Raw genomic sequence first — 57671 nt, forward strand, 5'->3', positions numbered from 1 at the left:
GTTGAACGCCGCCACGGCAACGATCAGCAGCAACAGCAGGCCGATCATGGCCTTTTCCATGCGGATCGCCTGGTACAGGTTGCCGTGGGTGCGGGTCCAGTCACGGGCATAGAACTCTTGCTCACCCAGGTTCTGGGCGATATCCCAGGCAACGCGCGGGGCCTGGAACAGGTCGTCGAACTTCAGGCGCAGGCCCTGGACCTGGTCCGCCTTCCAGCGGTGCAGGCGCGACAGGTCCGAAAGGTTGGTCAACCCCAGGTAGCCGTCGATTTCACCGGCGCCCACATGGAAGATGCCCACCACGGTAAAACGCTTCATGCGCGGGAACATGCCGGCCGGGGTCACGGTCACCTCGGGGGCGACGAAGGTCAGCTTGTCGCCGATGCCGACGCCCAGCTTGGCCGCCGCCTTGTCACCGATCATGATGCCGAAGTCGCCCGGGGCCAGGTCATCGAGCTTACCCTCGCGGACGAAATTGTCGATGATCGATACCTGCCGCTCCTGGGCAGGATCAATGCCATTGAGCAGTACCTTCTGCACCTTGCCCTCATGGGTGAGCAAGCCTTGCATCTGGGTAAAAGGCGCGACGGCTACTACCCGGGGGTTCTGCTTTACTTTATCGGCAAGGGCGGGCCAGTTGTTGAGCGGCTGGCCGGTTTCCAGGGTGGCATGGGGCACCATGCCCAACACCCGGGTGCGCATTTCATGATCGAAGCCATTCATGACCGACAACACCACGATCATCACCACCACGCCCAGGGCGAGGCCGATCATCGAGGTCAGGGAAATGAACGAGACGAAGTGGTTGCGACGCTTGGCACGGGTGTAGCGCGTACCAATGAATACGAAGAGAGGTCTGAACATGTCGGGGCTTGTTCGGGTGAAAGAGGAACGTCCTTGTGGCGGGGCTTGAATAGCAGCTTTACACTCAGACCACCGCCGCTACCATGGGTTCGCCATGTCGACACTAGATGAAGAAGATCGCCGCGAATACTACCGTATCGAGGACCGGATCGCACTGGAAATTAGCCCCCTGAGTGGCGCTGAAGCCCTTGACACAGACTTGTTGCAAGATGATTCCCCGCTGTTCAACCTGCTCAGTGAACTGCACCTGAGCGAGTTTGAATCCCAGCACCTGCTGCGCCAGCTCAGCGACAAGGATCGCGTCCTGGCGGCGTTCCTCAAGGCCCAGAACAAACGCATCGACCTGCTCAGCGCCGTGGTTGCCCAAACCCTGCTCGGCCAGCTCAACGCACCGCAAGCTGTCGTATTGTCCGAAGGTGGTATCGAGTTCACCCAGGCCCAGCCCATTGCCGCTGGCAGCCGGATTGCCGTGAAGATGGTGCTGATGCCCCAGGCCCTGGGTCTGCTGCTGCGTGCCAGGATCATCCATTGTGACCAACGGGCCGACGGCCATTACGAGGTGGGCAGCGAATTCATCGACATGACCGACGCCCAACGCCAGTTGCTGGCCCGCTACATCCTGCAACGGCAAGCGCAACAACGTCGCCAGGCGCTGGAACAATCCAACCCGAGCGCTTCCTGAGTTTCACTCTTTCTTGAAGGAACAAACGTGACCCAGATTTATGGCCACCGCGGCGCCAAGGGCGAAGCCCCCGAAAACACCCTGACCAGCTTCCAGCAGTGCCTTGGGCACGGCGTGCGTCGCTGCGAACTGGACCTGCACCTGTCGGCCGACAACGAGCTGATGGTCATCCATGATCCCAGCCTCAAGCGCACCACCGGCCGACGCGGCAAGGTGGTCGAGCACAACGCTGCAGACCTTGTAACCTACGATGCACGCAAGGGTGGCCCGGGCTGGGTATCCCCCTGCCCCATTCCGCGCCTGGAACAATTGTTCGAGAAGTGCGACTTCGAGCACTGGCAGCTTGAAGTCAAGGTCGCCTCGCGCACTCGCGCCGCTACCACCGTGCTGGCCATTCGTGAATTGGCCCAGCAGTTTGGCCTGCTCGACAAGATCACCATCACCTCCAGCTCACGGGAAGTGCTGGGCGCAGCACTCGAGCTGACGCCGGATATCTCGCGGGGGCTGGTGGCCGAGTACGCCTGGCTCGACCCACTGAAGGTCGCCCAGAACTATGGCTGCAATCTGCTGGCATTGAACTGGACACTGTGCACCCCGGAACGCCTGATGAAAGCACAGCGCCAGGGATTGCACGTGTCGGTGTGGACCGTCAACGAGCCGGCGCTGATGCGCAGGCTCGCCGACTTCGGCGTAGACAGCCTGATTACAGACTTTCCCGGTTTGGCCAGCGCCACTCTCGAGAATCGCTGAAATCGGTCTCCCCGGCCGGCTCAGGCCACCGGCCGGAGCCGCTCAAAAAAGCCGGTTGAGGCCGTCGTAGGCCGCTACCCGATAGGCTTCGGCCATGGTCGGGTAGTTGAAGGTGGTGTTGACGAAGTACTTCAGGGTATTGCGCTCACCCGGCTGATCCATGATCGCCTGACCGATGTGGACAATCTCCGAAGCCTGGTAGCCAAAGCAATGCACGCCGAGGATTTCCAGGGTTTCGCGGTGGAACAGGATCTTCAGCATGCCTTGCGGCTCACCGGCAATCTGCGCCCGTGCCATGCCCTTGAAGAAGGCCTTGCCCACTTCGTAAGGCACCTTCGCCTGAGTCAGCTCCTGCTCGTTCTTGCCGATCGAGCTGATCTCCGGAATGGTGTAGATACCGGTCGGCACATCATTGACGAAGCGCCAGCTACCGTTGTCGACGATGCTGCCAGCGGCCGAGCGACCCTGGTCGTGGGCGGCACTGGCCAGGCTTGGCCAGCCGATCACGTCACCCGCGCCGTAGATGTTCGGCACGTGGGTACGGTAGTTCTCGTCGACCTCGATCTGGCCACGGCTGTTGACCTTGATGCCGATGTTTTCCAGGCCCAGCCGGTCGGTGTTGCCCGTACGGCCGTTGCACCAGAGCAAGGCGTCGGCCTTGATCTTCTTGCCGGATTTCAGGTGCAGGATCACACCGTTGTCCAGGCCTTCGACGCGCTCGTACTCTTCGTTGTGGCGAACCGTGATGTTGTTGTTGCTGAAGTGGTAGCTCAACGCCTGGGAGATTTCCGAGTCGAGGAAGCTCAGCAGTTGACTGCGGTTGTCGACCAGCTCCACCAGCACGCCCAGACCACTGAAGATCGAAGCGTATTCGCAGCCGATGACACCGGCGCCGTAGACGATCAGTTTGCGCGGGGTGTGACCGAGGCTGAGGATGGTGTCGCTATCGTAGATACGCGGGTGGTGGAAGTCGATGTCGGCCGGGCGATACGGGCGCGAACCGGTGGCGATGATGATGTGCTTGGCCACCAGCTTTTCCACCACGCCATTGGCGCAGACGACTTCGATGGTCTGCTCGTCGGCGAAGCTGCCAGTACCGAAGAACACGTCGACACGGTTGCGGGCGTAGTAGCCGGTGCGCGAGGCAACCTGCTTGGAAATGACTTTTTCGGCGCTCTTGAGCACGTCGGGGAACGAGAACCAGCGCGGCTCACCAATGGCCCGGAACATCGGGTTGGTGTTGAACTGCATGATCTGGCGGACCGAGTGACGCAGGGCCTTGGACGGGATGGTGCCCAGGTGGGTGCAGTTACCGCCGACCTGGCGACGGCTATCGACCATCGCCACCTTGCGTCCTGCTTTGGCAGCATTCATTGCCGCCCCTTCTCCTGCGGGGCCGGAACCCAGCACCACTACGTCGTAGTTGTAGACAGCCATGCGTACTCCTTCAGAACAGGCCCGGTCGCCACATTGGCGAGCGGGGCTAGATCATGTCGCCAGCGGCGCCATGAAAAAATTCGGGTGCAGTCTAATCAAGCTTGAACGCCGCGCACATTAACCCTTGGTCGCGTCGTAGGCTATTTTTCTCTGCACTACATGCAATTCATCGCGGGGCAAGCCCGCTCCTACCGGGGTGGACGGGCTTGCCGTGCGATGCTTTTCAATCTTTTACTATCGCCTGCTCGAACGCCGGGGTGGCTCGGGACACAAAGCCATCGGCAACGCGGGTCACGAACACGGCGGCAAGCTGATGCTTCAGGGCAAAATCCCATCCCTGCTCCGGCCCGAGAATCAACAACAGCGTCGAGTAACCATCGGCCATGAGTGTCGAGCGGTCGAACACGGTCACCGCCGCCAGGTCATGCCTGACCGGCTTGCCCAGCCGTGCATCGAAGGTATGTGAATAGCGCTGGCCATTCTCCTCGAAATAATTGCGATAGTCACCGGAGGTGGACACGCCAAAACCATCCACCGACACCACCTGGCGAGCAATCTGGCGATCGTCGCGCGGAATCTCCAAGGCAATCTTCCAGGCACTGCCATCAGGTTTTCGCCCCAGCGCCTTGAGCTCACCGGTGACTTCGACCAGTAAATTCGCGATGCCGAGCCCTTTTAGCCGCGCCACCAGGACATCGACGGCATGCCCGGCGGCGATGCTGTTGAAGTCCACCTCCACCGCTTCATCCTTGCACAGCTGCTCGCCCACTATGCGCAAATGCCCATGCCCGACACGCTGACGAACCTCGGCCAATGCCTGGGCAGTGGGGACTTTCTCTTCTCTCGACTGCGGCCCGAAGCCCCACAGGTCAAGCAGCGGCTCCACCGTCAGGTCGAACGCACCCTTGCTTTGCTGCGACAGCTGTTCGCCAATCGCAACCAGCTCCAGCACATCAGCTGGCATCCACTGACAGCTATTGGCGGGCAGGCGGTTGAACAGCTCGATCATCGAATCGCTACGGTAGGTGGAAAACCGCTGGTCCACCCCGTCGAGCACCTGCTCCACTTCACGCTGGACCTGCTGCGGTGTTGGCCCATCGACCGTGCGCACGTACTGCACGGTAAAGCTGCTACCCATGGTCGGTCCGCTGACGCGCTCCAGCGACGCCGTTGGCGAGCAGGCCGCAAGGACCAGCGCCACGCCGATCAGTAACCCTCTGCGCATTCGTCCTCCTGGATCATGGGCGAAAAAAAACGGGAACCCGAAGATTCCCGTTTTTTGATCACGCAGTGAAGCTTAGCGTGGGAAGGCAGGCGGGTTTACACCGGCCATGTCTTCCATTACGCGCACAACCTGGCAGCTGTAACCGAATTCGTTGTCGTACCAGACGTACAGGACAACACGGTTATCGTTGCAGATGGTGGCTTCGGCATCGACCACGCCCGCGTGGCGCGAACCGACGAAGTCGGTGGAAACCACTTCCTGGGAGCTGACGTAATCAATCTGCTTGTGCAGATCCGAGTGCATGGCCATCTGGCGCAGGTACTCGTTGATTTCTTCGCGGTTGGTGGCCTTTTCCAGGTTCAGGTTCAGGATGGCCATCGACACGTTCGGCGTTGGAACGCGGATCGCGTTACCGGTCAGCTTGCCCTTGAGCACTGGCAGTGCCTTGGCGGCTGCGGTGGCAGCACCGGTTTCGGTGATAACCATGTTCAGCGGCGCGGCGCGGCCACGACGGCTGCCCTTGTGGAAGTTGTCGATCAGGTTCTGGTCGTTGGTGAACGAGTGAACGGTTTCGACGTGGCCATTGATGATGCCGTACTTGTCGTTGACAGCCTTGAGCACCGGCACGATGGCGTTGGTGGTGCAGGAGGCCGCCGAGACGATCTTGTCGTCAGCGGTGATGTCAGCATGGTTGATACCGTGCACGATGTTCTTCAGCGCGCCCTTGCCAGGTGCGGTGAGGATAACGCGGGCAGCGCCCGGGCAGGCCAGGTGCTGGCCCAGGCCGTCGGCGTCACGCCATACACCGGTGTTATCGACAATCAGCGCGTTCTCGATGCCGTACTGGGTGTAGTCGACTTCGGACGGGCTCTTGGCGTAGATAACCTGGATCAGGTTGCCGTTGGCGGTGATGGTGTTGTTTTCTTCGTCGATGGTGATAGTGCCATCGAACGGGCCGTGAACCGAGTCACGACGCAGCAGGCTTGCACGCTTGACCAGATCGTTCTCGGCGCCTTTGCGCACGACGATGGCACGCAGACGCAGGCCGTCGCCACCACCGGTTTTTTCGATCAGGATGCGCGCCAGCAGACGGCCGATACGACCGAAGCCGTACAGTACAACGTCGGTGCCTTTGCGAGCCGAAGCGTTCTGCTGACCAACCACGTCAGCCATTTCTTCGCGAACGAACTGCTCGGCGCTACGACCGTTGCCTTCGAGCTTGAACTTGTTGGCCAGCTTGCCCAGGTCGACCGAAGCGGCGCCCAGTTTCAGCTCGCTCATCGCCTTGAGCAGCGGGAATGTCTCGTGGACAGAGAGTTCGGTTTCGTCTGTTTGGCGATGACGGGCAAAGCGGTGCGCTTTGAGGATCGAGATCACCGAACGGTTGATCAGGCTGCGGCCATAGATCGAGCTCACCACATTGTTATTGCGGTAGAGCTGACCGATAAGCGGGATCATCGCTTCTGCAAGTGCTTCACGATCAATCCACTCACCAAGACACTGGTCGGGCTTCTGAGTCACGGGAACCTTCCACATGTAGGGACAGAAAAAAGGGGCTACATTATGACGCCCCGCGGCCCATCGAGCAATGAGCGCCTGTCGCTGATGCTCCACTACATGGATTTAGCCTGCGCAAACCTGACAGCACGGGCCTGCGCCCGGTACAATTGGCGTCTTTGTCGCAACGCTTGGAGCTCGACCTCCCGTGCCTGTTCTGCGTCTACCGCACCTGCCGGCCACTGCCGGCAAACAAACCTGGGGCAACCTGCCGGGCGCCGCCCTGAGCCTGGCCATCGCCGAGGCAGCCAGCGCCGCCAAGCGCTTCACCCTGCTACTGACCGCCGACAGCCAGAGCGCTGACCGACTCGAGCAGGAGCTGCGTTTTTTCGCGCCCGAACTGCCCGTGCTGCCCTTCCCCGATTGGGAAACCCTGCCCTACGACCTGTTCTCGCCGCACCAGGACATCATCTCCCAGCGCATCTCCAGCCTGTACCGGCTGCCGGAGCTTGATCACGGCATACTCGTGGTGCCGATCACCACGGCCCTGCACCGCCTGGCGCCGACGCGTTTCCTGCTCGGCAGCAGCCTGGTGCTGGACATCGGCCAGAAGCTCGATGTCGAGCAGATGCGCCTGCGCCTGGAAGCCAGCGGCTACCGCTGCGTCGACACGGTCTACGAGCATGGCGAGTTCGCCGTCCGCGGCGCGCTGATCGACCTCTTCCCCATGGGCAGCAAACTGCCCTACCGGATCGACCTGTTCGACGACGAGATCGAAACCCTGCGCACCTTCGACCCGGAGACCCAGCGCTCGATCGACAAGGTCGACTCCGTACGCCTGCTGCCGGCCCGCGAGTTCCCGCTGCAAAAGGACGCCGTGACCCAGTTCAAGGCGCGCTTTCGCGAGCGCTTCGACGTCGACTTCCGCCGCAGCCCGATCTTCCAGGACCTCTCCAGCGGCATCACCCCGGCGGGTATCGAGTATTACCTGCCACTGTTCTTTGAAGAAACGTCAACCCTGTTCGACTACCTGCCCCAGGACACCCAGGTGTTCTCGCTGCCGGGCGTGGAACAGGCTGCCGAGCACTTCTGGAGCGATGTGCGCAATCGCTATGAAGAGCGCCGCATCGACCCGGCACGGCCGTTGCTGCCGCCAGCCGAACTGTTCCTGCCGGTGGAAGACTGCTTCGCCCGGCTGAAAAACTGGCCGCGGGTAGTGGTCAGCCAGGATGACTTGGACAGCGGCCCGGGCCGCGAACGCTTCCCCGCCCAGGCATTGCCGAACCTGGCCATCGAAGCCAAGGCCAACCAGCCTCTGGCAGCACTCTCGGGCTTCCTCGACCAGTTCCCTGGGCGCGTGTTGTTTACCGCCGAATCGGCGGGTCGCCGCGAGGTGCTGCTGGAGTTGCTCGAACGCCTCAAGCTGCGCCCGCAGACGGTCGACAGCTGGAGCGCCTTCGTTGCCGGCAAAGCGCGCCTGGCGATCACCATCGCGCCGCTGGACGAAGGCCTGTTGCTTGACGACCCCGCCATTGCCCTGGTCGCCGAGAGCCCGCTGTTCGGCCAGCGAGTGATGCAACGCCGGCGCCGGGAAAAACGCAGCGACGGCAACAACGATGCGGTCATCAAGAACCTCACCGAGCTGCGCGAAGGCGCGCCGGTGGTGCATATCGACCACGGCGTGGGCCGCTACCTGGGCCTGGCGACCCTGGAGATCGACAACCAGGCCGCCGAGTTTCTCACCCTCGCATATGCCGAGGGCGCCAAGCTCTACGTGCCGGTGGCCAACCTGCACCTGATCGCCCGCTACACCGGCAGCGATGACGCCCTGGCACCGTTGCACCGCCTGGGCTCCGAGGCCTGGCAGAAGGCCAAGCGCAAGGCTGCCGAGCAAGTGCGCGACGTCGCCGCCGAGCTGCTCGACATCTATGCCCGCCGCGCGGCGCGCAAAGGCTATGCCTTCGCCGACCCTTCGGCCGACTACGCCACCTTCAGCGCCGGCTTCCCGTTTGAAGAAACACCCGATCAACAAAGCGCCATCGAAGCGGTTCGCGACGACATGCTGGCCGCCAAGCCCATGGACCGCCTGGTCTGTGGCGACGTCGGCTTCGGCAAGACCGAAGTCGCCATGCGCGCCGCCTTCATCGCCGTGCACGGCGGTCGCCAGGTGGCCATCCTGGTACCCACCACCCTGCTCGCCCAGCAGCACTACAACAGCTTTCGCGACCGCTTCGCCGACTGGCCGGTGACCGTCGAAGTGATGAGTCGCTTCAAGTCGCCCAAGGAAGTCGCCACCGCCGTCGCCGACCTCGCCGAAGGCAAGATCGACATCGTCATTGGTACCCACAAGCTGTTGCAGGACGACGTCAAGATCAAGGACCTTGGCCTGGTGATCATCGACGAGGAACACCGCTTCGGTGTGCGCCAGAAAGAACAGCTCAAGGCCTTGCGCAGCGAGGTCGACATTCTCACCCTCACCGCGACGCCGATTCCGCGCACCTTGAACATGGCCGTCGCCGGCATGCGCGACTTGTCGATCATTGCCACCCCGCCAGCGCGACGCCTGTCGGTGCGCACCTTCGTCATGGAGCAGAACAAGAGCACGGTCAAGGAAGCGCTGCTGCGTGAGCTGCTGCGCGGTGGCCAGGTCTACTACCTGCACAACGATGTGAAGAGCATCGAAAAATGCGCCGCCGACCTCGCCGAGCTGGTGCCCGAAGCCCGTATCGGTATCGGCCACGGGCAGATGCGCGAACGCGAACTCGAACAGGTGATGAGCGACTTCTACCACAAGCGCTTCAACGTGCTGATCGCCTCGACCATCATCGAGACCGGCATCGACGTACCCAGCGCCAACACCATCATCATCGAGCGGGCCGACAAGTTCGGCCTGGCCCAGTTGCACCAGTTGCGCGGCCGGGTCGGGCGCAGCCACCACCAGGCTTACGCCTACCTGCTCACCCCGCCACGCCAGCAGATCACCCCAGACGCCGAAAAGCGCCTGGAAGCCATCGCCAACACCCAGGACCTGGGCGCCGGGTTTGTGCTGGCCACCAACGACCTGGAGATCCGCGGCGCCGGTGAGCTGCTCGGCGAAGGCCAGAGCGGCCAGATCCAGGCGGTCGGCTTTACCCTGTACATGGAAATGCTCGAGCGCGCGGTCAAGGCCATTCGCAAGGGTACCCAGCCCAACCTCGACCAGCCCCTGGGCGGCGGCCCGGAAATCAACCTGCGCCTGCCGGCATTGATTCCCGAAGACTACCTGCCGGATGTACATGCGCGACTGATCCTGTACAAGCGCATCGCCTCGGCGGTGGACGAAGACGGCCTCAAGGACCTGCAGGTGGAAATGATCGACCGCTTCGGCCTGCTGCCGGAGCCGACCAAGAACCTGGTGCGCCTGACCCTGCTCAAGCTGCAGGCCGAAAAGCTCGGCATCAAGAAGGTCGATGCCGGCCCCAACGGCGGCAAGATCGAGTTCGAGGCCCAGACCCCGGTCGACCCACTGGTGCTGATCAAGTTGATCCAGGGCCAGCCCAAACGCTACAAGTTCGAAGGCGCCACCCAGTTCAAGTTCATGGTGCCGATGGAGCGCCCGGAAGAACGCTTCAACAACCTCGAGGCGCTGTTCGAGCGCCTGACCCCACAATCTGCGTGAAGGAAGATCCATGCGTGCCATTCGCTGCCTGCCCCTGCTGCTGGCCTTGTTCGCTCCGGCGGCCTTCGCTGAAAGCGTTTATCAGGTCGAAATGATTCTGGTGCGGCAGAACGCCGTGCCGGCAATTACCAGCCAGTTTGCCCCCGAAGACTGGAGCAACGGTGCACAGGCGCCTGCCGAAGGCGATATCCGCCAGCCCGTGATGACCGATGAGGCCGCCAAGCTTGCCGCCGACCCGAGCCAGTACACCGTACTGCTGCACAAGGCCTGGCAGCAGGATGCCGGCGCCGTGGCCATCAGCGAAGGCAAGGAGCAGTTCGGTCAATTCCCCATCGAGGGCAACCTGAGCGTGACGGAAGATCGCTTCATCGCCGTCGACGCCAGCTTCTGGGTCAACCAGTTCGACAGCAACGGCAGCGTGATCCAGAGCGAGCAGCTCAAGCAGAGCAACAGCACGGTAAAGAACGGCGAACTGACCTTCCTGGACGGCGGCCACCTGGCGCTGCTGCTGAAAGTGACCGCCAACCGGCCAGTCAGCGCCCCCGCTCCTGCGCCGGAGATGATGGAGCAGTAGCCTGATGCCGAAAACACTGCGACAGGTGCTCAAGGACAGCGACTGGACCCTCGCCTTCAACCCCAGGACGCTGGAGAGAGGGTCCAAATATGCCGAGCAGCACCGGGTAACGGTCATCTCCTTGGAGGACAACACCCTTACCTCGGCCTGTCGCGGCTCGGGCGGCAACGTCTATACCCAATTCATCAGCGTGAGGCACGCCAAGCACGCGTCTACGTTCAACGCCGACTGCACCTGTCCGGTCGGCTTCGACTGCAAGCACTGCGCAGCTGCCTTGTACCACCTGATGGAGCTCCGCGAACAACAGACGGATTCGCAACAGACTGACGGCGATCAGCTAAGCCCTGCGCTGGAGCGCTGGCTGGAAGATCTGGCGACATCGGACTCCGATGCCGAAAAGCCCGCCGAGCACAGTGCGCGCACCCTGATGTACAGACTTGAGTTCCAGCCATCGGGCACCGCCACCATCACGCCGTACAAATGCAAGCGCCTCAAGGATGGCCGCCTCTCAGACCTCAAGCCGGTCCTGTATCCGCACGAAATACTGCGACAAAACCCGAGTTACCTGCTGGAAAGCGACGCCAAATTTTTACGCATGGCGGTTGCCAGGGCTGCCTCCGGCGCCTTTTCGAGTGGCGTGAAACTTGAAAGCAGCGAAGGCGCCGAACTGCTTGAACACGCACTTGGCACCGGACGCTTGTATCTACCTGCGGACGAAGTACCGCTCGAACCAGGCCCGACCCTCACGGGCGAGTTTCGCTGGGAAAAACTCGATAGCGAACACTACAGGGGGTGCTGGTACCACCAGGGCAAGATGCTCAAGCTGGTACTGGCGCTGCAACCGCTGTACTACGTTGATGCGGCACAAGGCCAGGTTGGCCTGCTCAGCCACGACTATGATGAAATGATTGCCTCCTCCCTCACCCTGGCGCCGTTGGTGCCTGAAAGCCAGGTGGTCAGTTTCAGCCACCGGATCCAGACCCTCAACCGGCAGATCCCCACCCCTAGAACATTGAGCGAGACAATCATCGACGGTATTGCCCCCACGCCCCACCTGATTCTGGGCAGCCACGAGTTCAGCGCTTATGTGCCGCAATCGGGGAGGATGCAACGCCAGCACCAGCATCGCGCTGCACTTTCCTTTGTGTATGACGGCGTTCGCGCCAGCGGCCGCCAGGGCACGGAAGTCACCCGCCTTGACGGCTATACCAACCAGCGCATCCAGCGCCAGGCTGATGCCGAAAAGCTGATTCGCCTGGAACTGCTGCGCCTGGGCTTCAAAGTGGCCACCCGCCAAAGCAAGGCCCTGCCGGAGAGCGCAGGCGAGCTACTGGAACTGGCAACCGAAGGCGCCTGGCTCCGCTTCATGCTCAATGACCTGCCAACCCTGCGTGAGCAAGGCTGGGAAATCGAATACACCGACGATTTCGCCTTCAATCTGGCCGAAGTAGACAACTGGTACGCCCACATCGACGAGGCCAGCGGACGTGACTGGTTCGACCTGGAAGTGGGTATCGAGGTCAATGGCCAGCGCCTGAGCCTGCTGCCTATCCTGCTGAACGTGCTGCGTGCCCACCCGGAACTGCTCAACCCCGCCCAACTGAACAAGCGGCGCGACGACGAAAGCCTGCTGGTGCAGATACCCTCCCCACAGGGCGAGGTACGCCGCAACCTGCAAGTGGCGCTCCTCTATGGCCGGCTGAAGCCGGTTTTGGCGACACTGGGCGACTTCTACCTGCGCGAACCGGGTGAAGCCAGTGTGCGCTTGCCAACGCTTGACGCCACCCGCCTCAACGCCCTGGAAGACCTACCGCTGGACTGGCAAGGTGGCGACCAGGTGCGCAACCTGGGCGAGCGCCTGCGTGATATCCGCCGACAGCCGGCTCAGGCCCCGGAAGGCCTGAACGCCACGCTGCGTACGTATCAGCTGGAAGGCCTGAGCTGGATGCAGGCGCTGCGCGAGCTGGAAGTGGGTGGAATCCTCGCCGACGACATGGGCCTGGGCAAAACCCTGCAGACCCTGGCGCACCTGCTGACCGAGAAGAACGCCGGCCGCCTCACCCGCCCGGCCATGGTGGTGATGCCAACCAGCCTGATCCCCAACTGGCAGGACGAAGCGGCGCGCTTTGCCCCCGCCTTGCGCGTGCTGGCCCTGCAAGGCCTCGGGCGGCGCAAGCAGTTCGACAAGCTGGAAGACTATGACCTGCTGCTGACCACCTACGCACTGCTGCCCAAAGACCTGGAACACTTCAAGGGCTTGAAGCTGCATGTACTGATCCTCGACGAAGCCCAGTACATCAAAAGCCCGGGCAGCAAGGCGGCCCAGGCCGCGCGCCAGCTCGAAGCCCGCCAGCGCCTGTGCCTGAGCGGCACGCCGCTGGAAAACCACCTGGGCGAGCTGTGGTCACTGTTCCACTTCTTGCTGCCGGGCTGGCTGGGCGATGCCAAGGCCTTCAACCGCGACTACCGCACCCCCATCGAGCGCCAGGGTAACAACGAGCGCCTGCAACACCTCAACGCGCGGATCAAACCCTTCCTGCTGCGCCGCACCAAGGAGCAGGTGGCCACCGAGCTGCCGGCCAAGACCGAGATGATCCACTGGGTCGAGCTCAGCGATGCCCAGCGCGATGTCTACGAGACCATGCGCCTGGCCATGGATCAGAAAGTACGCGCCGAGATCACCCGCAAAGGCGTCGCCCGCAGCCAGATCATCATTCTTGAAGCGCTACTGAAACTGCGTCAGGTCTGTTGCGACTTGCGCCTGGTCAACAGCGAGGCATCGACGGCCCGCGGCGCCCATTCGGGCAAGCTCACCAGCCTGATGGAGATGCTCGAAGAACTGCTTGCCGAAGGACGCCGGGTGCTGCTGTTCTCGCAGTTCACAAGCATGCTGCGCCTGATCGAGGTCGAGCTTGAGCAGCGTGGTATTGCCTACTCCCTGCTGACAGGCGAAACCCGTGATCGCCGGGCGCCGGTGCAGGACTTCCAGAACGGCCGGCTGCAGATTTTCCTGATCAGCCTCAAGGCCGGCGGCGTGGGATTGAACCTGACCGCTGCCGATACCGTGATCCATTACGACCCCTGGTGGAACCCGGCTGCCGAGAACCAGGCCACTGACCGTGCGTATCGTATTGGCCAGGAGAAGCCGGTGTTCGTCTACAAGCTGATCACCCGAGGCACGGTGGAAGAGAAGATCCAGCAACTGCAGCAGGAGAAGTCCGCGCTGGCGGCAGGGGTGCTGGACGGGCGCCAGGCGGGGGATTGGCGCTTGGCAGCAGAGGACATTGATGCGTTGTTTGCCCCCTTGCCTGGCACTCGCAAGGGCACGAAAGCCGGTTGAACGCATCGCCGGGCCAGCCCGCTCCTGCGGCAGGAGCGGGCTGGCCCGGCGATGTTTGTATCAATCCACCAACTGCGCTTCCTTGAGCGCCCCGAGCGCCTCCAGCCAACGAGGCTGCTGGCGATAGTCAGTACGCGCGAAACCCTGCCCGCGCATTTGCGCGATGCGTGGCGAAGGCTTGACCTTCAGGCGCTGGGCAGCGCTCAGCGCCAGTTCAGCCGCTGCACGGTCGTTGCACACCAGCCCCATGTCACACCCCGCACTCAGCGCCGCCTCGATGCGACTGGCCGCGTCGCCCACCACATGAGCCCCGGCCATCGACAGATCGTCACTGAAAATGACCCCGTCAAAGCCCAACTCACCGCGCAGGATGTCCTGCAACCAACGGCGCGAGAAGCCGGCCGGCTGGTTGTCGACCTGCGGGTAGATCACATGGGCCGGCATGACCGCAGCCAGTTGCCCACCCAAGCGGGCGAACGGCACCAGGTCGGCCGCGCGAATCTGTTCCAGGCTGCGCTCATCGGTCGGAATGGCCACATGAGAGTCAGCCTCAGCCCAGCCGTGCCCCGGGAAATGCTTGCCACAGGCCGCCATGCCCGCTGCATTCATGCCGCGGATGAAGGCACCGGCCAGGACGGTCGCGCGCTGCGGATCGCCCTCGAAGGCCCGGCTGCCGACCACCGCGCTACGCTGGTGGTCCAGGTCCAGCACGGGGGCAAAGCTCAGGTCCAGGCCTACCGCCAACACCTCGGTTGCCATCAACCAGCCACACTGCTCGGCCAGGTACTCGGCGTTGTCGTTATCGGCGATCGCACGCATCGCTGGCAGGCGCACGAAACCTTGGCGCAGGCGCTGGACGCGACCGCCCTCCTGGTCCACCGCCAGGATCAGGTCAGGTCGAATGGCACGGATCGAGGCAGTCAGCTCACGCACCTGGCGGGGGCATTCGATATTGCGGGCAAAGATGATCAGGCCGGCCACTTCAGGCTGGCGCAGAAGCTGGCGATCTTCGGCGGTCAGCCAGGTACCGGCGATGTCCACCATCAAGGAGCCTTGCAGGCTGGCACTCATAAATGATCCTTCAATTCAGGGGCGCATCGGCCCATTGGGGGCATGCGGCTTCTTCGATCCGCACCGGGCAATGCAGCGGCACGTGATCGAACAGGTACAAAAGGTCGGCATTGCGCAAGCGCACACAGCCATGGGACAACGGCACGCCCATTGGTTCGCTGTCGGGCGTGCCATGCAGGTAAATATAACGACGGAACGTGTCGACCGGCCCCAGGCGATTCAGCCCTGGCTCGCAACCGCTGAGCCAGAGGATCCGCGAGAGGATCCAGTCGCGCCTGGGGTGTAGCGCATGCAGGGCCGGGGTCCAGGTCTCGCCGGTCCAGCGCCGCCCGCGCAACACCGCGCCCTGGGGCAACCCTGCACCGATTTTCGCCCGCACCTGATGCAGGCCGCGTGGCGTACAGCCTGAGCCGTTACGCTCACCGGCACCGTTCAACGCCGTGGATACCGGCAGGCGCAGGCGCAGCTGCCCCCGGGAAAACCCGTAGAGGCACTGATCGGCGAGGGAGATGTGCAGTAAATCGAGACTCGGCATAGGGCGCTAGCTTAGCCGATGCGGCCCGCGGCGCCCAGCCGTTGAATCAGGCCTTGGCGGCGACCTGCGCACTGGATGACTTGCTGCGTGGACGCAACTGCGCGGCGGCCATCGCCTCATCCGTGACGCCCGTATCGGCACGCATGCCGGCCGCCAGGAACGGCACCATCAGGCGCATGACTTGTTCAATCGAGGTATTGATGCCGAAGTCGGTTTCGGCAATCGCACGCAGTGCCTTGATCCCCGACATGCTGAATGCCGCAGCACCGAGCATGAAGTGCACGCGCCAGAACAGTTCGATGGGAGGGATGCGCGGTGCCGCCTCGTTGACCAGCAGCATGTAGCGGCGGAACACCTTGCCGTACATGTCTTCCAGGTAGCGGCGTAGGTGCCCCTGGCTCTGGCTGAAGGCCAGCCCCAGCAGACGCATGAAAATGGACAGGTCGTTGCCACTGCGAGGCTGAACCACCAGCGCCTGCTCGACCAGCATCTCCAGCAACTCTTCAAGGCTTGGCTTGTGCTCCGGCCGGGCCTGGCGACGCTCCAGCTCGCGTTCGAGACTGGTGCAGAACGGGCCAAGGAAACGCGAGAAAACCGCCTGGATCAGGGCCTTCTTCGAGCCGAAATGGTAGTTCACCGCCGCCAGGTTGACGCCGGCCTTGCTGGTGATCAGCCGTAATGAGGTTTCGGCAAAACCTTTTTCCGCGAACAACTGCTCGGCAGCATCGAGAATGCGTTCAACGGTTTCCGACTGGGCCATGACTACTCCGCCTGACAAACACTTGTTTGAAACATACGTTTCAAAGCGGTGATTTGTCAAGCCTGCGCAGCCGTTTTGCGGCTACACGGTCACGTATTTAACCACACCCTCAACCGACACGCTCTCCACTGCTGGCGCGGCCACCCCGCCCTTTCTTGCAGCTTGGCGCTTGCAGCTTGCCATCTACTGTATATAATCCCAGTCACTGTATAAAAAGACAGAGCGATCAACATGCTAAAACTGACGCCACGCCAAGCTGAGATTCTGGCTTTTATCAAGCGCTGCCTGGAAGACAACGGCTTCCCGCCAACCCGCGCCGAAATCGCCCAGGAACTGGGCTTCAAATCGCCCAATGCCGCCGAGGAACACCTCAAGGCACTGGCCCGCAAGGGCGCGATCGAAATGACCCCGGGCGCTTCCCGCGGCATCCGCATTCCCGGTCTTGAGTCCAAGGCCGAAGACAGCGGCCTGCCAATCATTGGTCGCGTCGCTGCCGGTGCCCCGATTCTCGCCCAGCAACACATCGAAGAGTCCTGCAACATCAACCCGGCCTTCTTCCATCCCCGGGCCGACTACCTGCTGCGCGTTCACGGCATGAGCATGAAGGACGTCGGCATCGTCGATGGCGACCTGCTCGCCGTGCACACCTGCCGCGAAGCCCGCAATGGCCAGATCGTGGTCGCCCGTCTGGGTGACGAAGTCACGGTCAAGCGCTTCAAGCGCGAAGGCAACAGAGTCTGGCTGATTGCCGAAAACCCTGAATTCGCCCCCATCGAAGTCAACCTGAAAGATCAGGAGCTGGTGATCGAGGGCTTGAGTGTCGGCGTCATTCGCCGGTAAAAGGAGGCGTCATGCAGTTCCCCCATGCACCACAGCAAGCACAATTGCCCCTGTTCGAAGCGTTCCTGGCCCAGCCGGTTCTGCCCGGACTGAAAGCCACCAAGCCAGCACCCCATGCAGGCACGGCGCAGGTTTTCAGCGAACTGTCCTTTCGTGGCGCATTGGGTAGCTGCCAGAACCTCCTGGCCCCCATGTTGCGTGAACTGAGCGAGATGAGCGAGGAGCAGGATGCCCGCTGGCTGACCCTGATTGCCCCTCCCGCCATTCTTACCCATGCCTGGCTCCGCGACGCCGGCCTCAATCGCGAGCGCATCCTGCTGTTGCAACCACGCGGCAACCAGAGCGCCCTGCAACTGGCCTGCGATGCCCTGCGACTGGGCCGCAGCCATACCGTGGTCAGCTGGCTGAGTACCGTCAGCAGCAGCGCTCGCCAACAACTGAGCAACGCTGCCCGCACCGGAGACGCACAAAGCCTGAACATCCGCCTCGGCTGATATTCAGGCTTGATTCATATGGGGTTCGTCAGGCTTCCTCAGGACGAGGAAGCCGGCAGGACGATCAATGCAGGACGCGCGGCCCTTCGTCTCGCTCGATTTCGCCTTCTACCAACTTGCCAGCCATCTGCACGCCTACGCTGAGCATGGCCTTGGCCACTTCAACATGTTGACCTTGCAGGAAAGCCTTGGCGTCCTCGGAGAAATCCAGGGTTACCAGGGAGCCTTCGTCCTCGGCACGGCGCAACTCGATCCGGCCATCAGGCAACTCGACAATTTCTAGAAAGGACGTTGGCATAAAGGGCAGTTCTCCACGAAAGGCCGCTATTGTATCAGCGACCGCCCCAATCAGCACTCACTCAAGCCCTCGCGAAAACGAACGGTGAGGCCTTTGAGATTCTGCCTCCAGCCTTCCAGTTCTTCTCGCGACAGCGGCGCTACCTCGGGCTCGTCCAGGCTCACAGCCTGAATCAGGGGTTGGGTCACGTCGCTTTTTGGCGCTTTTTTCGCGACCGGCGGTCGGAACAAATCGGCATAAGCTGCTAGCAGTTGCGCCAGCCAGGTTTCCCGCTGCTCTGCCAGCTCGACCAGTTCGGCCATCTCCGGAATCGCCACTGCTTCCAATACTTCACGCGTTAACAGCAGTTCGGCGCGTGGCGCACCTGCCTGGGGCAAACGATAGAACCCGGCAATCTCATGGCACAGACCCAGCAGTGCGCCATACAGATGGAACAGCGCTGATTCGCGCTCTGCCTGAATCAACGCCTGGGCGTTCATGGCCCGGCTTTCCTGCGCCTTGCCCAAAGCCTCAAGCGCAAGGCCCGCAAAATAGATCTTCTGGTTGGTACGGGTATAGAGTTCCTGGGCCATCTGGGTGCCCTCCGATAGGCTGCAAGGCGATCTGTCAATTTACACTACTGCTGGCCTGAAAAGCATCGCGGGGCAAGCCCGCTCCTACCGTAGGAGCGGGCTTGCCCCGCGATTAGATCAATACAGCGTGATCAGCGCTTGTCTTCGACCTTCCAGGCATTACCGTCGTAGAAGGCGCGCCAGCCAGTCGGCTTGCCCTCGACTTCGGTCTGCACGTACTGCTCCTTGGTCTTGCGGCTATAGCGGATCACTGCCGGACGACCATCGGGGTCTTTCTTCGGTGCTTCGCAGAGGAAGTGGTACTTCGGATCGATTTCATCCTTGTGTGGAATGATCTCGATTACCAGTGGCGCACGGGTCTCGCGGTTTTTCGGGAACTGGCTGGCTGCCAGGAACAGGCCCGAAGCACCATCGCGCAGCACGTAGGTATCGTTGACCTTCTCGCACTTGAGCTCTGGCATCTTCACCGCATCCATCTTGGGCGGTGCCGCCTCGCCGCTCTTGAGCAGCTTGCGGGTGTTCTTGCACTCTGCGTTGGTGCAGCCGAAGAACTTGCCGAAGCGACCTGTCTTGAGCTGCATCTCGCTACCGCACTTGTCGCACTCAAGGCTCGGCCCTTCGTAACCCTTGATGCGGTAGTTCCCCTCTTCGATCTCATAGCCGGTGCAATCAGGGTTGTTACCGCAGATATGCAGCTTGCGCTTTTCGTCGAGCAGGTAGGCATCCATGGCCGTCGAGCAGATCGGGCAACGGTGCTTGTTGAGCAACACGCGCGATTCCGACTCACCCTCGTCATCCGCTGCAATCTCGTCACCCGGAACCAGGTTGACCGTGGCTTTGCAACGCTCTTTGGGCGGCAGGCTGTAGCCCGAGCAACCGAGGAACACGCCGGTGGACGCGGTTCGGATCATCATCGGCCGACCACAATCCTTGCACGGAATATTGGTCAGGGTCGGCTGGTTGGCACGCATGCCCTTCTCGGCATCTTCGGCCAGTTTCAGCTTGTTGCTGAAATCGCCGTAGAACTCGTCCAGCACGTTCTTCCAGTCACGCTCGCCCTGGGCAACATCGTCAAGGTTCTCTTCCATGCCGGCGGTGAAGCCGTAGTCCATGAGGTTGGAGAAGCTTTCCGACAGGCGCTCGGTGACGATGTCGCCCATCTTCTCGGAATAGAAACGACGGTTGTGCAGGGTCACATAGCCGCGGTCCTGAATGGTCGAGATGATGGCCGCGTAGGTGGAAGGACGGCCAATACCGCGCTTTTCCATTTCCTTGACCAGGCTCGCCTCGGAGTAACGCGCAGGCGGCTTGGTGAAATGCTGGCTCGGATCGATCTGGATCAGCTTGAGCACTTCGCCCTGATTCATCTCGGGCAACACATCGTCATCGCCCGGCTTGCTCTGTTGCGGCAGTACGCGGGTATAACCGTCGAACTTGAGGATACGGCCCTTGGCGCGCAGCTCGAAGTCGCCAGCAGTGACGCTGACGGTAGTCGACAGGTATTGGGCCGGTGGCATCTGGCAGGCCAGGAACTGGCGCCAGATCAGCTCGTACAGACGCTCGGCATCACGCTCCATACCGCTGAGCTTGGTCGGATGGGTGTTCACGTCCGAAGGGCGGATCGCTTCGTGCGCTTCCTGGGCACCTTCTTTGCTGCCGTAGACGATCGGCGCTTCCGGCAGGTACTTCTTGCCGAATTCGCTTTCGATGTAGCTGCGGGCCATTTCGACCGCATCGACCGACAGGTTGGTCGAGTCGGTGCGCATATAGGTGATGTAGCCGGCTTCGTACAGACGCTGGGCCATCATCATGGTTTTCTTCACCCCGAAGCCCAGGCGATTGCTCGCCGCCTGCTGCAGGGTGGAAGTAATGAACGGGGCCGATGGCTTGCTGCTGGTCGGACGGTCTTCACGCTTGGCAACGGTGTAGCTGGAAGACTTGAGCTTCTCCAGGGCCGCCATGGCTTGCGCTTCGTTCAGCGGCTTGAAGGCTTCACCCTTCTCTCGAGCCACTTCAAAACGCACCTTGGCATCCTTGGCGGTACCGAGGTCAGCATGCACTTCCCAGTACTCTTCCGGGATGAAGGCGCGAATCTCACGCTCACGCTCCACCACCAGCTTCACCGCCACCGACTGTACGCGGCCGGCAGACAGGCCACGGGCAATTTTCTGCCACAGCAGCGGCGAGACCATGTAACCAACCACGCGATCGAGGAAGCGACGCGCCTGCTGGGCGTTGACCCGATCAATATCCAGCTCGCCCGGCTGCGAGAACGCCTCCTGGATGGCCTTCTTGGTGATTTCGTTGAACACCACGCGCTTGTAACGGCTGTCATCACCCCCGATGGCTTCGCGCAGGTGCCAGGCAATGGCTTCCCCCTCACGATCCAAGTCGGTTGCGAGATAGATGGTGTCGGCATCCTTGGCCAGGCGACGCAGTTCTTCGATGACCTTTTCCTTGCCCGGGAGGATCTCGTACTTGGCCTTCCAGCCGTGATCCGGATCAACCCCCATGCGTGCAACCAGCTGCTTGCGCGCCTTCTCTTTCGGCGACAGGGCCGGTGCCTCGCCTGCGGCGGCCTTGCCGCGCTTGGCAGCAGGCTCCTTGCTGGCGCTTGCCGAACCGCTGGTGGGCAGGTCTCGGATATGGCCGATACTCGACTTCACCACGTACTGGCTGCCCAGGTACTTGTTGATGGTCTTGGCCTTAGCCGGGGATTCCACAATGACCAGCGATTTGCCCATGGATCGGAAAATTCCTGAATACTGAAAATAAAAACACGGCAGGTACCTGACGCGGCACCGCTATATATAGTGGCAATACAGTGAGGTCAAGCGCGGGGCTTTATCCGCCCTCGGCATCGGGCCGCGAAAACAGCTCGGGTTCAGCCTTGACCAAAGCAAAGCGCGGCACTTGCTCGCCGTCAACCTCGACCGACTCCAGAAACATCGAAAGTGGTCGAACCCAAAGCCCGAACTCGCCATACAAGGCCTGGTAGAACACTACCCACTCTTCGGTTTCGGAATGGCGCGCGGTGCCGAACACACGATACTCAGGCCCTTTGTAATGCCGGTAAACGCCTGGTTGTATCTGCATGTTGCTTGCCCTCTTGAAAAAAAATCCGCAAAAACAAAAACCGGGGCACAAGGCCCCGGCTTCCTTCCCCGAAACGCTTAGACGCGTTCGAAGACGGTGGTAATGCCCTGACCCAGGCCGACGCACATGGTCGAGACACCGAAGGTCCCGCCATTCTGCTTCATGACGTTGAGCAGAGTGCCGGAAATCCGCGCACCAGAGCAACCGAAAGGATGACCCAGGGCGATAGCGCCGCCGTGCAGGTTAACCTTCTCATCCATCTTGTCGAGCACTTTCAGATCTTTCAGCACTGGCAGGGCCTGTGCGGCGAAAGCTTCGTTGAGCTCGAAGAAGTCGATGTCGGCGATGGTCAGGCCAGCGCGCTTGAGCGCTTTCTGGGTCGCCGGCACCGGGCCGTAGCCCATGATTGCCGGGTCGACACCGGCCACCGCCATGGAGCGGATCACGGCCAGCGGCTGGATACCCAGGTCCTGGGCACGCTGGGCCGACATCACGATCATGCACGAAGCGCCGTCGGTGATCTGAGAAGACGTACCGGCAGTCACGGTACCGCCTTTAGGGTTGAAGGCAGGCTTCAACGCCGCGAGGCTTTCCAGGGTGGTGTCCGGGCGAATGGTTTCGTCGTAGTCGAACGTCTTGAGGAAACCGTTTTCGTCGTAACCCTGCATCGGGATGATCTCATCCTTGAACTTGCCTTCGACCGTCGCCTTGTGGGCGAGCTGGTGCGAACGCAGGCCGAACAGGTCCTGCTGCTCACGGCTGATGCCGTGCATCTTGCCCAGCATCTCGGCGGTCAGGCCCATCATGCCCGACGCCTTGGCGGCGTACAGCGACATGTGCGGGTTCGGATCGACACCGTGCATCATGCTGACGTGGCCCATGTGCTCGACGCCGCCGACGACGAACACATCGCCGTTACCGGTCATGATCGCCTGGGCTGCGGTGTGCAGGGCGCTCATGGACGAGCCGCACAGGCGGCTGACAGTCTGGCCGGCCGCGGTGTGAGGGATCTGGGTCATCAACGACGCCATGCGGGCGATGTTCCAGCCCTGCTCCAGGGTCTGGTTGACGCAGCCCCAGATCACGTCCTCGACCTCGTTAGGGTCGACCTTGGTGTTGCGCTCCAGCACTTTGCTGATCAGGTGCGCAGACATGTCTTCGGCGCGGGTGTTGCGGTGCATGCCACCCTTGGAGCGGCCCATGGGCGTGCGACCGAAGTCGACAATCACCACGTCTCTTGGATTCAGGCTCATATATTCTCTCGCTCTCTATCGTTGGGCGCTTAACCGAAGAAGCTCTGGCCGTTCTTGGCCATTTCACGCAGCTTCGCGGTGGGGTGGTACAGCGGACCCAGATCGGCGTACTTGTCTGCCAGGGCAACGAATTCAGCCACACCGATCGAGTCGATGTAGCGCAGCGCGCCGCCACGGAAGGGAGGGAAACCGATGCCGTAGACCAGACCCATGTCGGCTTCGGCGGCGGTTTCGACGATCCCGTCTTCCAGGCAACGAACGGTTTCAAGGCACAGCGGCACCATCATCCAGTTGATGATGTCTTCGTCACTGACTTCACGCTGCTCGAAGACGACCGGCTTGAGCACTTCGAGTACCGAAGCATCGGCGACCTTCTTCGGCTTGCCGCGCTTGTCGGTTTCGTAGGCATAGAAGCCCTTGCCGTTCTTCTGGCCCAGGCGGTTGGCTTCGTAGAGCGCATCGACGGCCGAACGACGGTCGTCTTTCATGCGATCCGGGAAACCTTCGGCCATCACGTCGCGGCCGTGGTGGCCGGTGTCGATGCCAACAACGTCCATCAGGTAGGCCGGGCCCATCGGCCAGCCGAACTTTTCCATGACCTTGTCGATACGCACGAAGTCGACGCCAGCGCTGACCAGCTTGGCGAAACCGCCGAAGTACGGGAACAGCACACGGTTGACCAGGAAGCCCGGGCAGTCGTTGACCACGATCGGGTTCTTGCCCATTTTCTTGGCGTAGGCAACGGTGGTGGCAACGGCCACTTCGCTGGACTTCTCGCCACGGATGACTTCCACCAGTGGCATCATGTGCACCGGGTTGAAGAAGTGCATGCCGACGAAGTTTTCCGGACGCTTGAGGGCCTTGGCCAGCAGGTTGATAGAGATGGTCGAGGTGTTGGAAGCCAGGATGGCGTCTTCCTTCACCTGACCTTCCACTTCAGCCAGCACAGCTTGCTTGACCTTTGGATTCTCGACCACGGCTTCGACCACGATGTCGACATTGGCAAAGTCGCCATAGGACAGGGTCGGGCGAATCGCGTTCAGCGCATCAGCCATCTTGGCCGGGGTCAGGCGGCCTTTTTCAACACGGCTGCCGAGCAGTTTGGAGGCTTCGTTCAGACCCAGCTGGATGGCGTCTTCACGGATGTCCTTCATCAGGATCGGGGTGCCTTTGACCGCCGACTGATAGGCAATGCCGCCACCCATGATGCCGGCGCCGAGTACGGCAGCCTGCTTCACGTCACGAGCGATTTCGTCGTGGGCCTTGGCTTTGCGCTTGAGTTCCTGGTCGTTCAGGAACAGACCGATCAGACTCTCGGCGACCGAAGTCTTGGCCAGCTTGACGAAGCCTGCGGCCTCGACTTCCAGCGCCTTGTCACGACCGAAGTTGGCCGCTTTCTGGATGCTCTTGATCGCTTCGACCGGTGCCGGGTAGTTAGGGCCGGCCTGGCCTGCCACGAAACCTTTGGCGGTTTCAAACGACATCATCTGTTCGATGGCGTTGAGCTTGAGTTTTTCCAGCTTGGGCTGGCGCTTGGCCTTGTAGTCGAACTCGCCGCTGATGGCGCGTTTGACCAGGTCCAGGGCCGCAGCCTGCAACAGCTCAGGGGCAACCACGGCATCGACGGCACCGACTTTCAGCGCGTCTTCAGCACGGTTTTCCTTGCCAGCGGCAATCCACTCGATGGCGTTGTCGGCACCGATGATGCGCGGCAGGCGCACGGTACCGCCGAAGCCTGGGTAGATGCCCAACTTGACTTCCGGCAGGCCGATCTTGGCGCCGGTGGACATCACGCGATAGTCGGCCGCCAGGCACATTTCCAGACCGCCGCCCAGGGCAATGCCATTGATCGCGGCAACGGTAGGCACGGCCAGGTCTTCAAAGTCGCTGAAAATCCGGTTGGCTTCCAGGTTGCCGGCGACCAGTTCGGCCTCGGGCAGCTTGAAGTTATCGACAAACTCGGTGATGTCCGCGCCGACGATGAACACGTCTTTGCCACTGCTGACAATCACGCCCTTGATAGAGGCGTCGGCTTTGATGGTGTCTACGGCCTGACGCAATTCGCTCAGGGTAAGACGGTTGAACTTGTTGACGGACTCACCCTTGAGGTCGAACTTCAGTTCGACGATGCCGCTTTCAAGAGCCTTAACCGTGATGGCTTTACCTTCGTAAATCATCAACTGATCTCCACGATATGGAAGCTGAACTGTACACGCCGAACGCTGGTGAAAGACTCGGCCGGCCAGAGGCCGTTGTTTGCCGAATCCTTGCGCCAGGCACACCCGTCAGCGCGATAGTCGGGATTCTGTAAGAGCCTTCTGACAATACAAACGCTCAATTCATACGCCCGTTTGATTTGGGTACGCACACATTCAACGAAAAAATCGCTGTTGTCAAATACCCAAAAGCAGCTTGAAAACGCGACTTTACGGTCATTATTTGCTGTTTGCAGGCAAACACCCGCCTCGGTGATCAGCCCGTATTCATCACGACGATAATGGTCAAAGGCTTACACCGGCGTGCGCAGGATGGACATGCGCCAACGCGCACAAAGGAGGAATTCTAAAAAGCGGCAGGTAGCGGGGAGCCCGCTACACTGGGAGGAAATCAACACTACTCCGGCCTGCCTGGCCCGTCTGCCCGATGCGTGAATCGGGCTTTTTATTGGACGGTTTTCGAGTGGGCGAATCAGGCCAGGGCTTTCAACACGCCGGCAATATCCTGCAACACAGCCGATTCGCCGCGTTCGCCCCAATACAGAGCAACCATTTGTTTGCCGGCTTCGACCTTGTAGACGCTTTCGGGCAATCGCGCGAACTGCTCCATCAAGACCGGATCGGCACAGGGTTCGCGCCATTGGTTGAGCCAGGTACCGGGCGTGGTCTGCCAGTAGCTCCAGCTGTCTGCCCTGCCCTGGCGCCGCGGCCGCACGTATTGCGCGCAAGGGCTTGGCGGCTCCTTGGGCAGCCAGTGCGGCCACTCCTGAGGCGCCAGTTGCATGTTCAGCCCCATACGCCGGGCTTCCATGCGCAGGGCCATTCGACCACTCTGGTTACGCGAAGGACGCAACCAGGCCAAAGGGCTCAAAATCAGCGCAAGGATTGACACCACTAGCCAGACCGTCATATCTGTTGTTCCCATAAAGCTTTGCAAATGAGCTGGTTAGCCGGGGTTTGAAGCGATCAGCCTGAAACCGACCATACTTCATCTAATGCAACTGTCAGGAGAGCTACTCATGCCCTACGAACATATTCTGGTTGCCGTCGACCTGACCGAAGAATGCGACCCGGTCATCAAGCGCGCCCGTGAACTGGCGACACCCGCGGGCACCAAGGTCTCTCTGGTACACATTGTCGAGCCCATGGCCATGGCCTTTGGTGGCGATGTACCGATGGACCTCTCGCAACTGCAACAGCAACAGTTCGACCAGGCCAAGGAGCGCATGGAGCGCCTGTTCAACAAGTACCCTGAAATCAATCGCGGCGACTCGCACCTGACCTACGGCCAGCCTCGCCAGGAAATCCATCAACTGGCCAAGGACCAGAACTGCGATTTGATCGTGGTGGGCAGCCACGGCCGTCACGGCCTGGCCCTGTTGCTGGGCTCCACGGCCAACGACGTCCTGCACGGCGCACCGTGCGATGTGCTTGCCGTACGCCTGCAGAAAAAAGTCGAGTAATGCAAAAGGCCCGACGCACCCTCATGCGTCGGGCCCCTCTCATCAGCTGTCCAGTTCGGCCCAGCGCTCCACCAGAACATCCAGTTCTGCCTGCATCTGCTCCAGACGTGCCAGTACGGCGCTGGTCTGGTCGATTGGGCGCTGGTAGAAAGCCGGATCGGAAATCTCTTCCTGCACCGCTGCCATCTTCTGCTCCAGCTCGTCAATCTGGCCCGGCAAGGCTTCCAGCTCACGCTGCAGTTTGTAGCTGAGCTTTTTCTTTGGCGCCTCGACCGCCGGCGCAGCCGCCGGAGCCGGTGCAACGGCTTCGACGACGGCAGTGTTCAGTTCCGACTTGCCCGACTTGCTCTCGGAAACACCGAGCAACTTCGGCGAGCCACCCTGACGAATCCAGTCCTGGTACCCACCGACGTACTCACGCACCTTGCCTTCGCCTTCAAAGACCAGGGTGCTGGTTACCACGTTATCGAGGAATGCCCGGTCGTGGCTGACCATCAGTACCGTGCCCTTGAACGCCGAGAGCACCTCTTCGAGCAACTCGAGGGTTTCCACGTCCAGGTCGTTGGTTGGTTCGTCCAGCACCAGCAGGTTGGCAGGCTTGCTGAACAGCTTGGCCAGCAACAAACGCGCACGCTCACCGCCAGACAATGCCTTGACCGGTGTACGCGCACGCTGCGGGCTGAACAGGAAGTCGCCCAGGTAGCTCAATACGTGACGGTTCTGCCCGTCGATCTCGATGAAATCGCGACCTTCGGACAAGTTGTCGATCACGGTCTTTTCCAGGTCCAGCTGATGGCGCAGCTGGTCGAAATAGGCGACTTCCAAACGGGTGCCGGACTCGACCTTGCCGCCAGTGGGCTCAAGATCACCGAGCATCAGCTTGAGCAAGGTGGTCTTGCCGGTACCGTTGGCGCCGAGCAGGCCGATACGGTCCTCACGCTGCAGGACCATGGAGAAATCCTTGACCAGCTGCGGGCCGCCCGGGTGACTGAAACTGACGTTTTCCAGCACCATTACCTGCTTGCCGGACTTTTCCGCAACATCCAGCTGGATGTTGGCCTTGCCGGTACGCTCGCGGCGTTCGCTGCGCTCGACCCGCAAGGCCTTGAGTGCGCGTACCCGGCCTTCGTTACGGGTACGCCGGGCCTTGATGCCCTGGCGGATCCACACTTCTTCCTGGGCCAGCTTTTTGTCGAACAGGGCGTTGGCGGTTTCTTCAGCCGCCAGCATGGCTTCCTTGTGGACCAGGAAGCTGGCGTAGTCGCCGTTCCAGTCGATCAGGCCACCACGGTCCAGTTCAAGGATGCGCGTGGCCAGGTTCTGCAGGAAGGAACGGTCGTGGGTAATAAACAGCACAGCGCCGCCAAAACCGCTGAGGGCTTCTTCGAGCCAGGCGATGGCGCCGATGTCCAGGTGGTTGGTCGGTTCGTCAAGCAGCAGCAGGTCAGGCTCGGACACCAACGCCTGGGCCAGCAGCACACGGCGACGCCAGCCGCCGGACAGCTCGGCCAGGGTTTTGTCGGCCGGCAACTGCAAGCGGCTCAGGGTGCTGTCGACCAGTTGCTGCAGGCGCCAGCCATCACGCGCTTCCAGGTCGTGCTGGACGTGCATGAGCTTTTCCAGGTCGGCATCGCTATGGATGTTCTGACTCAGGTGGTGGTACTCGGCCAGCAAGGCGCCGACGCCGTCGAGGCCTTCGGCAACCACATCGAACACCGTACGACCATCGGCCACCGGCAATTCCTGCGGCAGCTCGCCGATCTTGAGCCCTGGGGCACGCCAGACATCGCCGTCATCAGGCTTCTGGTCACCCTTGACCAGGCGCAGCATGCTCGACTTGCCAGTACCGTTACGGCCGATGATGCACACCCGCTCACCACGGGCGATCTGCCAGGACACCTTGTCCAACAACGGCATGGCGCCGAACGCAAGGGACACATCGCTTAATTTGAGCAGGGTCATGATCTTCTCCAAAAACCGGGCGCGCATTCTACCCGACTTGGGCCGGCTTCACATTAAGCAGGCGCTCCTACAGACTATTCCGACGACAGACTGCCCGATTACAACTCGATACAAGCACAATGCTTTCATCCGCCGTCGGCAAACGGCTAAGCTTAAGCAATGTCACCCCAACAGTGCTGGCTCCGCCGTCACTTTTCATGGTCAAACTGCCCGGAAGTCTCATGCGCAGCCGCCTGTTCAGCCTAGTTTCCTGCCTGCTTCTCTCGGCCTCCGTGGCCAGCGTCGCCCAGGCCACCGATATCACCGTACAACGCCAATACTACGACGAGGCCAAGCGCGCCCTGGCCAAGGGCGACAAGGGCCCGTACCTGCGCTACGCCCAGGCGCTGCGCGACTACCCGCTGACGCCCTACCTCGCCTACGACGAGCTGACCGCACGGCTCAAAAGCGCCAGCAACGAAGAAATCGAGAAATTCCTCGCCGCCCACGGCGACCTGCCCCAGTCCAACTGGATGAAATTGCGCTGGTTGCGCTGGCTGGCCGAACGTGGCGACTGGGCGACCTTCAACCGCTACTACGATCCCAAGCTGAATTTCACCGAACTCGATTGCCTCAATGGTCAATACCAATTGAGCCACGGCCAGCGCGCCGAAGGCTTCGCCACCGCCGAGAAACTCTGGCTGGTGGGCAAGTCGCAACCGGCCGCCTGCGACGCCCTGTTCAACCGCTGGGCCGCCGAAGGCCAGCTCACCGAACAGAAGCGCTGGGACCGTATCAAGCTGGCCGCCCAGGCGCGCAACTATGCCTTGGCCACTGCCCTGACCAAAGACCTCACCACCCTCGCCCCCCAGGGACGCCTGTTGGTAGACGTGGCGCAAAAGCCGCAACTGCTCAACCAACCCGGCCGTTTCGTTCCCGTCAACGAGGCGATGTCCGACGTGGTCAGCCTGGGCCTGCGGCGTCTGGCGCGTCAGGACCCGGAGCGGGCCATGAGCCTGCTGGATGACTACGCCAACCGCATGCATTTCTCCCGCGATGAAAAAGTCGCGATCGCCCGGGAAATCGGCCTGACCCTGGCTCGCCGCTATGACCCGCGCGCCCTCGACCTGATGACCCGCTACGACCCTGAGCTGCGCGACAACACTGTCACCGAATGGCGGCTGCGTCTGCTGCTGCGCCTGGGCCGCTGGGAAGATGCCTACGAGCTGACCAAGCGCCTGCCCCAGGACCTGGCCAGCAGCAACCGCTGGCGCTACTGGCAGGCCCGCAGCCTTGAGCTGGCCCAGCCGAAGAACCCGCAGATTCCAATGCTGTACAAGACGGTGGCCCGTGAGCGTGACTTCTACGGCTTCCTCGCCGCCGACCGTGCGCAGACCCCGTATCAACTGAACAACAAGCCACTGGTGCTGAGCCAGGCACTGATGAACAAAGTGCGCAACACCCCCGGGATCCGTCGCGCGCTGGAGTTCCATGCCCGCGGCCAGATCGTCGATGGGCGTCGCGAGTGGTACTACGTCAGCCGCCACTTCAACCGCGACGAAATGGTTGCCCAGGCCAAGCTTGCCTACGATATGCGCTGGTACTTCCCGGCCATCCGTACCATCAGCCAGGCGCAGTATTGGGATGACCTGGATATCCGCTTCCCGATGGCCCATCGCGACACCCTGGTCCGCGAAGCCAAGGTGCGCGGCCTTCATTCGAGCTGGGTGTTCGCCATCACCCGCCAGGAAAGTGCCTTCATGGAAGATGCGCGCTCCAGCGTCGGCGCCAGCGGCCTGATGCAGCTGATGCCGGCCACCGCCAAAGAAACCGCGCGCAAGTTCAGCATCCCGCTGGCCTCACCGGCACAGGTGTTCAATCCGGACAAGAACATCCAGCTGGGTGCGGCCTACCTGAGCCAGGTGCACAGTCAGTTCAACGGTAACCGAGTGCTCGCTTCCGCGGCCTACAACGCCGGTCCGGGACGCGTGCGGCAGTGGCTACGCGGCGCCGACCACCTGAGCTTCGATGTGTGGGTCGAGTCGATCCCGTTCGATGAAACCCGGCAATACGTGCAGAACGTGCTGTCGTACTCGGTGATCTACGGGCAAAAACTCAACTCGCCGCAGCCACTGGTTGACTGGCACGAGCGGTACTTTGACGACCAGTGATTGAATGAAGCATCGCGGGGCAAGCCCCGCGATGCTTCATCAGCTACACGCTACTCCAGCACCGTCACCGCCATTCCCACCTCCAACACCCCACTACCATCAGCCACCAGGTTCTGCCCGAACAGCACATCCCCCTCCTTCTGCCGGTACGTCTTGAGCGTCGCCAGGGGTTCGCGGTCGGCACTGCGCTCGCCGGTCTGCGGGTCAATGGTGGTCAGGATGCAGCGCTCGCACGGCTTGAGCACACGAAACTCCATCTCGCCGATGCGGATGCGTTTCCAGCCGTCTTCGGCAAAGGGGCCGGCCCCTTCCACCACCAGGTTGGGACGAAAACGCAGCATCTCCAGCGGGCGACCAACACGCTGCACCAGGTCATCGAGCGACGCCTGGCCGATCAGCAACAGGGGGAAACCGTCGGCAAAGGCCACTCGATCACTGTTCAGGCCGTAGCCATTAGGCAAGTAGCGAGTGCGCTGCTCAGGCACATGGACCAGGCGGACATCCTTGCCAATGAATTCGCTGAGCCACTGCGCCGCGTCGTCACCGGCATCCGGCACGCGCAAGGTGTCGCGCCAGATGAGGACGCCACGCAGGTTGCTGTCACCCTCAGGGACCGGCACATGCAGCGACTCGCGCCCTGGAGCGTCCAGGACCAGCCCGCCGTCAGCGGCATAAGTCGCCGACAGCTGGCTCATCTGTGGATAGGCACGCTGGGTCAGGAAGCGCCCGTTATCGCGTTCCACCAGCATCCAGCGACGGTCCCCGCTCAATCCCAGCAGATCCAGCGGGGACGATTGCAGCGCCTGGGCGCGTGCGGACTTGAGCGGGTAGCGGTAAAGAGCACTCAGACGCATTTCGAGCAGCCTTGCTTGAGGGTCGGAGGCCTAGCTTATACCGACTCAGACCGTCACTTCATCCAGCATCAGGCGCTGGCGCACCACATCGACCAGCTTGTCGGGCTGGAACTTGGAGAGGAAGTTGTCACAGCCGACCTTTTTCACCATCGACTCGTTGAAGCTGCCGGACAGCGACGTGTGCAGCACCACGTACAACGAACGCAGGCGTGCGTCGCTGCGAATCTCGGTGGTCAGGCGATAGCCGTCCATTTCCGGCATCTCGGCATCGGTGAAGACCATCAGCAGCTTTTCGCAAACATTCTCCCCGGCATCCGCCCAGCCCTTGAGCAGACGCAGCGCCTTGAGACCATCACTGGCAACGTGCATCTTCACACCCAGCTGGGACAAGGTATCGCGCAACTGGGCCAGGGCGACGGAAGAATCATCCACCAGCAGCACCTCACGGCCACGGGCACGGGCCATCACCGGATCCTCGAGTTTTTCACGGGAGACCCTGGCGTTGTATGGCACGATTTCGGCCAGCACTTTTTCGACGTCGATGATCTCTACCAACTGATCGTCGACCTTGCTGATTGCCGTCAGGTAATGCTGGCGACCGGCACTGGAAGGCGGCGGCATGATGGCCTCCCAGTTCATGTTGACGATACGGTCCACCCCACCCACCAGGAACGCCTGCACCGAGCGGTTGTACTCGGTGACGATGATGGTGCTGCCTGGACCGGGAGCAATCGGACGCATGCCGATGGCCTGCGAAAGATCGATCACCGGCAAGGTCTGCCCGCGCAGGTTGACCACGCCGCACACGAAGGGGTGCCGTTGCGGCATCAAGGTCAGCTTGGGCATCTGCAGCACCTCCTGGACCTTGAACACGTTGATCGCGAACAACTGACGGCCAGCCAGGCGAAACATCAGGATTTCCAGTCGGTTCTCACCTACCAGCTGCGTTCTTTGGTCTACGGTGTCGAGAATGCCAGCCATTGAAGAATCCCCAGGCGTGTTCAAAAAAAGAATGAATCCAATGGCCCTGTATCGGCCAGATCGCACGCAGCTTGACCCCAGAAGAAAATGCGTCGTCGAGCATTGATGTCATTTTACCATCATGCTTTACTGCGCTCACTCCCACCCTGTCGCGATTGCCTCCAAAGGGTCGCGTTCAAAACACCCCATCAGGGAAACCCCTAGTGACAATCGGGCGAGACCTGATGTTCGCGCTTTCCATTAGCCATTAATGTGACACCATTCTCATTGCATGAACGGAGTCAGGCTTTTGTCAGCGATCGCCGCATTGTCGCCAACCCTTGCTCCAGCCCTGTGTGCTGGAGGCAAATGATGACTATCGACTCACTGAACAGCAGCGCCCTGCAGGATTTCCTGGTCGATGCCCAGGTCCTGCTGACCAAGGCCGAAGAATGCCTGCAGCACCTGGAACTGATCGACAACGATCCGGATGCCTGCCACTGCCTGAACGACACGCTCGCCACCCTGGTCGCCCGTGCCCAAGGGCTGGAATTGCTGGAAGTGGCCGGCTACTGCAGACAACTGCAGCAGTTGCTGGCGTCTGCGCAGGCACCGGTACACCTGCCCGAAGGTGCGCTCACGGCGATTCAAGACTGTTTGACGCTGCTGGCCTGGCAATTGGAGCTGGTCGATCCGCGTACCGGGCGCCTGAACCTGGACACCGAAGAGCAAGTGGTGCTGCTCGACAACCTGGCAACCGCCCTGCACCCACCCCAAGCCTGCGCGTCCTGCACCCTGGACATGAGCCCCTGCGAGCACCCTGCCCAGGCGCCCAAAATGGCCATCGAGCGCTCAACTACGGTCAACTAAGTGACATTAGTACGCTATTTGCGTCGTGCAGTTCACCGTTATGTGCGCCGCATATTAAGGTAGAACTTTCACTGCACGCCGATCACTTCTCCACGCTGGCGAAACTGCTGATTTAATTCATCTTGTAAAAGTTTCTAGCGCTTTTAGCTGATGGCAAAGTGCTAGACCCTTGTGCGTCCCGGAACGCCCATACCGGCCCGTAAAACCTGATGATTCAGACAGTTACAGGAGTCCGCGACCATTTGTAGATGAAGTGTTACCATGCGCACCGCCGAATGACTTTTACACTTGGGCTGAACGCTCTTTTCGATTACTTCACTTGCCACAAGCATTCATCAACGCGCCCGGTAACGACCGTCAACTATTATTGAAGGCAATACGGCAACGCCTCTAGCTTGGCCCTTGCAAGACTTCGACAGCGAAATTTCAGTGGCTTCATTTCCTATGCTCACAAGCCTCAAGACATTCACGCACTGGCGTCCCGGGGCCGCCCTGTTGCGCTGGTCGACCGCGCTTCTGTGCCTGGCCTCGATCATCGCCAACCTGGTGCTGTACCTGGCCGGCCAACCGATGACTGCCGGCGTGATGGCACTGCACACGGTCGCGATGTTGAGCATTGGCTGCCACCTGCGCCACTGGGCCCGCACGATTGCCCTGCGTCCGGCCGAACTTGCCGATCGCCTGCTCAAGGTCCAGGAGAACGAGCGCCAACGCCTTAGCCGCGAACTTCACGATGAAATCGGTCAGTTGCTGACTGCAGCCAAACTCCAGGCCGGTTGGCTGCAGCGGCGCGCGCCGGACGAGCTGCAGGCGCAATGCAGCACCCTGCTCAGCACGCTGGATGACACCCTGGCCAACGTGCGCGACGTCTCGGCCATCCTCAACCCTCGCCAACTTGCCAGCCTGGGGCTGGAAGCCAGTTTACGCGCACACTTGCTGCGAACCCTGGAGAATACCAACGTCAATTGGAGCCTGGAGTGCCGCCAGCGCCTGGGCGGCGTTCCCGAGGATATGGCCATCGCAGCCTTTCGCATCACCCAGGAAGCGGTGACCAACATGCTGCGCCATGCACGCGCCGGTAATCTGCGGGTAGGTATCCAGCGCCTGCCCGAAGGCCTGTCATTGACGATCAACGATGATGGCCAGGGGTTTACACCCGCCAGCAACCCCGCCGACGAAGGGCAGCGCGGCATGGCCGGCATGGCCGAGCGAGCCAGCCTGCTCGGTGGCAAACTGTCGGTCTGCAGCCAGCCAGGCCAAGGCACCCGGATCCAGGCGCTGTTTCCCTGGCCACCCCGCACCCTCGAACGCGCCAAGACAAGTACCGCCCCATGACCTGTAAATTGCTGCTGGTGGACGACCACTCACTGATTCGCGCCGGCGTTCGCGCCCTGGTGTCGGACATCCCCGGATATACAGTGGTTGGCGAGGGTGACGATGGCAGCCAGGTCATCGAGCTGGTCGAGCAACTGGACCCGGATATCGTGCTATTGGACATCTCCATGCGCTCGACCAGCGGCCTGCAAGCCCTCAGTTGCCTGCGCGCCAGCGGCTGTCGTAGCAAGGTGCTAATCCTGTCGATGCACACCGACCCCGAACTGATCATGCAGGCCCTGGAAAGCGGCGCCCATGGCTATCTGCTCAAGGACACCACGGCCACCGAGCTGGAACAGGCGCTGGCGGCGCTGCGCAGCAACGAGCGCTACCTGAGCCCGGCGATTGCGCATACCGTGATCAACCAGGCCCTGCTGCGCGCCCAGACCAGCAAGCCCCCCGCCTCCGAAAACCACAATTTGACGGCACGCCAGCTGGAAATCCTGCGCCTGATCGTGCGCGGCAAGTCCACCCGCGAAATTGCCCAGGGGCTGGGGTTGAGCATCAAGACGGTAGAGACCCACCGCTCACAGATCATGAAACGCCTGCAGATCTACGACGTTGCAGGCCTGGTCCTGTTCGCCGTACGCGAACAGATCATCAGCCTCGACGACTGAGTAACGGCGACCCGGCCGGCAGGTGTACCCGCAACGCCGATGCCAACACCTCAAAACGCAAGCTGTCACTCTGCAGTGGCTCACCGTCCAGGTTGATGTCCAGGCCTTGCGAACTCTTGATCTCGACCCAGGGCAGGCGCGCCCGCACAAACAGGTTTTCAAGGCCCAGGCCATCGCTGAGCAGGTTGCGCAAGGTACTGACCATTTCCTGCGGGGCCGGCAGAATGCTGATATCCAGCAGCCCATCATCCACCTGCGCCTCGGGGCACAGCACGTGTCCACCCCCTGCCTGCCGGCCGTTGCCAATGCCTAGCGCCAGCAGGTCACCTCGCCATTGAAAATCCGGGCCGTGCAATTCCACCGAAGCCGCACTGAGCTCGCTGAAACGGGACAAGCCGGTGAACAGATAGGCCGCGGCGCCCAAAACCTTCTTCAGGTCTTCAGACGTATTGGCCGTGACCTGACTCCCAAAGCCGCCCGTGGCCATGTTGAGAAACACCTGCTCACCGACCTGCCCCAGGTCGATGGCTGTGGCGGGCACCTCCAGCAATGCCAACGCCTCCTCAGGTTCAAGTGGCACGCCGGCGGCGCGGGCGAAGTCATTGGCGGTCCCCAGGGGCAAGAGCACCAGACTGGCCTGGGTACGGGCCCGGGCCATGGCTTCGGCGACATCACGCAGGGTGCCATCCCCCCCGCCCGCCACCAGGTGGCCATACCCGCCGGCCAAGGCCTCTTCGACCAGACGAGCGGCATCGCCCCCCTCCCACGTCACTCGCACATCCAGCTGCCAGCCACGTTCACGCTGGGCGACAACGGCCGCGCGTACCTGTTCGTTCATGGCCTGCTTGCCATGCAGGATCATCAAAGCCTTGCGCTGCGCCATCGTCTTCCCCCACACGTTTTAAGAAGCCTCAAGCGTATGTCGACAACGAGGCATCGGCTAATGCTGCACATCCGGCTGGCCATGTAACGAAAAATTCCCAGGCCTTTACATCGGCCACATTGTAACTATGGTCATCTAGACGCAACATTCGACAAAATATTGGCCATACTTAATACAGAGAAAAATTCCGTCATTTTATTGACTTTTGACACATTAAAAAACCGACGCGATCAACCGGATCATGATCGAAGTACACAGTGGCGAATATCTGGGCGAGGACGACATCGTGCGCTTTACTGATAGCTACGGACGCGCCAGGGAGCCAGCCATCGGCTGACATCCCGGGCGCGTCCTTGTTGTCTGCATGTCGTCACCGGCCCGGCAATAGAGGAAGGGGTCATGCGCGTACTCTGGACACTGCCCTACCTGCCCTGGCCGACCACCAGCGGCGGTAAATCCCGGCAATATCATTTGCTGCGCAGCCTGGCGCAGCGCGGTCACCAGATCACCTTGCTGGTGCAATCGAAAATCCCTCCCAGCGAAGCCGCGCGCCAGGCGCTTGAGCCCCTGCTCGAACGGCTGATCGTACTGCCCAGGCGACCTTTGCACAGCCCACTGAATGTCCTGGCGGCGCTGTATGTCGGCTACCCCATGCGTGCCAGCGTCAACGGCCTCGCACCGCACCTGCGCCACTGCTTCGAGCACCTGCTGGACGAACACTGGGATGTGATCCAGATCGAACACAGTTACAGCTTCCAGCCGTTTGAAAGGGCCTTGCAGGCCCGCGGCCTGCCCTTCGTGCTCAGCGAACACACCATTGAATCGACGGCCGGCGATGCCTGCCATGACCGCCTGCCGCTGTGGCTGCGCCCCTTCAATGCTTTCGACCGCTGGCGCTATCGGCACTGGGAAAGCCGCGTGCTGAACCAGGCCCACGAAGTGGTCGCGGTGAGCCCCACCGATGTCGAACACATCCGCCAGCTGACCGGCAACCCGGCATCGCTGGTGATCAACGGGGTCGACTGCGCGCACTTTCGCGACATTCACCCCTGCCCGCACAGCCAGCGGCTGTTGTTTGTCGGCAACTTCGAGCATGGCGCAAGCCTGGAAGCGGTTGAGTGGGCGCTCGAAGACATTCTGCCGCAGGTCTGGCAGAGCAATCCGGCAGTGCGCCTGGCCGTAGTCGGGTATGGCCTGCCAGAAAGCTGGAAGTCTCGCTGGAACGATCCGCGGATCGAATGGGTGGGATACCTGCCTGATCTGCGCGAACTGCAGCGGCATTCGGCAATTTTCTTCGCCCCGCAGCGCTATGGCGGCGGCTCGAAAATCAAAGTGCTGGAGGCCATGGCGGCAGGGTTGCCCGTCGTCACGACGCTCAAGGGGGTGTCTGGATTGCAGGTAACGCTGGGCGAGCATTACCTGGGCAGCGATGACCCTGATCAACTGGCCCTGCTGATCACCCAGTTGCTCAACCAGCCCTGGCGCATGCGCCAGCTGTCAGGGGCAGCGCGCCAGTTCGTCAACGATCGCCATGACTGGAGCATTGCAGCCGCCCAGCTCGAGAGCGTACATGCGCGCCTGGGCCAGCGCGCGCCCGTACTTGCGGAACCGGACACCAACGCCCTGCTCAGCCGCTCAGCCGAGTAGCTCGCTTAAGGGAATGAACTGCACAGTGTCGCCCCTGGCCGGTGTAGTGCCTTCACGGACCTCCACCAAGCCCTCGGCCCATGCGGCGCTGCGCAGTACGCCCGAGTTCTGGTTCTTGTAGATCAGCGCCTGGCCCTGCTCCAGCCGCGCTCGCAGGTACTCCCTGCGGTTGCCGGCAACTGGCCAGTCGAAACCTGCAGGCACGGCAAACTGCAGCGGTGTCACATCGACCACCCCCTGACGGCGCAGCAGATACGGCCGAGTCAGCAGCCCGAAGGTCACCAGCGTCGAGGCCGGGTTCCCCGGCAAGCCGATAACCGGCACACCGTTGTAATGACCAAAGGTCAAGGGCTTGCCGGGCTTGATCGCCAGTTTCCACAGCGCAATCTCGCCGGCTTCGCGCAGCGCGAGCCCCAGGTAATCAGCCTCGCCAACCGAAACGCCCCCGGTCGAGAGGATCAGGTCGACATGCTGCAAACCGGCCAGGCAATCGCGGGTTTTCTGCATATCATCGGCAAGGATCCCGGCATCGACCACTTCGCAGCCCAGGCGCTGCAGCCAGCTGACCAGCAAGCGCCGGTTGCTGTTGTAGATCTGCCCCGCCCCCAGCGGCAAGCCCGGCTCGACCAGCTCATCGCCCGTGGACAGCACGGCGACCTTGACCCTGCGCACCACGGTGAGTTCGGCAAAACCAAGCGTCGCAGCCAGGCCCAACTCGATTGGCCCCAGGCGCGTGCCAGCAGCCAGAACCGACTCACCCTTGCGAGCTTCCTGACCTTGCGGGCGGATATTCTGGCCGACGCGTAGCGACTCGGCGAAACGGATCCGTTGATCAGCCTGGACCTCGGCGTTTTCCTGCATCTCGACGCAGTCGGCGCCTGGCGGCAGTGGCGCGCCCGTGAAGATCCGCGCACAGGTACCCGGCTCCAGTGGCTGCGGGGCGTGCCCGGCGAAAATTCGCTGGCTGACCGGCAACGGCTCGCCCTGCCAATCGGCAAGACGCAGGGCATAACCGTCCATGGCGCTGTTCGGCCAGGGCGGCAGGTCCAGTCCTGCGACCAGCTCCTCGGCCAGTACCCGGCCTTCGGCATCCGCCAACGCCACCTGCTCGACCTCGACAATTGGCGCTGTTTCAGCAAGGGCCAGCAACTGCGCCAGGGCTTCTTCGACCGGCATCAAGGCTCTGTTCACAGGCGCCTCAGCCACGAGTTGCGCAGGGTTCGGCCTGCTTCAAGTGGGTGACGAAGTTGCAAGGGCGGTGACGGGCGTCCAACTGCTCACCGAGGATTCCGTCCCAACCGGTGCGCACGGCATTGGTTGAGCCTGGCAAGCAGCAGACCAGCGTGCCGTTGGCCAGCCCGGCCAGGGCACGGGACTGCACGGTGGAAGTGCCGATGTCGGCAACGGAGATATGGCGGAACAGCTCGCCAAAACCTTCGACCTGCTTGTCGAGCAGGCAAGCGACCGCCTCCGGGGTGCTGTCGCGACCGGTGAAGCCGGTACCGCCGGTGATCAACACCACCTGCACCTGCTCATCGGCAATCCAGGTCGCCACCTGGGCGCGAATCTTGTACAGGTCGTCCTTGAGCAACACCCGTGCGGCAAGGCCATGGCCCGCTTCGGTGAGTCGATCGACAAACATCTGGCCCGACGTGTCGGTGTCCAGGGTACGGGTGTCGCTGACCGTCAACACCGCAATGTTCAGCGGTACGAAAGGGGTATCTGCCTTGGCTTTCATCAGACCTTGAATCCATGAGTGATGGGGAATATGGAACGGATTTATATCACAGCCCCTCGCAGGATTTTTTGCCCGTCGATGTCGGATGGCAACCGCTATGCTGCAATCTACAAGGAACTTGCGCAGCCACCCTGCGTCTGAACAAACAATACGTACCATCCTTAACTGGAGAAACACCATGATCAAGCGGACCCTTCCTGCCTTCCTGCTCGCCCTGGGTCTGGGCACCCTGGCCGGCTGTGCATCACCTACCGTCATTACCCTCAATGACGGACGAGAAATCCAGGCAGTCGACACCCCGCAGTACGATGATGAGTCGGGCTTCTACGAATTCGAACAACTTGATGGCAAGCACACCCGCATCAACAAGGACCAGGTGCGTACCGTCAAGGACCTCTGAGACCTGCGCCGAGCCTCCTGAAGGGGGCTTGCCCGGGAGAAAGTTTTGAGTAATATTTTCTCCGTCGGAGTGTAGCGCAGCCAGGTAGCGCGTCTCGTTCGGGACGAGAAGGCCGCAGGTTCGAATCCTGTCTCTCCGACCAGATCACTCAACGAAAAGCCCGCCTTGATGCGGGCTTTTTCGTGCCTGCCATCCTACAAACTGCACTGGCCAGCATTGCGCCGCGGCGACGGGGCCAGCAGAATGCGCGCCTTTTTGAACATTGAGGTTGATTCACATGCGTAAGACTCTTGCCGCCCTGACCCTGGGCCTGCTGTGCGCACAAGGCGCCGTGGCTGGCGATGGCCAGACTGCTATTGGCGGTGGCCTGGGTGGTGCACTGGGTAACCTGGTCGGGCAGAAGCTCGGCGGCAGCACCGGTGCAGCGATCGGTGCCGGTGTCGGCGGTGCCACAGGCAGCGCCATGGCCGCGAAGAAAGGCAACAAGACCAAGGCAGCCATTGGTGGCGGCCTGGGTTCGGCCGGTGGCTCGCTGGTAGGCAACAAGCTCGGCGGCAAAACCGGCGCCACCATTGGCGCTGGCCTGGGTGGCGCGGCGGGCGGCGCACTGGGCAACAACCTGGCGGATGACCATCGCAAGAAGCGTCACTGATAGCGCCCCGCGATGCTTTCATAGCCCGGAAACAAAACAACCCCCTATGCAGGGGGTTGTTCGTATCTACCGCAGCAATGCTTACAGCGCAGGCTCAGCCTGTACCGCAGCAGCACCTTCCGGCAGCACCGGAACATACAGCAGACCCAGGCGCGAGCTGCTCCATTCACGGGTCTTGTTGGTCAGCTCAAGGTTGTTGTTGAGCTTCTGACCGTAGGTAGGAACGATCTCCTTGAGCTTGGCCTGCCACTCAGGAGTCTTGATGCGATCCTTGTAGGTCTTCTCCAGCACGGTCAGCATGATCGGTGCGGCGGTCGACGCACCTGGCGATGCACCCAGCAGCGCGGCGATGGTGCCGTCCTGGGACGCGACGACTTCAGTACCGAACTGCAGCACACCACCGTGAACCGGGTCCTTCTTGATGACTTGAACGCGTTGACCGGCCTGCAGCAGCTTCCAGTCTTGGTCCTTGGCGTTCGGGTAGTACTCGCGCAAGGCATCCATGCGGTCTTCGAAGCTGAGCATCAGTTGACCCATCAGGTAGGTGCTCAGGTCGATGTTGTCGATCCCCGCATGCGTCATCGGCAGGATGTTGTGCGTGGTCAGCGCCGCGAACATGTCCAGCAGCGAACCGTTCTTCAGGAACTTGGTGGAGAACGTGGCGAACGGGCCGAACAGCAATACTTCCTTGCCGTCGATCACACGGGTGTCCAGGTGCGGAACGGACATCGGCGGCGCGCCAACCGAAGCCTTGCCGTACAGCTTGGCCTTGTGGCGGGAAACGATGTCCTGGTTGTCGGTCATCAGGAACTGGCCGCCGACCGGGAAGCCTGCGTAGCCCTCAGCCTCGGGAATGCCCGACTTCTGCAGCAGTTTCAGGGCGCCACCACCGGCACCGATGAAGACGAACTTGGCCTTCACGCTGCGCTCCACACCCTTGTTGGCCAGGTCTGCAACGACCACGGTCCAGGTGTTGTCGGCATTGCGCACGATGTCGCGCACTTCGTGCTGCACGTGCAGCTTGACGTTGTCGTGCTTGGTCAGCGAGGCAATCATCTGGCGAGTGATCTCGCCGAAGTTGACGTCGGTACCAATCGACATGCGGGTTGCGGCGATCTTCTGGTCGGCAGCACGGCCTTCCATCACGACCGGTACCCACTTCTGGATCTGGGCGTGGTCTTCGGAGTATTCCATGCCGCGGAACAGCGAGCTGTGCTGCAGGGCTTCATGGCGCTTCTTGAGGAACTCGACGTTCTTCTCGCCCCAGACGAAGCTCATGTGTGGAACGTTGTTGATGAACGATTTCGGGTTGCTCAGCACATTCTGCTCGACCTGGTAGGCCCAGAACTGCTTGGAGATCTCGAACTGCTCGTTGACCCCGACCGCCTTGCTGATGTCGATCTTGCCGTCGGCACCTTCGCTGGTGTAGTTCAGCTCGCAGAACGCGGAGTGGCCGGTACCGGCGTTGTTCCAGGCGTTGGAGCTCTCTTCGGCGACCTTGTCCAGGCGCTCGTAGATGTCGATCGACCAGCCCGGCTCCAGCTCATTGAGGTAGGTACCCAGGCTTGCACTCATGATGCCGCCGCCGATCAACAGCACGTCTACGGTTTTCTCGGGCTCGCTGGGCTTGGAGCAGCCAATGACACTCAGGCACAGGAGCGTCAGCAGGATTTTTTTCATAATTCAATCCAATTGAGGTGAAGTAATTGGCAATGACCGCTGGTCCCGTTGTGCACGCCCGGATTCTTGTTGTCGCTCGCGCAGACCAAAGCTTAGCTGGGCCCGGCATTCAGGCAACCGGCCTGAAGGCACGCGCTAGGGTTGGCGGCTGGGGTTGTTCGATGGATCGGGAACGGTCGTCACCCTGACGGTTGGCTGTAAAGACGGCCGCCGGGTGTTTGCGAGGCATAGGCCTGCTCGCCTTTAAGCACAAAACAGGCCAACTTCTGCAATACCAAGGGCTAATAGCTAGGACGCGTCGTCGCACCCCATATTTAACGGTTTTACTGGCGACATTCCGCCACACCCTCAGCCTCAGCGCCGCTGATGTGGCGGATTTCCCCCTGCCTGGTCAGGCACTTAACCGCGCCGTCACTTCGCCCAACTGCCCCGACAAGCCATGCAACCGGTGCCCCGCCTGCTCGGTATGCTGCACAGCTTGCTGGTTGGCGGTGGCGATATGGGTGATTGCCTCCAGATTGCGGGAAATGTCTTCCGCGACACTGGTTTGCTCTTCAGCGGCGGTGGCTATCTGCCGGCTCATGTCGCGAATGGCTTCTACGGCCACAGTAATGCGCTGCAGCATCTGTCCGGCGTGCTGAACCTGCTCGGCACCTTCCTCGCTACGCTGCTGACCACTTTCGATGGCCTTGACCGCCTCCAGGGCGCCGGACTGCACCGCGCTGATGATCTGGTTGATTTCAGCAATCGAGGCCGCCGTGCGCTGGGCCAGGCTGCGCACCTCGTCGGCGACCACGGCAAAGCCGCGCCCCGCCTCCCCTGCCCGCGCCGCCTCGATGGCGGCATTGAGCGCCAGCAGGTTGGTTTGCTCGGCAATCCCGCGGATCACCTCCAGTACCTTGCCGATCCGGGCGCTGTCCGACTCAAGGTGGCGAATCACCGCCGCCGTGCCGGCGATTTCCTGATTCACCGTAGCGATGGTGGCGATGGTGGCCTGCATCACCTGCTCACCGGCCTGGGCACTGTGATCGGCGTCATCGGCCGCACTCGCCGCTTCTGCGGCATGACGCGCAACTTCCTGGGCCGTGGCGGACATTTCATGCATCGCCGTGGCCACCTGGTCGGTGCGCTGAAACTGGTCATCGGTGCCGCGGGCCATGCTGCCGGCCAGGGTACGCAATTCGCCGCTGGCGGCTTCCAGCTCACCGGCATTGTTCTGCAAGCGAGTGATGGTATCGGCGAGAAAATCCCGCAGGGTATTGGCCGCGACCGCCAAACGGCCCAGCTCGTCCTGGCGGTTGCTGGGAACGCGCGCCTCGAAGCGCCCCTGGCTCAGCTGCGCGACATAGTCGATCAAGCCCCGGATCGGCTCGATCAGGCTGCGATTTACCAGCCACAGGCTGAACAAGCCGACCAGCAATGCCGAGCCGAACATCACCAGCAGCCCCAGCCACACGGTCCGTTCTGCCGACTGACTGATCGCTTGGGCGCGCGCCTGGGCATCGCTGCGCAATTGGGTGACCAGCGCGCTCATTTGCTCACTGGCGGCGCGGTCCACGCCCTTGACGGCCTGATCGCCGGCCACGGGATCGCCGCCAGCGGCAAGAAACGCCTGGCGCCCGCGCTCATAGGCCTGCCCAAGCTCGCGGTGGCTTGCCTTCAATTGCTCGGCGCGCGCCTTGAGCGTTGCATCGCTACCCTGGATCAACTGCTCGAGAATGCGCTGCACCTGCTGCTCACGGGCGAGAAACTGCTGCCAGTATTTATCCCGCTCGGCCGGCTGCTTGCCGCGCAACAGCACGTTTTTCCATTCCTGGACCTGAACCTTGAACTGCAGATTGGCCTCATCGATCAACTGTGAGGCCTGCAGCGGCCCGTCAATCAACTGCCCGTACCCACGCACACTGGACGACAGCAATTGAAAGCAGACCAGCGCGATCAGCAGTATCGCCAACAGGCTGCCACCGAGTAACGCAAGGATTTGCACTCTGAGGGATTTACGCAACATCGAAAGGAATCTCGGTACAAGAAAAAGAGGGAGCGACGCAACCTGGCATCGACGAGGCAATGACATCCCTGTCCTCGTTCGCGTAGCGTTGCTACAGGCGAAAAAAAAGCTGCCATCGTTCGATAGCAGCCAAGTTCGAGCGTTACGCAACAGCTAGGGCAGATACTCTCAGGGGATTGCTACAGAAATGTGACAGCCCGTGGAACCTTGTCACAAATCCGTAACGACGTTGAACTGCAGGGCCGCCAGCCGGGCGTACAACGGGCTTTCGGCAATCAGCTGACGGTGAGTGCCGACCGCCACCAGCCGCCCCTGGTCGATGACCGCAATGCGGTCGGCATGCTGGATGGTGGCCAGGCGATGGGCGATCACCAGCGTGGTGCGCCCGCCCATCAAGGCCGGCAGTGCCTGCTGGATCAAGTGCTCGCTCTGGGCATCCAGGGCACTGGTGGCCTCGTCGAGCAGCAGTATCGGCGCATCCACCAGCAAGGCCCGGGCAATCGCCAGGCGCTGGCGCTGGCCACCGGACAATCCCAGGCCAGCATCGCCCAAATGGGTTTGATAGCCCTGGGGCAGTTGCAGGATGAATTCATGGGCGTGGGCACTGCGCGCAGCAGCCTGCACCTGCTCGGGTGTGGCATCGGGGCGCCCGTAGCGAATGTTCTCCTCCACGGTGCCGAAGAACAGCGCCGGGTTCTGCGCCACCAGGGCAAAGTGCCTGCGCAGGTCCTGGGGTTCGAGCCGGCTCAGGTCCTGGCCATCCAGCAGGATGCGGCCTTGCTGAGGATCGTAAAAACGCAGCAACAGATCGAACAAGGTTGACTTGCCCGCCCCGGAAGGCCCGACCAGGGCCACGGTTTCTCCCGGCTCCACGCTGAGGCTCAAGCCATCGACGGCTGCAGTCTCCGGCCGCGACGGGTAGGCAAAGTGCAGGTTCTGCAGCTCGAGTCGGCCGCTCACCCGGGCAGGCGTGTGCTCCAGCCTCTCTGCCGGAGCGGTGATTTCGCTGCGCGCCGCCAGCAGCTCTGCAATCCGCTCAGCCGCCCCGGCAGCGCGCTGCAGTTCGCCAATCACTTCGCTCAGGGTGCCGAAGGCACTGCCGACGATCAGGCTGTAGAAAACGAAGGCCGCCAGCTCCCCTGCCGATATCCGCCCGGCGATCACATCCATGCCGCCGACCCAGAGCATCACGCCAACGGCGCCGAGCACCAGCACGATCACCAGGGTAATCAGCCAGGCGCGTTGCAAGATGCGCTTGCGTGCAACGCTGAAGGCCGCCTCCACGGTGCTGCCGAAACGCTGCTGGTCCTGCGCCTGGTGGTTGTAGGCCTGCACGGTCTTGATCTGCCCCAGGGTTTCGGCCACGTAGCTGCCCACATCGGCCACGCGGTCCTGGCTCTGACGCGACAGCGCGCGAACCCGCCGCCCGAAGATCAGGATCGGCGCCAGCACCAGCGGCAAGGCCAGCACCACGATGCTGGTGAGCTTGGGGTTGGTGATAAACAACAAGACGATCCCGCCCAGCACCATCAGGGCATTGCGCAGGAACAGCGACAGCGACGAGCCGATCACCGATTGCAACAAGGTGGTGTCGGCGGTCAGGCGCGACTGGATCTCCGAACTGCGGTTACGCTCGAAGAAGCCGGGATGCAGGTAGATCAGGTGATCGAACACCTGCTGGCGGATATCTGCCACGCAGCGTTCGCCGATCCACGACACCAGATAAAAACGGCTGAAGGTACCGATTGCCAGTGCCAGCACCAGCACCAGGAAAAAGCCGATGGACTGCTGGAGCAGCTGCGGCGAGCGGGTCATGAAGCCCTGATCGACCATCAGGCGTATGCCCTGCCCCAGGGACAGGGTGATCCCCGCAGTGACCACCAGCGCCAGCAAGGCCACCAGCGCCTGCTTGCGATAAGGACGAATAAAGTGCCAGCCCAGGCGCAGCGCCTGGCGCTGGCGGGAAGTAATGCGATTGAACATGAAAGGGCCGCTGATCAACAATTTCGCCCAGCCTACACCTGACCGCTCGTCTTGCGCCAAGGAACTCGTGGCAAGCGAGGCCGTCGGATCCGGACCAGGGCATGCGAACCTTTAAGGTCCGCCTTGAAAGTGGCTAGACCGTTTCGTTCTAAAGTACTGCTGGAGGTTTAGTCAGGATTCTGGTGGACTGGAAGCGTCGTACAGTGATCACCGAAGAGGCTGTCACAGCCCGGTCACGAAGCGCACCTAGTCTGAGCTTGCAACCTGATGAGGAGACGGGAAATGGGCTTGCAACAAGGTAGTACCACGCAGCAGAAAACCACGCCTAATCCACAGGCGCCGGTAGGTGGATCGATCATTGACCAACATGGTAAAGAGATCACGATCACCGAAGAGATGATCCAGCAAGCCTGCGAGAAGCTGGAGCAAAGCCGCAAAGAACCCGCCAAGAAAGACTGACCCACCCAGATTCTTGAACCCGGCGTAAACGCCGGGTTTTTGTTGCCTGCAATTCAGACCAGCACGCCACCCAGGGCACGGACCATCTGCGCCAGTTGCGGCGCGTCGCCGTGCAAGCGCACGGTAAGGCCCTCGATCTCGCGACGAGCAGGGTAGTGCTTGCGCAGTGCATCGAACGCCGCTTTTTGCTCGGCCGGATCACTGCTCAGGCTGCGACGAAAATCCGCATCGTCGCGGCGTGGGTCGTACACGGCGCGGCACAGGGTGGCCAAGGCCCACGCCGGATCGGTTTCGGCCTGCAGGCCAATCTCGGCCAGCCAGGGTTGCGGCAGCAGGTCGGCCAATTGCACCGAAGCCGGCTCACCGCGCCAGGCACAGAACGCCTGATAGATCTGTGCGGTACCGCGCTGCTTGCCGTCCAGGCTGTAGCCGGCAATGTGCGGCGTGGCCAGCACACAGAGGTCGGCCAGCTCCAGATCTACCTGCGGCTCTCCCTCCCAGACATCCAGCACGGCCAGCACGTCTTCGCGCTCCAGCAGCAGCTCGCGCAGCGCCTCGTTATCGATGACCGGGCCTCGGCTGGCGTTGATCAGCCAGGTGCCTGGGCGCACACCCGCCAGTTGCTCGGCACCCAGCAGGTGCCAGGTGGCGTGCTCGCCCCCACGGGTCAACGGGGTGTGCAGGCTGATCACATCGCAGTCAGCGAGAATCCGCTCCAGGCTGACGTAATCACCGCCTTCACGGGCCTGGCGCGGCGGATCGCAGACCAGCACGTTCCAACCCAGGCCGCGCAACACGTCCACCAGACGCCCCCCCACCTCACCGGCGCCGACCACGCCATAGGTACGGCGCGGCAGTTCGGCACCATCGAGTTCGGCCAGGGTCAGCAGGCTGCCCAGTACATAGTCCACCACCCCGCGCGCGTTGCAGCCCGGAGCGCTGGACCAGTGGATGCCGGCCTGGACAAAGTAATCCAGGGCCAAGTGGTCGGTGCCGATGGTACAAGTGCCGACAAAGCGCACCTTGCTGCCTTCAAGCAATGCCTGATCGACACGGGTCACCGAGCGCACCAGCAGAACATCGGCGTCTTTCACGCAGGCTGCGTCAATGGCGCGTCCGGGATAGCGGCGGATCTCGCCAAAACCTGCAAAAAAGGAATCGAGCAGCGGGATATTCTCGTCGGCAACAATCAGCATGGCGCTCTCCTATCGGGGTGCGCAGTGTAGGCGCTTGACCGAGGCTAATCCAGCAAGGTGGATCGCCGACCAGCGTGTTTCCTGACCCATGCGTCAACGCGTACACTACGCTGTCCTGTGCAACTTTCTTGTGGACGCCTGCCTTGTGACATCGATGACCGCCAACACCCTCCCTCCTCCCCCGCCCCGCACCACACGAATACGTACCGAACTGCGTGGCCTGTTGCTGCTGGCAACACCCATCATCATCGCGCAACTTGCCACCACGGCCATGGGCTTTGTCGACGCCGTCATGGCCGGACGCGTGAGCCCACGCGACCTAGCCGCCGTGGCACTGGGCAACTCGATCTGGATTCCTGTGTTTCTATTGATGACCGGCATCCTGCTGGCCACCACACCCAAGGTCGCCCAGCGCTTTGGCGCCGGCCAGCATGCCGAAATCGGCCCACTGGTGCGCCAGGCCCTGTGGCTGGCGTTGTTTGTCGGGCTGATTGCCAGCGGATTGCTGATCAGTGCCGAACCCGTCCTGCACGTCATGAAGGTTGACCCGCAGTTGATCGAGCCGAGCATGGGCTATCTGCAAGGCATCGCCTTCGGTTTCCCCGGCATTGCTCTCTATTACGTGCTGCGCTGCTACAGCGATGGCCTGGGCCACACCCGCCCGAGCATGGTCATCGGCCTGCTGGGCCTGCTGCTGAACATTCCGCTGAACTACGTGCTGATCTATGGGCACTTCGGCCTGCCGGCACTGGGCGGCGTCGGATGCGGCTGGGCCAGTGGCATTGTCATGTGGTTCATGGCTTTGAGCATGGCCGGCTGGAGTCGCTGGGCCCCGGCCTACCAGAACAGCCGCGTGCTGGTGCGCTTCGAGCGCCCGCAGTGGGCGGTGATCAAGCGCTTGATGGGCGTCGGCCTGCCCATCGGTATTGCAGTGTTCGCCGAATCGAGCATCTTCGCCGTGATTGCCCTGTTGATTGGCAGCCTCGGCGCGACCGTGGTGGCCGGGCACCAGATTGCCCTGAACATCAGCTCGCTGCTGTTCATGATTCCGTATTCACTGGGGATGGCGGTGACAGTGCGGGTCGGTCAGGCGCTTGGCGCGGGTGAACCTCGCCAGGCCCGTTTCGCCGCCCTGGTCGGGCTGGGCACGGCGCTGGTGTTCGCCTGCCTCTCGGCGAGCCTGATCATGCTGATGCGCGAGCCGATTGCTTCGATCTATACCCCGGACACGGCAGTGATCCAGATTGCCTCGATGCTGATCGTGTACGCCGCGCTGTATCAGTTCTCCGATGCGATCCAGGTGATCGCCGCCGGTGCCCTGCGTGGTTATCAGGACACCCGGGTCACCATGATCCTGACCCTGTTCGCTTACTGGGGTATCGGCCTGCCGGTCGGTTACCTGCTGGGCCTGACCGAGCACTTCGGCCCGGCCAGTGGCCCCAACGGCTTGTGGGAAGGCTTGATCGCCGGCCTGACCTGCGCTGCGCTGATGCTGTCGATTCGCCTGGCGCGCAGCAGCGGCAAGCACATTCGCCGCGCTGAACGGGCTTAGTCGGCTTTTTTGCGGATCCAGTACAGGTAGGTGCCCGCATCTTCCTGCTGCTGGACCAGCTCGTGGCCCAGGAACACGCAGAACTTGGGGATATCGCGACGGGTCGACGGATCGGTGGCAATGACCTTGAGCAGGCCGCCAGCCGCCAGGTCGCGCACATGCTGGTGCAGCATCATCACAGGCTCTGGGCAGTTGAGGCCGGTGGCGTCGAGCACGGCGTCGGGGGTGAGGTCAGTCATGTAGCACTCCAGAAATAATCAACGTTGTCGGCAGGTACCAGCGGAGCCCGCGATTTGCGCGGGCTTCGCCGGCCTCATCGCGGGGCAGGCCCGTGCCTACCGCGGCTTGAGGTCCAGGCGGCGCAGGTGGCAGGTGACCTCTTCACGGTCGTGATACAGCTGCTTGCAGCCGATCGACACCTTGACCTTGCGGGCCTTGAAACCCTCCTCGATCCGCTCCAGCAAGCGCCGCACCTCGGCATAGCGCTGCTTCATCGGCAGCTTGAGGTTGACCACCGCCTCACGGCACAACCCTTCGCCCAACCAGGTTTCCAGCAGGGCCGCACTGCGCGCCGGCTTCTCGACGATGTCGCAGACCATCCAGTCCACCGTCTGCTTGGGCTTGTAGGTAAAGCCATCCGCCATCAGGTGCTGGACCAGCCCGGTATCCATCAGGCTCTCGGCCATCGGACCGTTATCAATGGCCGTCACCAACATGCCGCGCTTGACCAGTTGGTACGTCCAGCCGCCCGGCGCAGCCCCAAGGTCGACACCGGTCATGTCATCCGAGAGCCGCGCGTCCCACTGATCACGGGGAATGAAATGATGCCAGGCCTCTTCCAGTTTCAGGGTCGAGCGGCTCGGCGCCTCGCGGGGGAATTTCAGGCGCGGGATACCCATCGGCCACATCGCCGAGTTGTCCGCCGCCGCCAGGCCGACAAACACCCGCCGCCCACTGACGAAGGTCAGCAGCAAGCGTGGCTTGCTCGGGTCGTCGACCAGCCGCCCGGCCTTGCTCAGGGCCTTGCGCAACGGCACCTCGAACTTGCGGCAGAAGGTCGAAAGCTCCTTGCCGTCGTTGGTATCCATGACTTCCAGCCACAGACTGCCACACACCGGGTAGTCGCCCAGGGACTCCAGCAAAACGCTGATCCTGTCGGTTTCCGGCAGCTCGATGAAGGCACCACGGGCCCACTGCCGCGGGAAGATCAACTGACTGAAACGCATCTCGCGCATCAAGCGCTCGGCGCCTTCGGCATCGTTGCAGATGAATTCGGCACACGCACTCTGCGGCTTGGCCTTGGCGTAGCCGGCGACGTTCAACCGCGCGGCATGGTCGGCGATTTCGGAACACACTTCGCCCTCGAAACCGGGCCGGCAATGCATAAACAGGGTATTCATCTTCACTCCAGAACGGTTGGCGGCCAAACACCCCAACCCTGACCGGGCGCAATGCACAGCGCCGGTAAATCGGCGAATGATAAAGGAAGTTCGGAACTGGCGACACGCCCCGCCGGTCCAGTACTTGGTCAGGTCCGCCAAACAGGGCTAACCTGACCGCTCAGCCAGGTCCGTGCCGTGCGGACCGTCACAGAGGCGGTGAATCGGCGACTGCAGGGAAGATTGCCGATCACCGGCGCAGAAGGAGTTGGAAATGCCCTCGCTCGATAGCCTGAAAACCCTCAAGACCTTGACGGTCGCCGACCGTGCCTACCACTACTTCAGCCTGACCGAAGCCGCCAAGAGCCTCGGCGATCTGCAACGCCTGCCCATGTCGCTGAAAGTGCTGCTGGAAAACCTGCTGCGCTGGGAAGACGCCAAGACCGTCACCCGCGACGACCTCGGCGCTCTGGCCGACTGGCTCAAGGAGCGGCGCTCCGACCGCGAGATCCAGTACCGCCCGGCGCGGGTACTGATGCAGGACTTCACCGGCGTACCGGCCGTGGTCGACCTGGCCGCCATGCGTGCGGCCATGGCCCGGGCCGGCGGCGACCCGCAACGGATCAACCCGCTGTCGCCGGTGGACCTGGTCATCGACCACTCGGTAATGGTCGACCGCTATGCCAGCCAGGAAGCCTTCGCCCAGAACGTCGACATCGAGATGCAGCGCAACGGTGAACGCTATGCCTTCCTGCGCTGGGGCCAGAACGCCTTCGACAACTTCAGCGTGGTGCCACCGGGCACCGGCATCTGTCACCAGGTCAACCTGGAATACCTTGGCCGCACGGTCTGGACCCGCGAGGAAGACGGTCGCACCTACGCCTTCCCCGATACCCTGGTGGGCACCGACTCGCACACCACCATGATCAACGGACTGGGCGTACTCGGCTGGGGTGTGGGCGGTATCGAGGCGGAGGCCGCCATGCTCGGCCAGCCGGTGTCGATGCTGATTCCGGAAGTCATCGGTTTCAAACTGACCGGCAAATTGCGTGAAGGCATCACCGCCACCGACCTGGTGCTGACGGTCACCCAGATGCTGCGCAAGAAAGGCGTGGTCGGCAAATTCGTCGAGTTCTACGGCGATGGCCTGGCCGACCTGCCGCTGGCCGACCGCGCCACCATCGCCAACATGGCCCCGGAGTACGGCGCCACCTGCGGATTCTTCCCGGTCGACCAGGTAACCCTGGACTACTTGCGCCTGTCGGGCCGCCCCGAGGCAACCGTCAAGCTGGTCGAAGCCTACTGCAAGGAGCAGGGCCTGTGGCGCCTGCCCGGCCAGGAGCCGGTGTTCACCGACACCCTGGCGCTGGACATGCACGAGGTCGAAGCCAGCCTGGCCGGACCCAAGCGGCCCCAGGACCGGGTCGCCCTGTCCCAGGTCAGCCAGGCGTTCGACACTTTTCTCGGCCTGCAACTGCGCGCCTCGAACAAGGAAGTGGGCCGCCTGGAAAGTGAGGGCGGCGGCGGTGTGGCCGTGGGCAACGCCGACCAGGCCGGTGAAGTCAGTTATGAACATGAAGGCCAAAGCCACCTGCTGCGCGATGGCGCGGTGGTGATCGCGGCGATCACCTCCTGCACCAACACCTCCAACCCCAGCGTCATGATGGCCGCGGGCCTGGTGGCGAAAAAAGCCGTCGAAAAAGGCCTCAAGCGCAAACCCTGGGTCAAGAGTTCACTTGCCCCCGGCTCCAAGGTGGTGACCGACTACTACAAGGCTGCAGGCCTTACGCCCTATCTGGATGAACTGGGTTTCGATCTGGTCGGCTACGGCTGCACCACCTGCATCGGCAACTCCGGACCGCTGGACGAGGCCATCGAAAAAGCCATTACCGGCGCCGACCTCACCGTGGCCTCGGTGCTCTCGGGCAACCGCAACTTTGAAGGCCGGGTGCATCCGCTGGTGAAAACCAACTGGCTAGCCTCGCCGCCGCTGGTGGTGGCCTATGCCCTGGCCGGCAGCGTGCGCCTGGACCTGTCCACCGAGCCGCTGGGCACCGACACCCATGGGCAACCCGTGTACCTGCGCGATATCTGGCCGAGCCAGCAGGAAATCGCCGCGGCGGTCGCCAGCGTCAACACCGCGATGTTCCACAAGGAGTACGCCGAAGTCTTCGCCGGCGACGCCCAATGGCAAGCCATCGAAGTGCCCCAGGCGGCGACCTATGTGTGGCAGGACGACTCCACCTACATCCAGCACCCGCCGTTCTTCGATGACATCACCGGCCCCTTGCCGCACATCGAGGACATTCACGGCGCCCGGGTACTGGCCTTGCTCGGCGACTCGGTGACCACCGACCACATTTCCCCGGCCGGCAACATCAAGGCCGACAGCCCCGCCGGCCGCTACTTGCGCGACAAGGGCGTGGAACCGCGTGATTTCAACTCCTACGGCTCGCGTCGCGGCAATCACGAAGTGATGATGCGCGGCACTTTCGCCAACATTCGCATCCGCAACGAAATGCTCGGCGGCGAAGAAGGTGGCAACACCTTGTATGCGCCCACCGGCGAGAAGATGGCGATCTATGACGCAGCCATGCGCTACCAGGCCGATGGCACACCACTGGTGGTGATCGCAGGCCAGGAGTACGGCACCGGTTCCAGTCGCGACTGGGCGGCCAAGGGCACTAACCTGCTGGGGATCAAGGCGGTGCTGGCCGAGAGCTTCGAGCGTATCCACCGCTCCAACCTGGTCGGCATGGGTGTGTTGCCGCTGCAATTCATCAGTGGTCAGACACGCAAGACCCTGGCCCTGGACGGTAGCGAACGCATCGACATCCTCGGCCTGAGCACTGTGCACATCCGGCCTCACATGCCGCTGAACCTGAAGATCACCCGCCCGGATGGTCGCCAGGAACAGATCGAGGTGCTGTGCCGCATCGATACCCTCAACGAGGTGGAGTACTTCAAGGCAGGCGGCATCCTGCACTATGTACTGCGGCAATTGATCGCGGCCTGAAGCAACGGCCCGGCCCACAGCGGCCGGGCCTTTTCGTTGAGACGCCGGCCAGAACGGCGGCGCACCCTGGCCTTGGCGTGGCCGATGAACGTGTCCTGGTTGGCGCCCAGTAAGTCGTATGCATCAGGTCTTCACTGCCAAGGGAATCTACATGCTTGTCGCGCAAGGAATCGGACTGGCCATGCTCGGCCTGGGCTACGCCGTTGCACTGGCGTACGGCAGCCTCGGCCTGCTTGCCGTGCCAGGCCTGATCGCCCTGGCGGCGGCCGGACTGCTGGTGAACCGATCCGCCAGGTGGCTGCAGTCGATCGGCCACGCCCTGTTCCTGCTGCTGGCACTGGGCCTGGCCCTGCACTGGCTTCCGGGTTTCCAGGGCGCCAAGGTGATCGACCAGGCCGTTTTCAGCGCGGGCGCCCTGCCGTTTTCCATGTACCTGAACCTGGACAAACCCCTGATCGGCGTCTGGCTCCTGCTGGCCTGCCCCTGGGTGCTGGGTACCGTCGGCAAACGCCCGATGACTGGCCTGGCCCTGACGCTGCCGGCGGTCATCGCCGCATGCCTGGGCGGCGCCTGGTTGCTGGGCATCGTGGCCTGGGCACCCAAATGGCCCACGCAAACCTGGATCTGGGCGCTGAATAATCTGCTACTGGTCAGCCTGACCGAAGAGCTACTGTTTCGCGGGTACATCCAGGGCGGGCTTGAACGCCTGCTGCACAACCGCACCCTGGCGCTGCTGCTGGCCAGCGGCCTGTTTGGTCTTGCTCACCTGGGTGCCGGCTGGCCGTGGATGCTGCTGGCAACCCTGGCCGGGCTTGGCTACGGCCTGGCCTATCGCCAGGGTGGACTGTATGCCGCCGTGCTTTGCCATTTTGCGCTCAACCTGAGCCACTTCGTCGGCTTCACCTACCCCATGCTGAAGCCGTGACGAACTGCAAATATTCATTCAACAAAACCTCCACGCTGCCGATACCCCTCGAAAGCCTTGCGGATTGAACAGCTTATGCGTAACAACCAGCCGATTACCCAGCGCGAACGGACTTTCCCTGCTCAACAACGCTTGATCTCCACCACCGATGCCAAGGGTGTGATCACCTATTGCAACGATGCCTTCGTCGAGATCAGCGGTTTTTCCCGCGAGGAGCTGATGCGCGCACCGCACAACCTGGTGCGCCACCCGGATGTGCCGCCTGCCGTGTTTGCGCACATGTGGGCCACGCTCAAGCAAGGCTTGCCATGGATGGGCATCGTCAAGAACCGGTGCAAGAACGGCGACCACTATTGGGTCAACGCCTACGTCACGCCGGTGTTCGAGAACAACCAGGTCGTGGGTTTTGAATCGGTGCGGGTCAAACCCACGGCCGAACAGATCCGCCGGGGTGAAGCCCTGTACCAGCGCATCAACCAGGGCAAGTCGGCAATTCCGCGTCGCGACAAATGGCTCCCGGTGGTGCAGGACTGGTTGCCGTTCATTCTGGTCAGCCAGGTCGGCTTCCTGATCGGCAGCTGGCTGGGGCACTCCTGGGGCTTCGCCCTGGCTGCAGCCTTGTCGGTGCCACTGGGCCTGCTGGGCCTTGGCTGGCAGCAGCGCGGCCTCAAACGCCTGCTGCGCCTGGCCGAACAGACCACCTCCGACCCGCTGATCGCGCAGATGTACACCGACAGCCGTGGCGTCCAGGCCCGCCTGGAAATGGCCATGCTCAGCCAGGATGCACGGATGAAGACCTGCCTGACCCGCCTGCAGGACACCGCCGAGCACCTCAACGAACAGGCGCGGCAATCCGATACCCTGGCCCACAACAGCTCGTCGGGCCTGGAGCGCCAGCGGGTGGAGACCGAACAGGTCGCTGCCGCCGTCAATCAAATGGCCGCCACCACCCAGGAAGTGGCCAATCACGTGCAGCGCACGGCCGATGCCACCCAGGAAGCCAATCGCCTGACCGGCCGCGGGCGCGACATCGCCGGCGAAACCCGTGATGCCATCCAGCGGCTGTCGGCTGCCGTGGGCGAAACCGGCCTGACCGTGACTCAACTGGCCCGCGACAGCGATGAGATCGGTGGCGTGGTCGATGTGATCAAAGGCATTGCCGATCAGACCAACCTGCTGGCACTCAATGCGGCCATCGAAGCGGCCCGCGCCGGCGAGATGGGCCGAGGCTTTGCCGTGGTGGCCGATGAGGTTCGCCAGTTGGCCCAGCGCACGGCCGAATCCACCGGGCAGATCCACACCCTGATCGCCAAGCTGCAACAGACCGCCACCAATGCCGTGCAAACCATGGAGGCCGGTCATCGTCAGGCGGAGGAAGGCGTGGCGCGGGTGATGGAAGCCGACCAGGCACTGGTCGGTATCAGCGAAGCGGTGGCCAACATCACCGACATGGCCACCCAGATCGCCGCCGCGACTGAAGAACAGACGGCGGTGGCTGACGAGATCAGCCGCAACATCAGCACCATCGCCGAGCTGGCGGACCAGACCTCCGAGCAGGCCCAGCATTCGGCGCTGCTCAGCGAAGAGCTGACCCGCACCGCCACCAGCCAATACTCGTTGGTAGAGCGCTTCAACCGCTAAAAAAAAACGGCGCCCCCGTATCGGGCGCGCCGTTTTCCGCCTTACCAGTCGAGCGTCAGCCGACTTTCAAAATAGCGTTCTTCGCCACTGAGCGGGTCCGTGAAGCGCAGGCTGTGGGCCAGCAGCTTCAACGGCTTGCTGTAGTCGTCCGGCTGGTGAATGACCTGTGGGTAGAACGGATCATTGCAGATACTCGCCCCCAGCGCGGTCATGTGTACGCGCAACTGATGGGTCTTGCCGGTGACCGGTGACAAGCCGTAACGCCAGAGATCGCCGTGCTTCTCCAGTACTTCGGCCAGGGTCTCGCTGTTGCTCTGCCCTTCCACTTCCTGCATGCGAAAGAACGGCTCGCCATTCACCATGCGACTTTTATGAACCAGAGGAAACTCAAGCTCAGGCAGCGCCCGGGCAATGGCCTGGTAACGCTTGTCGATCTGGCGATTGGGGAACAGCGACTGATAGGCCGAGCGACTCTGCGGATTGGCAGAGAACAGCACAAGCCCGGCGGTGTGCCGGTCAATGCGGTGCAGGGGCACCAGGTTGGGGTTGTCCAGGCGACGGATCAGCCGGCGCAACAAAGTGTGCTCGACATACTCGCCCGTCGGGGTGACCGGCAGGAAGTGAGGTTTGTCCGCGACCACCAGGTGCTCATCGACGTGCAGGATCTGCTCTACAACCGGGATCGGTTTCTCGTTGGGCACTTCGCGAAAATAATGGATGCGCAGCCCAGGCTTATAGGCCAGCGTCACCGTGATCGGCTCACCCTGGGCATCCAGCACGCGTCCGCGGGCAATACGGTCAAGCCACTGCTCGCGTCCAATGGCTTTGAAATGGTCGCTCAGGCAATCGAGCACAGTCGCCCAGTTGCCAGGGGGCAGGCAGACCGTGCTGGCTTGGTGCTGGGCCGGATCGAAAGGGGCAGTGGCCATGGAAACGCTCGTGACGGATGGACCGGGCATTATCCCGCATGCCTGGCGCCTCAGCCAGCCTGGGGTGCAGCCGCCTCGACGAACTCCTTCAGCCAGCGCAGTACGTCGACAGCTTCCCAGCGGCCCGGGTCATACAAGGCATAGATGAGCCCCTGGTAGCCCACCACATCC

Annotated in this window: 48 protein-coding genes, 1 tRNA gene and 2 pseudogenes (2 of these 51 cut by a window edge); 22 read left to right on the forward strand and 29 right to left on the reverse strand. The window is 62.1% G+C overall.

Translation table 11 applies throughout. The features are described 5' to 3' along the window. Positions 1-864: the 5' portion of a lipoprotein-releasing ABC transporter permease subunit gene (locus U9R80_RS18955; RefSeq protein WP_301841626.1), read on the reverse strand. Its footprint begins 387 nt before the window's first position; 864 of the gene's 1251 nt are visible here — the first part of the coding sequence; it begins with the start codon at positions 862-864; its stop codon lies beyond the left edge, outside the window. Between the two features lie 94 nt (positions 865-958). On the opposite strand from U9R80_RS18955, the gene U9R80_RS18960 reads away from it, so the two are divergent. Then, entirely contained in the window at positions 959-1546 is a 588-nt protein-coding gene (locus U9R80_RS18960) for a PilZ domain-containing protein (protein ID WP_301841627.1), read from the forward strand. Positions 1547-1573: 27 nt separating this feature from the next. Beyond that, positions 1574-2296: a glycerophosphodiester phosphodiesterase gene (locus tag U9R80_RS18965; protein WP_301841628.1), complete on the forward strand. Its 723-nt coding sequence runs from the start codon at positions 1574-1576 to the stop codon at positions 2294-2296. Positions 2297-2338: 42 nt separating this feature from the next. Here the strand turns inward: U9R80_RS18965 and sthA are convergent, their stop codons facing one another. The 3 genes from sthA to U9R80_RS18980 form a co-directional block, all read right to left on the reverse strand. Continuing rightward, positions 2339-3733, reverse strand: coding sequence for a Si-specific NAD(P)(+) transhydrogenase (gene sthA, locus U9R80_RS18970; protein ID WP_301841629.1), 1395 nt, complete (start codon positions 3731-3733; stop codon positions 2339-2341). A gap of 223 nt (positions 3734-3956) precedes the next feature. Next, positions 3957-4958 (reverse strand): FAD:protein FMN transferase, encoded by a 1002-nt coding sequence (locus U9R80_RS18975; protein WP_301841631.1) that lies wholly within the window; start codon positions 4956-4958, stop codon positions 3957-3959. 72 nt (positions 4959-5030) lie between these two features. Next, on the reverse strand, positions 5031-6494 hold the full coding sequence (locus tag U9R80_RS18980; RefSeq protein WP_301841632.1) for a glyceraldehyde-3-phosphate dehydrogenase: 1464 nt from the start codon (positions 6492-6494) through the stop codon (positions 5031-5033). 169 nt (positions 6495-6663) lie between these two features. Here U9R80_RS18980 and mfd point away from each other — a divergent pair, with 169 nt between their 5' ends. From mfd to U9R80_RS18995, 3 genes are read left to right on the forward strand one after another with little or no spacing between them, the layout of a single operon-like run. Beyond that, a complete protein-coding gene (gene mfd / locus U9R80_RS18985) occupies positions 6664-10113 on the forward strand; it encodes a transcription-repair coupling factor (RefSeq protein WP_301841633.1) in 3450 nt (1149 codons plus the stop codon). A 10-nt stretch (positions 10114-10123) separates the two neighbouring features. After that, positions 10124-10687 carry a CsiV family protein gene (locus U9R80_RS18990; protein ID WP_301841634.1) on the forward strand — a complete coding sequence of 188 codons (564 nt, stop codon included), beginning with the start codon at positions 10124-10126 and terminating at the stop codon, positions 10685-10687. Between the two features lie 4 nt (positions 10688-10691). Continuing rightward, on the forward strand, positions 10692-14027 hold the full coding sequence (locus tag U9R80_RS18995) for a DEAD/DEAH box helicase (RefSeq protein WP_301841635.1): 3336 nt from the start codon (positions 10692-10694) through the stop codon (positions 14025-14027). A 60-nt stretch (positions 14028-14087) separates the two neighbouring features. Here U9R80_RS18995 and nagZ read toward each other — a convergent pair whose 3' ends face one another. The 3 genes from nagZ to U9R80_RS19010 are packed head-to-tail and all read right to left on the reverse strand — an operon-like array spanning position 14088 to position 16393. Further along, entirely contained in the window at positions 14088-15086 is a 999-nt protein-coding gene (gene nagZ / locus U9R80_RS19000; protein WP_301841754.1) for a beta-N-acetylhexosaminidase, read from the reverse strand. A 22-nt stretch (positions 15087-15108) separates the two neighbouring features. Further along, positions 15109-15633, reverse strand: coding sequence for a L,D-transpeptidase (locus U9R80_RS19005; RefSeq protein WP_301841636.1), 525 nt, complete (start codon positions 15631-15633; stop codon positions 15109-15111). 46 nt (positions 15634-15679) lie between these two features. Then, on the reverse strand, positions 15680-16393 hold the full coding sequence (locus tag U9R80_RS19010; protein ID WP_301841638.1) for a TetR/AcrR family transcriptional regulator: 714 nt from the start codon (positions 16391-16393) through the stop codon (positions 15680-15682). 231 nt (positions 16394-16624) lie between these two features. Here U9R80_RS19010 and lexA point away from each other — a divergent pair, with 231 nt between their 5' ends. Both lexA and sulA read left to right on the forward strand, forming a co-directional pair. After that, entirely contained in the window at positions 16625-17233 is a 609-nt protein-coding gene (gene lexA, locus U9R80_RS19015) for a transcriptional repressor LexA (protein WP_301841639.1), read from the forward strand. Positions 17234-17244: 11 nt separating this feature from the next. Beyond that, complete coding sequence (gene sulA, locus U9R80_RS19020) at positions 17245-17727, forward strand: SOS-induced cell division inhibitor SulA (protein ID WP_301841641.1); 483 nt, start codon at positions 17245-17247, stop codon at positions 17725-17727. A gap of 64 nt (positions 17728-17791) precedes the next feature. Here the strand turns inward: sulA and U9R80_RS19025 are convergent, their stop codons facing one another. The 7 genes from U9R80_RS19025 to U9R80_RS19055 form a co-directional block, all read right to left on the reverse strand. Beyond that, positions 17792-18025: a hypothetical protein gene (locus U9R80_RS19025; protein ID WP_010226971.1), complete on the reverse strand. Its 234-nt coding sequence runs from the start codon at positions 18023-18025 to the stop codon at positions 17792-17794. A 50-nt stretch (positions 18026-18075) separates the two neighbouring features. Continuing rightward, complete coding sequence (locus tag U9R80_RS19030; protein ID WP_301841643.1) at positions 18076-18597, reverse strand: DUF6586 family protein; 522 nt, start codon at positions 18595-18597, stop codon at positions 18076-18078. 131 nt (positions 18598-18728) lie between these two features. After that, complete coding sequence (topA, locus tag U9R80_RS19035) at positions 18729-21341, reverse strand: type I DNA topoisomerase (RefSeq protein WP_301841644.1); 2613 nt, start codon at positions 21339-21341, stop codon at positions 18729-18731. Positions 21342-21441: 100 nt separating this feature from the next. Continuing rightward, positions 21442-21693 (reverse strand): DUF1653 domain-containing protein, encoded by a 252-nt coding sequence (locus U9R80_RS19040; protein ID WP_028945923.1) that lies wholly within the window; start codon positions 21691-21693, stop codon positions 21442-21444. A gap of 77 nt (positions 21694-21770) precedes the next feature. Beyond that, positions 21771-22946: an acetyl-CoA C-acyltransferase FadA gene (gene fadA / locus U9R80_RS19045; RefSeq protein WP_028945922.1), complete on the reverse strand. Its 1176-nt coding sequence runs from the start codon at positions 22944-22946 to the stop codon at positions 21771-21773. 29 nt (positions 22947-22975) lie between these two features. Then, the gene (gene fadB, locus U9R80_RS19050; RefSeq protein ID WP_301841647.1) at positions 22976-25123 is read right to left on the reverse strand and encodes a fatty acid oxidation complex subunit alpha FadB; all 2148 of its coding nucleotides are present in this window, start codon (positions 25121-25123) and stop codon (positions 22976-22978) included. A 511-nt stretch (positions 25124-25634) separates the two neighbouring features. After that, entirely contained in the window at positions 25635-26072 is a 438-nt protein-coding gene (locus U9R80_RS19055; RefSeq protein ID WP_301841649.1) for a hypothetical protein, read from the reverse strand. A 109-nt stretch (positions 26073-26181) separates the two neighbouring features. On the opposite strand from U9R80_RS19055, the gene U9R80_RS19060 reads away from it, so the two are divergent. Then, entirely contained in the window at positions 26182-26625 is a 444-nt protein-coding gene (locus tag U9R80_RS19060) for a universal stress protein (protein WP_301841652.1), read from the forward strand. A 42-nt stretch (positions 26626-26667) separates the two neighbouring features. Here U9R80_RS19060 and U9R80_RS19065 read toward each other — a convergent pair whose 3' ends face one another. Continuing rightward, the gene (locus U9R80_RS19065) at positions 26668-28587 is read right to left on the reverse strand and encodes an ATP-binding cassette domain-containing protein (protein ID WP_301841654.1); all 1920 of its coding nucleotides are present in this window, start codon (positions 28585-28587) and stop codon (positions 26668-26670) included. Positions 28588-28808: 221 nt separating this feature from the next. Here U9R80_RS19065 and U9R80_RS19070 point away from each other — a divergent pair, with 221 nt between their 5' ends. After that, positions 28809-30737: a transglycosylase SLT domain-containing protein gene (locus U9R80_RS19070; protein ID WP_301841656.1), complete on the forward strand. Its 1929-nt coding sequence runs from the start codon at positions 28809-28811 to the stop codon at positions 30735-30737. 50 nt (positions 30738-30787) lie between these two features. Here U9R80_RS19070 and U9R80_RS19075 read toward each other — a convergent pair whose 3' ends face one another. After that, entirely contained in the window at positions 30788-31591 is an 804-nt protein-coding gene (locus U9R80_RS19075; RefSeq protein WP_301841657.1) for an MOSC domain-containing protein, read from the reverse strand. Between the two features lie 45 nt (positions 31592-31636). Continuing rightward, positions 31637-32572, reverse strand: a complete 936-nt coding sequence (locus U9R80_RS19080; RefSeq protein ID WP_301841658.1) for a chemotaxis protein CheV — start codon at positions 32570-32572, stop codon at positions 31637-31639. Positions 32573-32923: 351 nt separating this feature from the next. Between U9R80_RS19080 and U9R80_RS19085 the strand changes: the two genes are divergently transcribed. The 3 genes from U9R80_RS19085 (at position 32924) to U9R80_RS19095 (ending at position 35412) form a co-directional block, all read left to right on the forward strand. Next, on the forward strand, positions 32924-33421 hold the full coding sequence (locus U9R80_RS19085; protein ID WP_301841659.1) for a histidine kinase: 498 nt from the start codon (positions 32924-32926) through the stop codon (positions 33419-33421). A gap of 444 nt (positions 33422-33865) precedes the next feature. Further along, positions 33866-34756, forward strand: a complete 891-nt coding sequence (locus tag U9R80_RS19090) for a sensor histidine kinase (protein WP_301841756.1) — start codon at positions 33866-33868, stop codon at positions 34754-34756. Then, entirely contained in the window at positions 34753-35412 is a 660-nt protein-coding gene (locus U9R80_RS19095; protein ID WP_301841660.1) for a response regulator, read from the forward strand. Before U9R80_RS19090 ends, U9R80_RS19095 begins: the two co-directional genes overlap by 4 nt. Here the strand turns inward: U9R80_RS19095 and yegS are convergent. After that, on the reverse strand, positions 35396-36295 hold the full coding sequence (gene yegS / locus U9R80_RS19100) for a lipid kinase YegS (protein ID WP_301841662.1): 900 nt from the start codon (positions 36293-36295) through the stop codon (positions 35396-35398). The genes U9R80_RS19095 and yegS overlap by 17 nt on opposite strands. 229 nt (positions 36296-36524) lie before the next feature. Here yegS and U9R80_RS19105 point away from each other — a divergent pair. Next, positions 36525-36632: pseudogene (locus tag U9R80_RS19105) on the forward strand (hypothetical protein); the annotation flags it as partial. 62 nt (positions 36633-36694) lie between these two features. Then, positions 36695-37942 (forward strand): glycosyltransferase family 4 protein, encoded by a 1248-nt coding sequence (locus U9R80_RS19110; protein ID WP_301841664.1) that lies wholly within the window; start codon positions 36695-36697, stop codon positions 37940-37942. Here the strand turns inward: U9R80_RS19110 and U9R80_RS19115 are convergent. Further along, entirely contained in the window at positions 37931-39118 is a 1188-nt protein-coding gene (locus U9R80_RS19115) for a molybdopterin molybdotransferase MoeA (protein WP_301841757.1), read from the reverse strand. The genes U9R80_RS19110 and U9R80_RS19115 overlap by 12 nt on opposite strands. A gap of 22 nt (positions 39119-39140) precedes the next feature. Next, complete coding sequence (gene moaB / locus U9R80_RS19120; RefSeq protein WP_301841666.1) at positions 39141-39680, reverse strand: molybdenum cofactor biosynthesis protein B; 540 nt, start codon at positions 39678-39680, stop codon at positions 39141-39143. A gap of 178 nt (positions 39681-39858) precedes the next feature. Between moaB and U9R80_RS19125 the strand changes: the two genes are divergently transcribed. From U9R80_RS19125 to U9R80_RS19135, 3 genes are all read left to right on the forward strand, one after another. After that, on the forward strand, positions 39859-40080 hold the full coding sequence (locus U9R80_RS19125; RefSeq protein WP_301841667.1) for a YgdI/YgdR family lipoprotein: 222 nt from the start codon (positions 39859-39861) through the stop codon (positions 40078-40080). 65 nt (positions 40081-40145) lie between these two features. Then, positions 40146-40222, forward strand: a tRNA-Pro gene (locus U9R80_RS19130). 135 nt (positions 40223-40357) lie between these two features. Beyond that, complete coding sequence (locus tag U9R80_RS19135) at positions 40358-40732, forward strand: glycine zipper domain-containing protein (protein ID WP_301841668.1); 375 nt, start codon at positions 40358-40360, stop codon at positions 40730-40732. Positions 40733-40813: 81 nt separating this feature from the next. Here the strand turns inward: U9R80_RS19135 and mqo are convergent, their stop codons facing one another. From mqo to U9R80_RS19150, 4 genes and pseudogenes are all read right to left on the reverse strand, one after another. Continuing rightward, the gene (gene mqo, locus U9R80_RS19140) at positions 40814-42412 is read right to left on the reverse strand and encodes a malate dehydrogenase (quinone) (RefSeq protein WP_301841669.1); all 1599 of its coding nucleotides are present in this window, start codon (positions 42410-42412) and stop codon (positions 40814-40816) included. 391 nt (positions 42413-42803) lie between these two features. Further along, positions 42804-43571 (reverse strand): methyl-accepting chemotaxis protein, encoded by a 768-nt coding sequence (locus U9R80_RS27395; protein ID WP_442964984.1) that lies wholly within the window; start codon positions 43569-43571, stop codon positions 42804-42806. Between the two features lie 165 nt (positions 43572-43736). Then, positions 43737-44486: pseudogene (locus U9R80_RS27400) on the reverse strand (methyl-accepting chemotaxis protein); the annotation flags it as partial. Between the two features lie 144 nt (positions 44487-44630). Continuing rightward, positions 44631-46403 carry an ABC transporter transmembrane domain-containing protein gene (locus U9R80_RS19150; RefSeq protein WP_301841672.1) on the reverse strand — a complete coding sequence of 591 codons (1773 nt, stop codon included), beginning with the start codon at positions 46401-46403 and terminating at the stop codon, positions 44631-44633. A gap of 282 nt (positions 46404-46685) precedes the next feature. Here U9R80_RS19150 and U9R80_RS19155 point away from each other — a divergent pair, with 282 nt between their 5' ends. Next, on the forward strand, positions 46686-46862 hold the full coding sequence (locus U9R80_RS19155) for a PA1571 family protein (protein ID WP_301841674.1): 177 nt from the start codon (positions 46686-46688) through the stop codon (positions 46860-46862). A 53-nt stretch (positions 46863-46915) separates the two neighbouring features. Here U9R80_RS19155 and pdxB read toward each other — a convergent pair whose 3' ends face one another. Continuing rightward, positions 46916-48058 (reverse strand): 4-phosphoerythronate dehydrogenase PdxB, encoded by a 1143-nt coding sequence (pdxB, locus tag U9R80_RS19160; protein ID WP_301841675.1) that lies wholly within the window; start codon positions 48056-48058, stop codon positions 46916-46918. 154 nt (positions 48059-48212) lie between these two features. Between pdxB and U9R80_RS19165 the strand changes: the two genes are divergently transcribed. Then, positions 48213-49610, forward strand: coding sequence for an MATE family efflux transporter (locus tag U9R80_RS19165; RefSeq protein WP_301841677.1), 1398 nt, complete (start codon positions 48213-48215; stop codon positions 49608-49610). Here U9R80_RS19165 and tusA read toward each other — a convergent pair. Together tusA and rlmM are read right to left on the reverse strand one after the other, a co-directional pair. After that, the gene (gene tusA, locus U9R80_RS19170; RefSeq protein WP_301841678.1) at positions 49607-49849 is read right to left on the reverse strand and encodes a sulfurtransferase TusA; all 243 of its coding nucleotides are present in this window, start codon (positions 49847-49849) and stop codon (positions 49607-49609) included. The genes U9R80_RS19165 and tusA overlap by 4 nt on opposite strands. A 96-nt stretch (positions 49850-49945) precedes the next feature. Beyond that, positions 49946-51010, reverse strand: a complete 1065-nt coding sequence (rlmM, locus tag U9R80_RS19175; RefSeq protein WP_301841679.1) for a 23S rRNA (cytidine(2498)-2'-O)-methyltransferase RlmM — start codon at positions 51008-51010, stop codon at positions 49946-49948. Positions 51011-51263: 253 nt separating this feature from the next. Between rlmM and acnA the strand changes: the two genes are divergently transcribed. From acnA to U9R80_RS19190, 3 genes are all read left to right on the forward strand, one after another. Then, positions 51264-54005: an aconitate hydratase AcnA gene (gene acnA / locus U9R80_RS19180; RefSeq protein WP_301841680.1), complete on the forward strand. Its 2742-nt coding sequence runs from the start codon at positions 51264-51266 to the stop codon at positions 54003-54005. A gap of 151 nt (positions 54006-54156) precedes the next feature. Next, positions 54157-54930, forward strand: a complete 774-nt coding sequence (locus U9R80_RS19185) for a CPBP family intramembrane glutamic endopeptidase (RefSeq protein WP_301841681.1) — start codon at positions 54157-54159, stop codon at positions 54928-54930. Positions 54931-55005: 75 nt separating this feature from the next. Further along, positions 55006-56571, forward strand: coding sequence for a methyl-accepting chemotaxis protein (locus tag U9R80_RS19190; RefSeq protein WP_301841682.1), 1566 nt, complete (start codon positions 55006-55008; stop codon positions 56569-56571). A 41-nt stretch (positions 56572-56612) separates the two neighbouring features. Here U9R80_RS19190 and U9R80_RS19195 read toward each other — a convergent pair whose 3' ends face one another. Next, a complete protein-coding gene (locus tag U9R80_RS19195; RefSeq protein WP_301841683.1) occupies positions 56613-57500 on the reverse strand; it encodes a pseudouridine synthase in 888 nt (295 codons plus the stop codon). A 50-nt stretch (positions 57501-57550) separates the two neighbouring features. Continuing rightward, positions 57551-57671, reverse strand: the 3' portion of a protein-coding gene (locus tag U9R80_RS19200; protein ID WP_301841684.1) for a transcriptional regulator. It continues 191 nt past the right edge of the window; 121 of the gene's 312 nt are visible here — the last part of the coding sequence; the start codon falls outside the window, past its right edge; its stop codon occupies positions 57551-57553.

Source organism: Pseudomonas sp. JQ170C (assembly GCF_035581345.1).
GTDB lineage: Bacteria > Pseudomonadota > Gammaproteobacteria > Pseudomonadales > Pseudomonadaceae > Aquipseudomonas.

Excerpts from the sequence above, each read along its gene's own strand:
- U9R80_RS19065 (WP_301841654.1), bottom strand. The coding sequence starts at position 28,587 with ATGACCCTGCTCAAATTAAGCGATGTGTCCCTTGCGTTCGGCGCCATG.
- U9R80_RS19165 (WP_301841677.1), top strand. The coding sequence starts at position 48,213 with ATGACCGCCAACACCCTCCCTCCTCCCCCGCCCCGCACCACACGAATA.
- U9R80_RS18980 (WP_301841632.1), bottom strand. The coding sequence starts at position 6,494 with ATGTGGAAGGTTCCCGTGACTCAGAAGCCCGACCAGTGTCTTGGTGAG.
- U9R80_RS19025 (WP_010226971.1), bottom strand. The coding sequence starts at position 18,025 with ATGCCAACGTCCTTTCTAGAAATTGTCGAGTTGCCTGATGGCCGGATC.
- U9R80_RS18960 (WP_301841627.1), top strand. The coding sequence starts at position 959 with ATGTCGACACTAGATGAAGAAGATCGCCGCGAATACTACCGTATCGAG.
- U9R80_RS19005 (WP_301841636.1), bottom strand. The coding sequence starts at position 15,633 with ATGCCGAGTCTCGATTTACTGCACATCTCCCTCGCCGATCAGTGCCTC.
- U9R80_RS18975 (WP_301841631.1), bottom strand. The coding sequence starts at position 4,958 with ATGCGCAGAGGGTTACTGATCGGCGTGGCGCTGGTCCTTGCGGCCTGC.
- U9R80_RS18990 (WP_301841634.1), top strand. The coding sequence starts at position 10,124 with ATGCGTGCCATTCGCTGCCTGCCCCTGCTGCTGGCCTTGTTCGCTCCG.
- U9R80_RS19060 (WP_301841652.1), top strand. The coding sequence starts at position 26,182 with ATGCCCTACGAACATATTCTGGTTGCCGTCGACCTGACCGAAGAATGC.
- U9R80_RS19090 (WP_301841756.1), top strand. The coding sequence starts at position 33,866 with ATGCTCACAAGCCTCAAGACATTCACGCACTGGCGTCCCGGGGCCGCC.
- U9R80_RS19195 (WP_301841683.1), bottom strand. The coding sequence starts at position 57,500 with ATGGCCACTGCCCCTTTCGATCCGGCCCAGCACCAAGCCAGCACGGTC.
- U9R80_RS19125 (WP_301841667.1), top strand. The coding sequence starts at position 39,859 with ATGATCAAGCGGACCCTTCCTGCCTTCCTGCTCGCCCTGGGTCTGGGC.
- yegS (WP_301841662.1), bottom strand. The coding sequence starts at position 36,295 with ATGGCGCAGCGCAAGGCTTTGATGATCCTGCATGGCAAGCAGGCCATG.
- U9R80_RS19030 (WP_301841643.1), bottom strand. The coding sequence starts at position 18,597 with ATGGCCCAGGAACTCTATACCCGTACCAACCAGAAGATCTATTTTGCG.
- rlmM (WP_301841679.1), bottom strand. The coding sequence starts at position 51,010 with ATGAATACCCTGTTTATGCATTGCCGGCCCGGTTTCGAGGGCGAAGTG.
- U9R80_RS19055 (WP_301841649.1), bottom strand. The coding sequence starts at position 26,072 with ATGACGGTCTGGCTAGTGGTGTCAATCCTTGCGCTGATTTTGAGCCCT.
- topA (WP_301841644.1), bottom strand. The coding sequence starts at position 21,341 with ATGGGCAAATCGCTGGTCATTGTGGAATCCCCGGCTAAGGCCAAGACC.
- U9R80_RS19080 (WP_301841658.1), bottom strand. The coding sequence starts at position 32,572 with ATGGCTGGCATTCTCGACACCGTAGACCAAAGAACGCAGCTGGTAGGT.
- U9R80_RS19190 (WP_301841682.1), top strand. The coding sequence starts at position 55,006 with ATGCGTAACAACCAGCCGATTACCCAGCGCGAACGGACTTTCCCTGCT.
- moaB (WP_301841666.1), bottom strand. The coding sequence starts at position 39,680 with ATGAAAGCCAAGGCAGATACCCCTTTCGTACCGCTGAACATTGCGGTG.
- U9R80_RS19185 (WP_301841681.1), top strand. The coding sequence starts at position 54,157 with ATGCTTGTCGCGCAAGGAATCGGACTGGCCATGCTCGGCCTGGGCTAC.
- U9R80_RS19135 (WP_301841668.1), top strand. The coding sequence starts at position 40,358 with ATGCGTAAGACTCTTGCCGCCCTGACCCTGGGCCTGCTGTGCGCACAA.
- U9R80_RS19085 (WP_301841659.1), top strand. The coding sequence starts at position 32,924 with ATGACTATCGACTCACTGAACAGCAGCGCCCTGCAGGATTTCCTGGTC.
- U9R80_RS19070 (WP_301841656.1), top strand. The coding sequence starts at position 28,809 with ATGCGCAGCCGCCTGTTCAGCCTAGTTTCCTGCCTGCTTCTCTCGGCC.
- U9R80_RS19110 (WP_301841664.1), top strand. The coding sequence starts at position 36,695 with ATGCGCGTACTCTGGACACTGCCCTACCTGCCCTGGCCGACCACCAGC.
- tusA (WP_301841678.1), bottom strand. The coding sequence starts at position 49,849 with ATGACTGACCTCACCCCCGACGCCGTGCTCGACGCCACCGGCCTCAAC.
- sulA (WP_301841641.1), top strand. The coding sequence starts at position 17,245 with ATGCAGTTCCCCCATGCACCACAGCAAGCACAATTGCCCCTGTTCGAA.
- U9R80_RS19040 (WP_028945923.1), bottom strand. The coding sequence starts at position 21,693 with ATGCAGATACAACCAGGCGTTTACCGGCATTACAAAGGGCCTGAGTAT.
- U9R80_RS18995 (WP_301841635.1), top strand. The coding sequence starts at position 10,692 with ATGCCGAAAACACTGCGACAGGTGCTCAAGGACAGCGACTGGACCCTC.
- U9R80_RS19115 (WP_301841757.1), bottom strand. The coding sequence starts at position 39,118 with ATGCCGGTCGAAGAAGCCCTGGCGCAGTTGCTGGCCCTTGCTGAAACA.
- lexA (WP_301841639.1), top strand. The coding sequence starts at position 16,625 with ATGCTAAAACTGACGCCACGCCAAGCTGAGATTCTGGCTTTTATCAAG.
- mqo (WP_301841669.1), bottom strand. The coding sequence starts at position 42,412 with ATGAAAAAAATCCTGCTGACGCTCCTGTGCCTGAGTGTCATTGGCTGC.
- U9R80_RS27395 (WP_442964984.1), bottom strand. The coding sequence starts at position 43,571 with ATGGCCCGCGGCACCGATGACCAGTTTCAGCGCACCGACCAGGTGGCC.
- U9R80_RS19150 (WP_301841672.1), bottom strand. The coding sequence starts at position 46,403 with ATGTTCAATCGCATTACTTCCCGCCAGCGCCAGGCGCTGCGCCTGGGC.
- fadA (WP_028945922.1), bottom strand. The coding sequence starts at position 22,946 with ATGAGCCTGAATCCAAGAGACGTGGTGATTGTCGACTTCGGTCGCACG.
- U9R80_RS19155 (WP_301841674.1), top strand. The coding sequence starts at position 46,686 with ATGGGCTTGCAACAAGGTAGTACCACGCAGCAGAAAACCACGCCTAAT.
- pdxB (WP_301841675.1), bottom strand. The coding sequence starts at position 48,058 with ATGCTGATTGTTGCCGACGAGAATATCCCGCTGCTCGATTCCTTTTTT.
- U9R80_RS19010 (WP_301841638.1), bottom strand. The coding sequence starts at position 16,393 with ATGGCCCAGTCGGAAACCGTTGAACGCATTCTCGATGCTGCCGAGCAG.
- acnA (WP_301841680.1), top strand. The coding sequence starts at position 51,264 with ATGCCCTCGCTCGATAGCCTGAAAACCCTCAAGACCTTGACGGTCGCC.
- fadB (WP_301841647.1), bottom strand. The coding sequence starts at position 25,123 with ATGATTTACGAAGGTAAAGCCATCACGGTTAAGGCTCTTGAAAGCGGC.
- U9R80_RS19075 (WP_301841657.1), bottom strand. The coding sequence starts at position 31,591 with ATGCGTCTGAGTGCTCTTTACCGCTACCCGCTCAAGTCCGCACGCGCC.
- sthA (WP_301841629.1), bottom strand. The coding sequence starts at position 3,733 with ATGGCTGTCTACAACTACGACGTAGTGGTGCTGGGTTCCGGCCCCGCA.
- U9R80_RS19095 (WP_301841660.1), top strand. The coding sequence starts at position 34,753 with ATGACCTGTAAATTGCTGCTGGTGGACGACCACTCACTGATTCGCGCC.